Genomic DNA, 46,447 nt, shown 5'->3' on the forward strand with positions numbered 1-46,447 from the left:
ACCAACTCCGCGACACCCTCCACCACACCCTCCCCCGCCACCTCGTACCCCACGCCATCATCGCCCTGCCCCACTTCCCCCTCACCCGCAACGGCAAGATCGACCGCAACGCACTCCCCGCACCGGATCCCACGACCGTCCGCTCCGCGCCGCCCGGCGACGCCGTGCAGCGGCAGCTCGCCGGGATCTGGGCGACGGTGCTGGGCACCCCCGTGGCGGGCATCGGAGTCCGCGACGACTTCTTCGCCGTCGGCGGGCACTCCCTGCTGGCCACCCAGGTCACCGCGCAGGCCGGCGCCGCGTTCGAGGTCGACCTACCGGTCGCGGCACTGTTCCGGGACCCGACGATCGCGGGGCTGGCCGACGAGCTGCGCCGCGTCGAGCGCCGGCCCGGCTGGGTGGACACCGTGGCCGGCCTGCGCGAGGCCGTCGCCGCGCTCACCGAGGACCAGGCCCGACGAGCGCTGGCTGCCGCCACCCGGCCCGGCCCGCCGTACGACGAGACAGGAGCACCCCGATGAGCGGCCCGTCGCCCGACCCGGTCGCCGCGCTGCTGCGACCGCCGCCCGGCTGGCCGGCGGAGGAGCACCGGCACCTACTGGTACGGCTGCTGCGCGAGCGGCTGGACACCACGCCGGCCGGTCCCGCCACCGTGGCCCAGCGGCAGCTCTGGTTCCTGCAACAGCTGGAACCGACCAGCACCGCGTACCACATCCTGACCGTGGTGCGGATGACCGGCGAGCTGGACCTGCCGGCCCTGCGCGGCGCGCTCGCCGCCGTCACGGACCGGCACGACCTGCTCCGGGCCACCTTCGCGATGGTCGACGACGAGGTGCTCGTGCGGATCGGTCCCTGCGCGCCGGTGCCGGTGCCGGTCGTCGACCTCGGCACGACGGACGCCGCGACCCGAGAGCAGCGGGTCCGGCAGGAGCTGGAGAAGGCCCACGACGAGCTGTTCGACCTGGCCGAAGGCCCGCTGCTGCGAGCGGTGCTGATCCGTTGCGGGGCCGACGAGCACCTGCTCGCGGTCACCGTGCACCACATCGTCTTCGACGGCGGGTCCCGCCCGGTCTTCTGGAACCACCTCGCCACGGCGTACGACGCGCTGCGGGCGGGGACGACGCCGGACCTCGATCCGCCGGTGTCCGACGACGAGGACGACGAGGACGACTTCGCCGACGACCCGGAGGACCCGGACGCGGCACTGGCCTACTGGCGCGAGCGGCTGGCCGGCCTGCCCGACCTGGACCTGCCCGGCGTCCGCGACCGGGTGCCCGGGGCGTTGGCCGCCGGGCGGCGGCTGGACGTGCCGCTGGACCGCGGCGTGACGACCACCCTCACCCGGCTGGGCCGGTCCCGGCGGGCCACCTCGTTCATGACGCTGCTGGCGGCGTACCTGGTGCTGCTGTCCGTGCGCACCGGCAGCAGCGACGTCGCCGTGCTGTCGCCGACGACGGGCAGGACGAGCGAGGCGGACGAGAGCCGGATCGGGTACTTCGTCAACACCGTGGTGCTGCGCGGCGACCTGGCGGGGAACCCGACCTTCGCCGAGGTGGTCGACCGGGTCCGGGAGCTGACCCTCGGGGCGTACGCCCACATGGCGGTGCCGTTCGAACGGATCGTGGACGAGGTGCGCCCGGCGCGGGTGCCGGGCCGGATGCCGTTCTCGCAGTTCGCGTTCAGCGTGGAGGGCCGGCCCGCGCCCCCGCCCCGGCTCGCCGGCCTGAGCACCGCCTGGGTCGACGTCGACACCGGCACGGCGAAGTTCGACGTGCAGTTGGACGTCCTGACCGACGCCTCGGGCGGGCTCGTGGCGGCCTGGACCTGGCGCGACGGGCTGTTCGACCCGGCGGACATGGCCGCCGTCGCCGACGACTTCGTGGCGCTGCTGGACGCGGTCGTCGCCGACCCGCACGCCACCGTCGACGCGCTGCCGGTGCGCCGGCCCGTGCCGGGCGTCCGGGCGGCGACCCCGCCGCCCGCGGCGCGTGCCCGGCCGGGCGGGACGGGGTCCGGCACGCTGGTGCACCTCGGCGGGCCGACCGACCGACCGCCGCTGATCCTGCCGCACCCCGTCAGCGGCACGGTCGGCGCGTACGCCGAACTCGCCCGGCTGCTGCCCGCGTACCACCTGGTCGGCATCGAGTCGGCCGCCGACGCCACCGGCGACTCCATCGACGCGCTCGCCGGGGCGTACCTGGACGACGTCGTCGCCCGCTGGCCGGCCGGCCCGTACCGGCTGTGCGGCTGGTCGATGGGCGGCCTGCTCGCGTACGAGATGTCCCGCCGGCTGGTGCGGACCGGACGCACCGTCGATCTGCTGGTGGTGCTCGACACCGCGCCCGGGCAGGCGCGCCCGGCCGGCGAGGGGACCGACGACGCCGCGACGGCGGCCCGGTTCGCCGCGGACCTCGCCGCGTCCCTCGGCCGGGACCACCCGGCGCCGACGGCGGCGACGCTCGCCGCGCTGCCGGTCGAGGAACAGACGATGCTGCTGCGCCGCTGGCTGGTGGACGCCGGGGTGACCCCGGTGGCGCTGCCGGTGCGCGAGGTGCGCCGCCGGGTGGAGACCTTCGCCCGGCACGTCACCGCCGTGGCCGGGTACCGGCCGGAGGGCGCGGAGCTGCCGCTGACCGTCGTGCAGGCCTCCGCGTCGCCGCGCTGGCAGCCGCGCTGGGAGCGCTACGTCGGCGCCCGGACCACCGTCCACGAGTACGAGGGCGACCACTACTCGCTGCTGCGCCGGCCCACGGTGCAACGGATCGCCGGTTGGCTGGCCCGGGCGCTGGACGACCGGTGAGCGACGGCGCCCGGCCCTCGGCGGCAGTGCCGGGCGGCGCCGAGGCGGGCGGGTGTTGTCAGGCGGTGGGGGCGCCGGCCGCGAGGGGCTGATCCGGCGACGCCAGCCCGACCTCCAGGCAGCGGCGGGTCTCCGCGAGCAGTTCGTCGGTGCGTCCGGCGCTGTAGGAGGAGGCAGCGGCGTACAGCTTGATGCGTAGCTGCTCCTGGCCGTCGAGCTGGTCGAAGTAGCCGCCCAGACCGGCGGTGTCGTCCAGCGCCGAGGTGCTGTCCAGCTCGATCGCCTCGGCGGTGGCGCCGGGCCAGTCGATCGCCCGCAGCAGGGAGTAGTTGACCGAGACCGGGGCCAGCAGGTGCACCGGCACCCCGCGCCGCTTCAGCTCCACGACGACCCGCTCGAAGGGGACGGCCTGGTGGCCGAGCGACTCGGCGGCCTGGTGGGCGACCCGGCGGCTGAGGTCGGCGAAGCCGATCCCCGGCGGCACGTCGACCCGCAGGACCGCGGCCTGGCTCAGCTGGCCGACAACGCGTTCGCAGTCGAGGAACGACCGCATGTCCACGACGAACGCCACCCGGAACGACCGGGTGGCGGCGGGCCCGCCCAGCGCGCCCAGCAGGGCCGCGGTGTACGCGGCGAACGGGGAGACCCGCAGGCGGCGCACGGCCGGCACGATCCCGCCGGAGGGGACGTGCGCCTGCGCGAGGTGACCACCGGGGGCCGGGGGTGGCCCGTCCGGTGCCGCGTCGAACGGGTCGGTCAGGTCGGCCCCGGTCTCCACCGGGCCGAGCCGGCCGAACGTGTCGAGCCACCAGTCGAGGTCCTCCTCCGCCTGCTCCTCGCCCAACTCGAAGAGCCGGTCGAGGACGTCGTCGATCGGCTCGGCGGCGGGTGGCTGGCCCGCGCTGGCGCCCAGCTCCGCCCCGTAGAGGACGGCCAGGTCGTCGACCAGCAGGTCGAGGGAGTGGTGGTCGAGAAGCGCCATGTGCGCGCGCAGCAGCAGGTAGGAGCTGTCCGTGGCGGTCCGGGCCAGCGAGACCGCCCAGCACGGCCCGGCCCACAGGTCCACCGGCCGCCGCAGGGCGGCCTGGCACCAGCCGACGGCGGCCCGGTCGTCGGGCACCTCGACGACCTCCAGGTCGGCCCGGTCGCGGCCGTCGCGCAGGACCACGTAGCCGTCGCGCTCGGCGAACGCCCGGCGCAGCAACGGATGCGCCTCGCCCAGCCGGCCGACGGCGCGCCGCAACGCCTCGACGTCGACGTCGCCGTCCAGGCGGTGGCACACCTGGGTCATCAGGGTCGCGGGACCGACCCGGCCGTCGAGACGGCACAGGTATTCCTGGTGTTCGCTCGTCTCGAAATGGTCCCGCACCTGAATCCCCCGGAAGAATAGATGGCCCCGGCGGACCAAATATCAACTGATCTGCGAACTGACGAGATCGCCTACCGACGTTCCGGAAGACGCATTTCAGAGGGTCGTACCAGAATTGCCTCGGAGACCTTGGTCTCCTGTTTTCCAGCTGTCAGGCGAGCCGGCTCTTGCGGGGCCGAACCACGAGGTCGATGTCCACCAGAGTCGTTGCCGTGTAGCAGTGAGCACGCATCTTGACTCCCATCCGGAACCGCCGGGGTCCACTGTGGATAGACGTTAATATCTCGGTCCCGGCTCCGCAACCCGAAGTTTTTCCTGCGATAGGCGACACCCGCGCACACAATTACCGCCCGCCGCTATCCGCTCGCGGGAAGTAATCGTGGCACGGGCGGGAGGCGGGCCCGACCGGACGACGCGCGCCGCGCGGCCGGGCCCCTGACGTCGCCTACCGGGCCTCGCCCGCCATCGCCCGGCGCAGGCTCAGCGGGCGCATGTCCGTCCACACCGAGTCGATGTGCTCCAGGCACCGGGCGCGCGGCCCGACGAAGCCCTCCTCCCGCCAGCCGGCCGGGATCTCCCGCCCGTCCGGCCAGATCGAGTACTGCTCCTCGTCGTTGACCACGACCCGGCAGATGTCGGCCGTCTCCGTCTGCTCCACCGTCATCTTCTTCTCCTCACAGCTCGGACACCTCGGTCAGGGCCCGGTCGATCCCGGCGATCCCGGCGGTCAACTCCTCCGCCGTGATGGTCAACGGAGGGAACAGGTGCAGCCGGTTGCCCGCCGCCAGCGGCCAGACGCCCTGCCGCTTGCACGCCGCCAGGACGGCGGCCATCTCGGGCGCCAGCGTCCCCGGGGCCGCGTACGGCGCCAGCGGCTCGCGGGTCGCGCGGTCCCGGACCAGCTCGACGGCCCAGGCCAGGCCGACGCCGCGGACGTCGCCGACGACCGGGTGGCGCTCGGCCAGCTCGGCCAGCGCCGGGCCCACCACGTCGCGGCCGAGTGCGGCCGCCCGGTCGACCAGGTTCTCCTCCCGCAGCACCCGCAGCGCCGCCACGATGGAGGCGCAGGCCAGCGGGTGCCCGGAGTAGGTGAGCCCGCCGGGGTAGCGGCGGTGCGCGAAGTGGGCCGCCACCGCGCGGGACAGCAGCACCCCGCCCACCGGCACGTAGCCGGAGTTGACCCCCTTGGCGAAGGTCATCAGGTCGGGCACCACGTCCCAGAGGTCGCCGGCGAACCACCGGCCGCAACGGCCGAAGCCGGTCATCACCTCGTCGGCGATCAGCAGGATGCCGTGCTCGTCGCAGAGCCGGCGGACGCCGGCCAGGTAGCCGTCCGGCGGCACCAGCACGCCGTTGCTGCCGACCACCGGCTCGACGAGGATCGCGGCGATCGTGTCCGGGCCCTCGTACCCGACGAGCCGGCGCAGGTGCTCCAGCGCCCGTTCGCCCTCCTGCGCGGCGTTCTCGGCGTGGAACTCGCTGCGGTACGGGTACGGGCCCGTGAAGTGCACGGCGCCGCCGCTGGCCGTGTCCACCGGCCAGCGGCGGGGGTCGCCGGTCAACGCCAGCGCCCCCGCCGTGGCCCCGTGGTAGGACCGGTAGGCGGCGAGCACCTTCGGCCGCCCCGTCACCACCCGCGCCATCCGCACCGCGTGTTCCACGGCCTCCGCGCCGCCGGTGGTGAACAGGACCGTCTCCAGGTCCCCCGGTGCCACCTCGACGATCGCCCGGGCCGCCTCGTCACGGACGTCGACGGCGAACGACGGCGCGATCGTGCACATCCGTCCGGCCTGCTCGCGCAGCGCCGCCACCAGGGCCGGGTGCTGGTGGCCCAGGTGCAGGTTGCCCATCTGGGCGTGCAGGTCGAGCCACCGGTTGCCCTGCTCGTCCCAGAACCAGCTGCCCGCGCCGCCGGCCACGCGCACCGGATCGATCTCCTCCTGCGCGGACCAGGGGTAGAAGACCGGCCCGGTCACGACGCCTGCCGTTCGCGGACCAGGTCGACCTGCTCGGCCAGCGTCGGCGCCGCGAACACGTCCTGCAGAGAGAGCCGGACCTGGTACGCCTTGCGGATCCGACTGATCAGGCGGATCGCGAAGAGCGAGTCGCCGCCCAGGTCGAAGAAGTCGTCCCCGGGCTCGACGCCGTCGACCTTGAGCAGGGCGGCCCAGATCTGCCCGAGCTGGTCCAGCACCTCGGAGCGGCCGTCGTCGGTCGCCGGGCCGGACGGCGCGGCGGTCGGCTGCGCCGGGTCCGCGGCGGCCTCCGGCGGGGCGGTCGGCCGCCCGGGGGCGGTGGCGGCGGGCACCAGTTCCAGCCGTCCCGCCGTGCTCCACCGCACGGTGGCCCCGGTGTCCCGCATCCGTGCCCCCGGCGTCCCGGCGTACGGGTCGTCGACCTCGCCGACGCCGCTGACCCACAGCCGCCCCGGGGTGTTCACCGGCACGGGCCGCGCGCGGTCGTCGAGGACGTAGCAGCGGGCTGAGGCCGGCAGGTCGTCCCGGCCGACCAGCGCGTCCGGCAGCCGCGCCGGGTTCCAGCCGTCGAGCACGGCCCGCAGCTCCCGGCGGGGCATGGCGGAGAGCTCCCCCACCGGCCGCTCCTGGTCGGCGACGAGCTGGTCGAGCACGGTCAGCATCGAGTCGAGGATCCGCTGGACGGTGGCCCGGTCGAACAGGGCGAGGCGGAAGTCGAGGCTGCCCACCATCCGGTCCTCGCCGACCTGGTTCACGGCCAGCGCCAGGTCGTACTTCGCCGAGGTCCACTCCGGCGGTTCCAACCGCAGCGCCTCGACCGCGCCCAGCCGGAACCGGTCCGGCACCGCCCGGCCGTACCGGACGCAGACCTGCACCAGCGCGGAGACCGCCGGGTCTCGGCGTGGGCGCAGCTCGCCGACCAGCGTGTCGAAGGGCACCCGGCGCAGCTCCAGCGCGGTCAGCACACTGCCGCGTACGTCGTGCAGGAACTGGGCCACGGTGGCGTCCCGGTCGACCCGGATCCGCAGCGGCAGCAGGTTGACCAGGCAGCCGATCAGGTCGCGGGTCGACTCGTCGTCGCGTTGCAGGCTCGGCGTGCCGATCAGCAGGTCGTCGCCCGCGCCGTACGCGTTCAGGGTGCGGGCGAACGCGGCGGTCAGCAGGGTGAACGGGCTGGTCCGCGCGGCGGCTGCCGCCGCCACCAGCCGGGCGGCGAGCCCGTCGTCGACGGTGAAGCGCACCGACCCGCCCCGGTGGTCCAGGACCGGCGGCCGGGGCCGGTCCGTCGGCAGGGTGATCACCTGTGGGGCGCCGTCCAGGTAGCGCCGCCACCGGGCGAGCTGGTCGGCTGCGCCCGGCCCGGCGAGTTCGGCCTGCTGACGGCGGGCCACGTCCGCGTACCGGCACGGCACGTCCGGCAGCCGGAGCGGCTCCCCCCGCGCGTACGAGGGGTAGAGCCGGGCCAGCTCCGCGAAGAAGATCTCCGCCGCCGTCGGGTCGGCGGCGACGTGGTGCACCACCAGCAGCAACGCCGTCCGGCCGGCGGGCAGCACCACGGTCGCGACCCGGATCGGCCACTCCCGGGCGAGGTCCCACCGGCGGTCGCGGAATCCGGTCACCCGCTCGTCGCCCGCCCAGCCGTCGGCGGGCGCGTCGCTGAGGTCCAGGCGCGCGATGGTGAGCGGCGCCGCCGGGTGGATGCGCTGGACCGGTTCCTCGTCGACCTCGACGATGGTGGTCCGCAGCGCCTCGTGCCGGCGGACGATCTCGTCGACCGCCGCGTGCAGCGCGCCGGCGTCCACCGGCCCGGTCAGCTCGACCGCCGCGTCGAGGTGGTACGCCGCTCCGCTCGTGCCGGCCTGCTCGGCCAGCCAGATCGCCCGCTGCGCCACGGAGAGCGGGGCCGTCACGTCGTCGGCGTCGCGCCGTCCGAGGGTTGCCGCGCGGGGCAGCTCCAGCGTCGGGGCGGCGTCGGCGTCGTGGCGCACCGTCAGCACCGGCGCGACGTCCCGGGGCACGGTCAGCGCGTTGTCGGCGTCCGCACCGGTGAGCGCCAGCCGGATCCGGTCGCCCGCCGCGAACCGGTACGCGATCGGGTGCAGCTCGATCTCCAGGCGGGAGTCGCCGGGGGCGCCGTCGACCTGGCCGCAGCCCTCGGTGACGTACAGCGAGGTGCCGTCGGGGGCGACCGACTCCAGGTAGGCGAAGACGTCCGCCGGGCCGTCGGTGACCCGGGCGGCCAGGCGCAGCACCGGGGCGCCGACCAGGTCGACCGCCTCGGTCAGCGGGTCGGAGGTCCAGCACAGCGCCCGGGTGTCGTTGTCGGTCAGGTCCGGCCGCTGGAAGGGCGAGCCGTAGCCGCTGGCCCACCGGCTGGTCTTGCCGGACGTGGTGGCGTAGTCCACCTCGTACCGCCGGGCCTCGCCGGCCCGGGGTTCCGGTCCCAGCTCGCCGGCCGGGCCGAGATGCCAGGTGCCGGTCGTCGCCGGCTCCGGCGGCCAGGACCGGGCGGTACGCCACGCGTCGGCACCCAGCACGTGGTACCGGACGGCTGGGCCGTCCATGATCCCGGTGTCCCGGCCCCGCAGCCAGTGGTCGAACCAGCGCACGTGCTCGTCGGCCAGGTTGTAGCCGGCGCCGCCCAGCACCCCGCCGGTGTGCGGCCAGGGGCCGATGACGACCCGGTGCGGCACGGTCAGCCGGCGGGCCCACTCGGTCGCGTCGCGCGCCCACACGTCGTGCCAGCCGCCCAGGTGGTAGACGGCGACCCCGGAGGCGTTGATCGCCTCCAGGAGCGCCGACGGGCTGCGGGTCAGGTACGCCGCCTCGCCGGTGTCGGCCAGCCGCGACTCGCGCCCGGGCAGGCCGGCGAACATCGTCCGGACGTCCCGGTTCGCCACGTGCTGCGCGCGGGCGGCGGCCAGCAGGAGGCCGTCGGGGTCGTCGTCGAGGGGCGCGACGGGGCCGCGCAGGTCGAGTTCGCGCACGTCCTCGCCCCAGGCGCGGGCGAAGTCGTCCCGGAACACCCCGCCGTCCCAGGCGAAGCGGTGCAGGTCGAACAGCGCCATCTGCGGGAAGATCGCCGCCAGGTGCGGTGGGGCGGTGCTCGCCGCCAGGTACTGCGAGACCCCGAGGTAGGAGCGGCCGAACATGCCCACCCGGCCGTCGCACCAGGGCTGGGCGGCGATCCACTCGGTGACGTCGTACGTGTCGGTCGCCTCGACCGTCGAGAAGGGGCCGTCGCTGGTGCCGAACGACGCGCCGCTGCCCCGGCTGTCCACCACCACCACGACGTAGCCGCGGGCCAGCAGGCGCTGCGCGACCGGAAAGGCCCGCAGCGTCACCTCCCCGGGGGCCACCTCGGCCACGCCGAGGTCGTCGATGTCGGTGAGGTCGACGTCCGCCAGTTCGGCGCGTACCACCGCCAGGAAGTCGTCGCGCCCGGGGCGCGGCGACACCTGGTGGTAGCGGTCGTGGGCCCAGACGGCGGGCGCGGGGTCACGCTGGCCGACCGGCCGGAAGACGTACGCCGCCAGCCGGGTCCCGTCGCGGGTGGCCACGTACTGCGAACGGCAGGTCCAGGTGCGGCTCATGCCAGGTCGGCCCGTCCGTAGAGCTCCCGCGCCGGCACCCCGACGTCGGCGCAGCGCTGGAAGAACTCCGCCATCTGCTTGAGCTGGTACGACTCGTCGGTGTAGTTCGTCGCCATGACGAACACCAGCCACGGCTCACGGCCCATCGCGTACACGTACGCCTGCCGGGCCCGCAGCCGCCGCACGATGCCCATCGCCTCGACGGCGTCGGAGCCGTTGAGCTTGCGGCTGCGGCTCATCTTCTGGTCGATGCGGCGGGAGAAGAGCGGACCGTACATCCAGGACAGCGGGGCGCCGTCGCACTCCATGCCGAGGAACGCCATGTCGACGTCGCCGATCATGTCGTGGATGTGGCCGAACAGGGCCGGGTCGACGCAGCGGTTGTCCGCGCCGAAGTAGAGGTTCTTCCCGCCGGTACGCACCGAGTAGGTGACCTTCGCGGCGATGTCGAGGTCGCAGTGCTCGCCGACGAACGGGCACACCACGATCTGCCCGTCGGGCAGCTCGATGGTCTCGCCCGGCTCCACGTCGACCACGTTGGGGAAGCCGAGCGCCTCCAGGCACAGCCGCAGCGACGGGTCCTGCAACGCCCCGGCGGCGGTCTTCGGCACCACCACCGTGCCGATGCGGTGCCGCAGCTTCAGCAGGGAGGCCAGTTCGAGGTGGTCCTGGTGCCCGTGCGTGATCAGCACGTAGTCGATGACGTCGGGCAGGTCGGCGTAGGCGTACCGGTCGCCGTCGCCGAGGGCGTCGGACAGGAACGGGTCGGTCATCACGGTGACCGGGCCGGACTGCACGACCACGCAGGCGTGCCCGAAGTAGCGCACCCGCAGCCCCGGGCCGTCCAGGTTGCGGTCCGGGCTGCCGCCCGGCTCGGCGGAGAACAACCCGCTGAAGGTCGCCAGGTCGGCGTCGGAGACGTCGAACGCCTCCCGCAGCTCGCCGAAGGGCCGGGCCGTGGTCATCGTGGAGAAGAGCAGGTCGATGCGGGGGTCCCGCAGCGGCATGGTGGCCTGCACGTGCCCGTTGCCGGGGAACCGCGGGGTGGTCATCGCGAAGGGCCGCTCGTCGCCGGTGGCCAGCGACAGGTCCACCGAGTGGGCGGTCTCGTCGAAGTGCCGCGACCGGTAGAGCATCCGCTCGGCGAGCCGGATCCGGGCGTGGTCGTTGAGGTCGTAGACCAGCTCGACGTAGCCGCGCAGGGCCGGCGGGATCTCGCCGTAGCGGGGCGTCAGGTCGAAGCCGTCGGCGAGCTTCTCCAGGTTGACCGTCAGCTCGTCCATGGCCGCCGACAGCTCCGGCATCGGCCCGTCGGCGAGCCGGGTCGCCAGGTCGGACACCCCGTCGAGCTGGTCGTCCTCGAGGTCGACGAACATGCCGCCGCGCAGCTTCGGGTCGCGGGCCGAGCGGCGGTGCAGGGCCGGCGCGTCGAGGAACGAGCGCAGCAGCGGCACGTGCAGCTTGGCGAAGTTCATCGCCGCCGGCACCGGCGACACCAGGTTCAGCCAGGCGTAGTACCGGTGGATGAGCGGTTCCAGCGCCAGGTTGGGGCGGGCGTGCACCAGGTCGTGGCTGGCGAAGGGCTGGTTCATCGCGCTCCCTCGGTCGAGTCCGTACGCAGTCGGTCCCGGACGGTCCGGACGACCTGTGCGAGGTGGTGGAAGTCTTCGTCGTCGGTGGGGGTGTCCAGCACGAAGGTGTGCACCCCGGCCCGGACCATGGCCAGCAGCCGCTCGACGGCGCCGGCGTGGTCGGCCACCAGGTAGGGCCCGTCCGCCTGGCCGGAGCGGAACGGCGCGAGCCGGTACGCCGGGTCGACGGTGACGGCGCCGTGGCCGGCCTCCGCCTCGGCGAAGAGCCGCTGCTTCCAGACGGAGTCGGTGTTGGCCATGGTGACCGCGGTGATCTTCGCGCCGTCCGGGTCCTCCGGGAAACGGGCCTCGGCGACCCGCTCGGTCTCCTCCGCCGTCGCCCGGGTCAGCAGCCCGAAGTTCAGCGCGCCCGGTGCCCCGTCGGCGTCGGGCCGGGCCGCCGTGAGCATCTGGATGCTGGTGGCGCCCACCCGCTCGGCCACCTGCCGGGCGGCCGGGGACTGCCCCGCGACGAACAGCCGGGGCAGCAGGTGCGCGGGAAGGCCGGGGGTGAGCTGCAACCGGGACACCTGGTAGAACCGCCCGTCGAAGCTGAACGGGCGGCGGCTGCCCAGCACCCCCATCATGATCTCGACGTACTCGGCGAGGCGCGCGTACCGGTCGTCGTGGTCCAGCCGGTCGCCGAGCGCGTCCAGGTCGCTCACGGCGGTGCCGGTGATCAGGTTGAGATCGATCCGCCGCTGGTAGAGCAGGCCGAGCGAGGCGACCATCCGGGCCGCGGTGAACGGGTGCTGGTAGACGGGGTTCACCGCGACCAGCGGGCTGAGCCGGGTGGTGCCGGCCGCTGCGGCGGTCGCCAGGACCCAGGGGTCGAGCACCGCGCCGCTGCCGGTGAAGATGAGCACCCCGTCGAGGTCCGCCGCGTCGGTGCGGCGGATGACGGACATCGCCGTGTCCGCGTACGCGGTCAGGTCCCGGACCCGGGGCACCACGGTGATGAAGCTGACGTCGGGCACGGCCTCACGCTCCCTCTTCGGTGACCGCGGCGAGCGCGGCCCGGATCTCCTGCGCCTCGCGCAGCTTGCCGTCGATCACCTCGGCGAGCGCGGCGACGGTGGGGGTCTGCAGGAACACGCCGAGTTGCAGGTCGACGTGGAAGGCCTGGGCGAGGTCCCGCAGCGTCCGGGCGGCGCTGAGCGAGTCCGCGCCGAGCATCAGCAGCGAGTCGTGCAACCCGATCCGGTCCACCCCGAGCCGGCGGCGCCACACGGCGGCCACCGCCTCCTCCAGGACCGAGCCGGCGGCCGGCTGGGCGTCGGCGGCGGGCTGGGCGTCGGCGGCCGGGGCCGTCGGCGTCGGGCCGGTCACGGGCGCCACGGCCACCGGGTCGACCCAGTGCCGCGTCCGCTGGAACGGGTACGTCGGCAGGCCGACGCGACGCCGCGACGCGCCCTCGTGCAGGGCGGCCCAGTCCACGTCGACGCCCCGGCGCCACAGCTCGCCGAGCGCGCCGAGCAGCCCACGGAGGCTTCCGGCGGCGTCGGTCAGGGCCAGCGTCGACGCCTCGGCCGGGCCGACGGCCAGCGTCAGGTCGGCCTCGGCCGGCGCCCCGGCCGGCGCGGGCGGGTGGCTGCCGGCGCGCAGGGCGCGCCCGGCCTCCGCCACCGTCCAGCGGCCGTCGACGACGGCGGCCGTCACGGCGCCCGGACCCTCGCCGTGGGCGGCGACCGGGGACACGCCGCAGGCGCCCAGCAGCCGGGCGAGCGCGAGCTGCCCGGTGACGGTGGCCGCGTCGGAGCCCGCCCCGCCGGCAGCTGGGTCGACGCCCAGCTCACCGGCCACCCGGTCGACCTCCGCCCGCAGCCGGGGCAGGGCGTCGCACAGCGCGGCCAGGTCGGGGCAGGTGGCGGGGAACGCGTACGCCACCGTGGCGCTCTCCGGCGACGCCTCGCCCGCGCCGACGGCGGACAGCGCGCGGGCCGCCTCCCCGGCGTCGGTCGCCACCACGACGGCCCGGTGGCGCAACGCGCGACGGCCGACCTGGCTGGTGTAGGCGACGTCGGCGAGGGCCTGCTCCGGGTGACGCCCGAGGTGCTCGGCGAGCCGGTTGGCGGCGGCGGCCAGCGCCTCGCCGCCGGCCGCGGAGACGGCGAGCAGCACGGCCGGCGGGTTCGGCCCCGGCGGCGCGGGCGGCGGCGCCTGTTCGAGGATGACGTGCGCGTTGGTGCCACCGACGCCGAACGAGCTGACCGCCGCGCGGCGCGGCCCGGTGACCTCGGGCCAGTCCCGCAGCATGTCGTTGACGCGGAACGGCCCCCGGTCGAGGGAGGTCTGCGGGTTGGGCTTGCGGAAGTGGATCGACGGCGGCAGTTCGCCGTGGTGGATGGCGAGGACCGCCTTGATCAGCGAGGTCACGCCGGAGGCGGTGTCGAGGTTGCCGACGTTCGGCTTGACCGAGCCGATCGCCCATCCGGCGCCCGAGGCGCCGGCGGCGCCGTACGCCTCCTCCAGGGCGGACACCTCGATCGAGTCGCCCATCAGGGTGCCGCTGCCGTTGGCCTCGACGTACTGGATGGAGCCCGCCTCGACGTCGGCGACCCGCAGCGCCCGGCGGATCACCCGCACCTGGCCCGACCGGCCGGGCGCCACGAAGCTGACCTTGCCGGCGCCGTCGTTGTTCACCGCCGAGCCCTTGACCAACGCGTAGATCCGGTCGCCGGCGTCCTCGGCGTCCTCCCGGCGGCGCAGCACCACCACGCCGGCGCCGTCGCCCAGGTGGTAGCCGGCGGCCTCGGCGTCGAAGGCCCGGCAGCGGCCGTCGGGCGAGTTGATGCCGTCGGCCTCGTGCCGGTAGCCGCGGGGCACCGGGTTCTTGACGCTGACCGCGCCCACGATCGCCATGTCGCACTGGTAGTCGAGCAGGCTGCTGATGGCGTGGTGCAGCCCGACCAGGGCCGAGGAGCAGTTGGTCTGCACCGTCATGCTGGGCCCGGTCAGGTCGAGCTTGTACGAGATGCGGGTGGCCAGGTTGTCCTTGTCGCTGGCGACGGCCATGCCCAGCCGGCCGGCGGAGTCGACCAGCTCCTGCTGGGGCAGCAGGTGGTAGAGCAGGTACTGGTTCAGGCCGCAGCCGGCGTACACGGCGATGTCGCCGGGGAAGCGGCGGCTGTCGTAGCCGGCGTCCTCCAGCGCCTCCCAGGCGCACTCCAGCAGGATCCGGTGCTGCGGGTCGATCAGCGTCGCGTCCGTCGGCGAGTAGCCGAAGAACTGGGCGTCGAACCGGTCGGCGCCCTCGATGCCCGACCACACCGGCACGTACGCCGGGTCGGCGCGTTCCTCGGCCGGGACGGCGTCCAGCTCGGCGGCGGTCAGCTCGCGGCCGGCGTCGACGCCGTTGCGGAGCAGCTCCCAGAACTCGGCGACGTTCGCCGCGCCCGGAAACCGTCCGCTCATCCCCACGACGGCGATGTCCATCTCGCTGCTCATCGACTTCCCACTTCCTGAATACGCTGGCGCATCAACCGGCGGCGGTTCGCCACCTGCTCGTTGCGGTCGGGCCCCGGGTCGACGGGCGGGTCCGTCGCCGGGCGCGCGGGCTCGCCGAGGTGCTCGGCGAGCTTGCGCACGGTGGTGTGCTCGTACAGGTCGACCAGCGGGAACTGCCGGCCGAGGAGTTCCTGGAGGCGGATGTGCACCTGGACCAGGCTCAGCGAGTTGCCGCCGACGTCGAAGAAGTTGTCGTCGAGTCCGACGGCGCCGACGCCGAGGACGTCCAGCCAGATCTCCGTGACCTGGGCCTGGAGCCCGCCGGCCGCCGGGGCGAGCGGCCGGGCCGTGGCGCCCGCGCCCAGCCGGGCCAGCGCCTCGGTGGCCTCGGCCGCGACGGCGCGCCGGCTCACCTTGCCGGTCGCCGTGGTGGGCAGCTCGTCGACCAGGTGCAGCAGCGGCACCATGAACTCCGGCAGCCGCTGCCGCAGGTGGGTGCGCAGGTCGTGCAGCAGGTCCCGCCGCGCGGTGGCGCCCAGCGGGTCGTTGGCCAGCTCCGGCCAGTCGGCGCGCCGGGCCCGCGGCGGGGTCCAGCCGACCGTGTCGTCCGGGCGGGACGCGGGCCAGAACCGCAGGTCCATCGTGTACGGGTCGCGCGCGGTCGACGGCACCACGGCGGTCCGTCGGCCCAGCGCCTCGCCGATGCTCCAGCAGTCCTCCGGGTCGACCCCGGGCGGCAGCTCGCCGGTCGGGCGGGTCACCGGGTCGGCGTCGGCGAGACCGGCCAGCCGGCGTACGGGGCCGGCGACCGTGACCAGCCGCGCGTTCGGCACGTCGCGTACCTCCACCGGGCGGTTGCGGTTGCCGCGCAGCAGGCTCCGCAGCCGGGCGACGTCCAGCCCGTCGCGCGTCCAGTCCAGCCGCACCGGCTCGACCGGCTCGGCGGCGGCGCCGTCGGGGGCGGTGCCCACGTGCAGGACGACGTCGTAGCGGAACGCGCTCAGCTCGTTGGCCTGCCGGCCGCGCTTGAGGTGCAGCTCCACCCCGGTCACCCCCGGCAGCCAGTCCGGCGCGGTGAGGAACAGGTCGGGGGCCAGCACCAGCTCGTCGTCGGCGAGCACCCGGGCGGCGACGCGGCGGCGCAGCTCGGCGACGGTCAGGCCGGGCTCCGGCTCGGCGCCCAGCTCCACCGAGGCGTGGAACACCTCCAGCAGGTCGAGGTCGCGTACGTCGCCCAGGTAGATCCGCCCGCCGGGCGAGGCCGCGGTGACCGCCGCGCGCAGCACCCCGCGCAGGTAGTCGTGGTGCGGGAAGTACTGGGTCACCGAGTGCAGCACCACGGTGTCGAAGCTGCCGGCCTCGATGCCGGTGATGTCGTCGGCCTCCCGCAGCAGCAGCGTGACCGAGTCCCGGTCCACCCCCTCGGCGTCGAGCCGCTGTTCGAGCACCTTCAGGCCGGCGGCGGAGAAGTCGGTGCCGACGTACGCCTCGCAGTCCGGCGCCAGCGCCAGGGTCAGGTTGCCCGTGCCGCAGCCGAGCTCCAGCAGCCGGCGGGGGCGCAGCTCCCGGATCCGCCGGACCGCCTGGTCGATCCACTCGCCCATCTCGACGTCGGTGAACGGCGCGCCCGTGTAGCTGCTGGTCCAGATCGCCTGCTGGGCCTCCTCGGCGGGACCGGCCTCGGTGTACATCCGGTCGTAGAGCAGCCGCCAGTCCGACACCCGGGTGGTGGCCGGCGCCCCGCCCGGATCGGCTCCGGCCGGCGCGGACGACCCGCTGCGCGGCCGGGGCACGACCGCCGCGACGATCCGCTGCTCCCCGCCGCCCGGCGCCTGGGCGAGCGCGGCCACGGCGGCGGCGACCCCGGGGTGGGCCCGCAGCGTCGCCTCGATCTCGCCCAGCTCGATGCGGAACCCGCGCACCTTCACCTGGTGGTCGGCCCGGCCCAGGAACTCCAGCCGCCCGTCGTGGCTGAACCGGCCCCGGTCGCCGGTGCGGAACAGCCGCCCGCCGTCGCCGTACGGGTCGGGGACGAACCGCGCCGCCGTCAACGCCGGCTGGTCCAGGTAGCCACGGGCCAGGCCGGCCCCGCCGACGTACACCTCGCCGGCGAAGCGGGGCGGCACCGGCCGCATGGCCTCGTCCAGGACGTAGATCCGGGTGTTGCCGACGGGTCGCCCGACGCTGCCGACCCGCTCCGGTCCGGTGACCACGTCCAGGGTCACGTCGGCGGAGATCTCCGACGAGCCGTAGAGGTCGACCAGGACGCAGCCGGGCAGGGCCGCCAGCCACCGCGCGGCCAGGTCGGCGGTGAGCGCCTCCCCGCTGGAGTGGCAGTAGCGCAGCGCCGACAGGCGTCCGCCGACGTCGGCGACGCCGTCGAGGATGGCCCGCAGCAACGACGGTACGGCCACCAGGCGGGTGACCCGGTGCCGGGCGAGCAGGTCGACCAGGCGTACCGGGTCGCGTCCGACGTCCTCGGGCACCACGACGACCGGGGCGCCGGCGAAGAGCGGCAGGAACATCTCGCCGCCGGAGTCGAAGAAGCTCAGCGAGGTCTTGTGGCTGCCCACCTCGTCCGGCCCCACCGGGAAGCGGTCCATGATCCACCGTTGCCGGTTGACGATGCCCCGGTGCAGGCCGAGTACGCCCTGCGGGGTGCCGGTGGAGCCGGAGGTGTAGACGACGTAGGCCACGTCGTCGGGGTGGGCCGTCGGCAGCGGATCGCGGTCGTCCTCGGTCGCGAGGGACTCCTCGGCCGGGTCGACGACCTCGACGTCCGGGAGGCCGACGGCCGCGCCGGGGGCGGCGACGAGCAGCCGGGCCCCGGAGTCGGCGAGCATGAACCGCAGCCGCTCCACCGGGTACGACGGGTCGAGCGGCACGTAGGCGGCGCCGGTCTTGAGGATCGCCAGCACGGCGGTGAGGCTGACCGTGGAGCGGGGCACCAGCAGGCCGACCCGGGTGCCCCGGCCGGCGCCCAGCCCGATCAGCCGGTGGGCCAGCCGGTTCGCCGCCGCGTTGAGCTCGGCGTAGGTGAGCCGGGTGGTGTCGTCGATGGCGGCCGGCGCGTCCGGGGTCCGGCGAGCCTGGTCGGCCACGATCTCCGGCGCGCACCGGTCGGTGTCGTAGTCGGCTGCGGTGTCGTTCCACTCCACCAGCACCTGCCGGTGCCGCTCGGCGCCGAGCAGGGGCAGGGCGCCGACGGGGGTCGCCGGCGCCGCGACGGCCGCGGACAGCAGCGCGGTCAGCGCCTCGGCCAGCACGCCCATGGTGTCGGCGTCGAACAGGTCGGTGCTGTAGTCGAAGGTGCCCAGCAGTTCGCCGTCGTGCTCGCCCAGGTAGAGGGAGAGGTCGTAGTAGGTGGCCCGCTGCCGCACCGGCCGGCTGCGCACCCGCAGCCCGGCCCAGTCCCCCAGCGCCCCCTCGTGGTTGAGCACCATCGGCGTGAGGCCGAGCCGGTCGGTGCCGCGCCCGTGCTGGTAGGCGAAGGCCGCGCTGAGCAGCGCGCCGCGGCTGGCGTCGGCGGCCTGCCCGAGCCCCTCGACGATCCGCCCGAACGGCACCTCGGCGCGGTCGGAGGCGGCCAGCACCGCGTCGTGGGCCGCCCGGGCCAGGGCGCCGAACTCCGGGTCGGCGGACAGGTCCACCGGCACCGGCAGCGGGTTGACCAGGTAGGCGACCAGGTCGGCGAAGCGGCCGCGGACCCGGCCGGCGTGCACGAAGCCGAGCGGGAACGTCGCCTGGCCGGCGTAGCGCGACAGCACCGCCGCGTAGCCGGCGAACAGCACGGCGGTGCGGCTGATCCCCTGCGCGGCGGCGAGCGCGTCGATCCCGGCGCACAGGTCGGCGTCGAGCCGGAACGCGTGGGCGGCGCCCCGGAAGGTGCGCACCGACGGGCGGGGCCGGTCGGTCGGCAGGTCCAACGGCACGAGGTCGGCGACCTGGGCCTGGCACGTCGCGGTCAGCTCCCGGCCGACCGGGCCGTCCAGGAAGGACCGCTGCCAGGCCACGAACTCGGCCGGGTGGGCGGCGGGGGCGGGCGGCGCCGCGTCGTCCCCGGCGGCGTGCCGGCCGTAGCCGGTCGCCAGGTCCTCGACCAGCACCGCCAACGACCACACGTCCATGACGCTGTGGTGGGTGCAGAGCAGCAGCGTGTGGCGGTCCGCCGCGTGCCGAAACAGCACGGCGCGCAGCAGGGGCGGGCCGGCGAAGCCGACCCCGAGTTCCGCCTCGATCTCCTCGTCGAGCCGGCCCGCCGGCCAGCCCGCCGCGTCGCGCACCTCCAGCGTGACCTCGGCGTCGTCGGCCACCCGCTGGGTCACCTCGGCGCCGGCGTCGTCGTAGCGGGTGAGCAGGGCCGGGTGCCGCACGCCGAGGTCGCGCACGGCGCGGGCCAGCGCCGCCGCGTCCAGCTCGCCGTCGACGGTGACCGCGCGGCACAGGTTGAGGTTGGCCGGGTCCTCGGCGAGGGCGCCCTGGAACCAGATCGCCCGCTGGCCGTACGACAGCGGATAGGGCCCCTCAACGGCGGCCGGGGTGGCCGGCGGCTCGGCCGGCACGGACGCGGACGGCAGCGCGGCGGCCAGTTCGGCCACCGTGCTGTCGCCCAGCAGGTCGGTCAGGGCCGGGCGGACGCCCCACTCCCCCTCGATCAGGTGTTGCAGCTCCACGGCCCGCAGCGAGTCGAACCCGAGCTCCGGCAGGGAGCGGTCCGGGTCGATCCGCTCCGGGTCGACGTCGAGCAGCCCGCCGGCCAGGGCGCGCAGTCGCTGCGCCTGCGCCGGCGCGGCGGCCGGGGCGGGGCGCGCGGCCGGGCGCAGGGGGTCGTCCGCGACGATCGTGGCGCTGCCCGCCGCGTACGCCCGCGCGCAGTCGCCGCGACGGGTCTTGCCGCTGGTGGTGACGGGGATGGTGCCGGGCGGTACGGCCAGCACCCGGTGCAGGTCCAGGCCGTGGCCGGTCACCACGGCCCGGCGGGCTGCCTCGGCGATGGCCGGCGCCTCGTCCGCCGCCCGGTCGGAGCGGGTCTCGTACCACAGGACCACGGCCTCGCCGACGCCGTGGCCGTCGTCGGCGACGTCCACGCCGAACGCCGCGATCCGCCCGCCGAGGCGGGGGCAGGCGGCGCGGACGGTCTGCTCGATGTCGTCCGGGTAGTGGTTCTGGCCGCGGATGACCACCGTCTCCTTGATCCGGCCGCGGACGTACAGGTGACCGTCCTGGCGGAAGCCGAGGTCGCCGGTGCGCAGGTAGGGGCCGTCGTCGGGGTCGCCGCCGAGGGTGGCGTGCAGGGTCCGCGCGGACTCCTCCGGCCGGTTCCAGTACCCGTCGACGACGCTGCCGCCCCGGACCCAGATCTCGCCGGCCGTGCCGTCGGGCACGGGGTGGCCGGTCGGGTCGACGATCCGGACCTCTGCCTCGGGCAGGATCTCGCAGCCGACCACCTCCGTGCCGGGGCGGTGGGCGGCGGGTCCGGCGGGGTCCGGGTCGGCCACCGTGGTCACGACGGGCCGCTGCGCCCGCGCCCGCCCGGCGACCAGCAGCGTCGCCTCGGCCAGTCCGTAGCAGGGCAGGAAGGCCCGCTCGTCGAAACCGTGCGGGGCGAACGCCGCAGCGAACGCGCGTAGGGTCGCCGCGCGTACGGGCTCGGCGCCGTTGAACGCCACCCGCCAGGAGCTGAGGTCCAGGGCGGCACGGTCGGCCTCGGCGACCTTGCGCACGCACAGGTCGTAGGCGAAGTTGGGCCCGCCGCTGATGGTGGCCCGGTACCGGCTGATCGCCTGGAGCCACCGCACCGGGGTGCGGATGAACGTCGCCGGGTCCATCAGCACCGTCGGCACGCCGAGGTAGACGGGGGTGAGCAGGGTGCCGATCAGCCCCATGTCGTGGTGCGGGGGCAGCCAGGAGGCCATCACCGTCGCGTCGTCGAAGGCGAAGGAGCGGCGGATGGCCCGCAGGTTCTCCAGCAGGTTCGCGTGGCTGACCATCACGCCCTTGGGGGTGCTGGTGGTGCCCGAGGTGTACTGGAGGAACGCCAGTCCGCCCTCGGCCACCGCCGGCTGCCACCCGGCGGGCGCGGCGTCGAGGGACTCCAGCTCCAGGACCGGCAGCCGGCGACCGGGCATGAGCGTGGTCAGGTCCACGGCGCTCGTGACCGCGCGGGCGGCCAGCACCGCGGTGGCCTGCGCGTCGTCGAGGATCCGCCCGACGACCGGGGCGCTGGCCCGGTTGAGCCGGGCGGCCAGCGGCACCGGCACGGTGCCGGCGTAGAGGCAGCCGAAGAAGCCGGCGAGGAAGTCGACACCCGCCCCGACGAGCATCAGCACCCGGTCACCGGGACGGCAGTGCCCGGCCAGGGCCGCGCCGACCCGGCGGGCCCGGGCGTCGAGCGTCGCGTAGTCCACCGTGTCGGCGGAGCCGTCCTCGGCCACCAGGTGCAGGGCGGGGCTGTCGGGCTGGACCCGCGCCTGGTGCGACAGTGCGGCGCCCAGGTTGACGACGTCGGTCGCCTCGTGGATCAGGGCGCCGGTGTGCTCGGTCATCTGGCTCTCCACTCGATGCACAGGGGTCGGACCGGGGGTCACGGCTGCCCGGGGGCGAGCCGGGCGGCCAGCTCCGCGACCGTCGGCGCGTCGAAGATGACCGCCACCTCGACGTCCGCCCCCAGCTTCGCGCCGGCCAGGGCCACGATCCGGGTGGCCGTGAGGGAGTCGCCGCCGAGGTCGAAGAAGTCGTCGTGGATGCCGATGCCCTCGCGTCCGAGCACGTCGCACCAGATGTCCAGGAGCACCCGCTCGCGCTCGTCACGCGGCCCGTCGGCCCCGGCGGCGCCGGGCTCGTCCTGGCCCGGCGGTGGCAGCGCCGCGACGTCGAGCTTCCCGTGGTTGGTCAGCGGCAGCCGGGGCAGGCTGACGAAGGCGGCGGGCACCAGGTAGTCCGGCAGCCGCCGGCGCAGGTGGGCGCGCAGGTCCGCGGTGCCCGGCAGGTCGTCGCCGACGACGTAGCCGACCAGCCGGGCGTCCCTGCCGGGCGGGTCCCGGCGTACGACGACGGCGGCCTCGCGGACCGCCGGGTGGCGGCGCAGCGCGGACTCCACCTCGCCCGGCTCGATGCGGTAGCCGCGCAGGTTCAGCTGCCCGTCGCCCCGGCCGAGGAACTCCAGGACGCCGTCCGGCCCGAACCGGGCCAGGTCGCCGGTGCGGTAGACGCGGGCGCCGGGCGTGTCGGCGAACGGGTCGGGCAGGAACCGCTGCGCGGTCAGGGCGGAGTTGTCGAGGTAGCCCCGGGCCAGCCCGGCGCCGCCGACGTACACCTCCCCCGCCACGCCCGGCGGTACGGGCTGCATCGCGTCGTCCAGCACGTACACCCGGACGTTGGCCATCGGCCGGCCGATCGGGACGAAGGGCCGCTCGTCGTCGGGGTCGCACGGCCAGGCGGTGCAGGAGACCGACACCTCGGTCGGGCCGTACAGGTTGAACATGGTGACGTCGAGCCGGTCGAAGACCAGCCGTTGCGTCTCGGGGGTGAGTTCCTCCACGCCCGAGACGATCCGCCGCAGCGACTTCAGGTCCGCGGCGTCGGCGGTGAGCAGCACCTCGCGCAGGGCGGTCGGCGCGAAGTCGGCGTCGGTCACCCCGTGCTGGGCGATCACCGCCGCCAGCCGGCGCGGGTCGAAGGTCGCCGTCTCGGGCATCAGCACGCTGGCCGCGCCGTTGAACAGGGCCCGGAACAGCTCGTCCAGGGAGACGTCGAAGGTGCAGGCCGCCTTGCGCAGCACCCGGTCGTGCGGGCCGAGCGGGAAGTTGCGCTGTGCCCACAGCATCCGGTTGGTGAACCCACGGTGGGTGACCTGCACGCCCTTGGGCTGCCCGGTGGAGCCGGAGGTGAACAGGGTGTAGGCCAGGTTGTCCGGGTGCAGCGGCACGGCGGGGTCGGTGGCGGGACACGTGGCGGTGAGCGACGACTCCCCGTCCAGGTCGATGATCCGCCGGCCGGGGCTCCACACCTCGTCGCACAGGTCCCCGGCGGAGATCGCGACCGCCGGGCGGACCTGCCCCAGCAGCGCGTCCCGGCGGGCCTGCGGGTCGCGCGGGTTGACCGGCAGGTGGTAGCCGCCGGCCTTCAGCACCGCCAGGATCGCCACCACCTCGGCGGCGCAGCGGGGCAGGCACACCGCCACCGGGTCCTCCACGCCGACGCCGAGGTCGCGCAGGTGGTGCGCCAGGCGGTTGGCCCGTTCGTCGAGTTCGCGGTACGTCGTGCGGACGTTGCCCTCGACGACCGCCACCGCGTCCGGCGTACGCCGCGCCTGCGCCTCGACGAGGCGGTGGACGAGCGCCTCGGGGCCGAGGTCGGCGGCGGTGTCGTTCCACTCGTGCAGGATCCGGTGCCGCTGCGCGTCGTCGAGCATCGGCAGCCGCCACACGCACGTGTCGGGCTCCCGCGCCGCCTCGACGAGCAGCAGCTCGAACTGCCGGGCCATGTCGCGTACGGACTCGCCGGTGAATAGGCTGGTGTCGTACTCGAACTCACCGATGAGCCCGTCGGCCGTCTCGGTGATCTTCACCGTCAGGTCCATCCGGGACCGGCCGGTCTCCATCTGGTGCACGTCGACCCGCAGCTCCGGCAGGTCCAGCCGACTGGTGGGCACGTTCTGGAGCACGAAGGCGACCTGCGCGAGCGGCTGGTGGCTGCGGCTGCGCTCCGGCTGCAACGCGGCGACGAGCCGCTCGAACGGCACGTCGCGGTGCCGGAACGCGTCCAGCGAGGCCGCCTTGACCCGGCCCACCAGCTCGGCGAAGGTCGGTTCGCCGGACAGGTCGGCGCGTACCACGATCATGTTCAGGAAGCAGCCGATGAGGTGCTCCAGCTCGTGCTGTTCCCGCGTCGCGATGGGGCTGGCGACGACCATGTCCCGCTGCCCGCTGTGCCGGGCGAGCAGCACGGTGAAGGCGGCGAGCAGGGTCATGTAGGTGGTGGCCCCCTGACGCTGTCCGAGGGCGCGGATCCGGTCCGCGTCGGCGGCGCCGAGCCGGAACCACTCGGAGGCGCCGACGAACTGCTGCACCGCCGGGCGTGGGCCCTTGGTGGGCAGGGCGAGCAGGGGCGGCACGCCGGCCAGCTCAGTGACGCGCTCGCGCAGGTGGGCCGCCATCCGTTCCTCGCCGACCGCGGTGCGCTGCCAGGCGGCATAGTCGGCGTACTGGATCGGCAGCTCGGGCAGGTCCGGCGCCGCGCCGGCGGCGAAGGCGGCGTACGCGGCGGCCAGCTCGCGGCAGAAGATGGTGAACGACCACAGGTCGCAGACGAGGTGGTGCACGGTGACCCCGAGCACGTGCACGTCGGGGGCGATCCGGTAGAGCACCGCCCGCATGCTCTGGCCGGCGGCCAGGTCGAGCGGGACCCGCATCTCCCGCTCGACGGCGGCCCGCAGGACCGGGTCGTCGGGGCGCGCGGTGGCGCCGGGCAGGTCGACCACGTCGATGCTCAGCGGGGCGGGCGGCGTGACGGCCTGCACGACCCGCTCGCCGAGCTGGCGGAAGGCGGTACGCAGGATCTCGTGCCGGCGGACGACCTCCTCGATGCTCCGGCGCAGCGCGTCCCGGTCCAGCGAGCCGGTCAGGATCAGCAGCGTGGCGTCGTTGTGGTGGACGGCGTCGTCCTCCAGCCGTTCGATGAACCAGAGCCGCTCCTGCGCGAAGGACAGGGGTGCCTCGGCGGCGTCCAGGCGGGGGATGGCGGCGCTGGCGGGTGCCGGATCGGAGCGGCTGGCGCGCAGCCGCTCGTCGAGCAGCGCCCGCGCCGAACTGGACAGCCGCGCCACGCGTTGCGTGACGTCACTCGCGACCGGATGCTCCTGCCGTCCCACTGGTCCTCCGTTGTCCGTCGGTGATCCGGCCGCGGTCCGGGGCCTCCACCGGACGCGAGCGTCGCACCGATGCGGGTGCCGATCCTCGATCTCTACCAGGCTGGTTGAGCGCTTAGTCAGCATGATGAGCGGTAATAGGGGTTTGACCTCACAATTCACGACATCTGTTCCGAGTCCTAGGGGTTGGGCAACCCGTTTCCCTGCCACATGATGGGCACGCTTGTGACGCCGCCGGCGCGCCAGCACGCAGCCCGTCCGACCGGCCGACCGGAGGTGATGCCAGGTGCGCGACGACCTCCGGATCCTGGCCGACCGGTCGTACCGGATGCTGTTCCTGGCCCGCACGCTGTCGCTGCTGGGCAGCGCCGTGATCCCGGTGGCGCTCGCCTTCGCCATCCTCGACGCGCCCGGCGGCTCCGCCACCGACCTCGGCCTCGTGCTCGCCGCCCGGTCGCTGGCGCAGGTCGCGCTGCTGCTGTTCGGCGGTGTCCTCGCCGACCGGATGAACCGCTTCCGCCTGATGGTGGGCTCCGACCTGCTGGCCTTCGCCGCGCAGGCGGCCCTGACCGTGGTGTTCGTCAGCGGCCGGCCCTCGCTGCCGGTCGTGATCGCCCTGTCCGCCGTCAACGGCGCCGCCGCCGCGCTCTTCCTGCCGGCCTCCCGCGGCGTCGTGCCGCAGGTGGTGGCCCAGGAGCAGCTCCAGTCGGCCAACGCGCTGCTGCGGCTGTCGCGCAACAGCACCACCATCGGCGGCGCGGCCCTGGCCGGGGTGCTCGTGGCCGCCCTCGGCGCCGGCTGGGCGCTGGCGGTCCCCGCCGCCACCTTCCTCGGCTCCGCGCTGCTGCTGGCCGGTGTCCGAGTGTCGCACCCCGCCCGGGCCGCCGCCAGCACCATCCTCGCCGACCTGCGGGAGGGCTGGCGGGAGTTCAGCTCCCGGTCCTGGGTCTGGCTGGTGGTCGTGCAGTTCGCGTTCGTCAACGGCTGCTTCTCGGCGATCTACGTGCTCGGCCCGCTGACCGCCAAGGAGCAGTTGGGCGGCGTCACCGCCTGGTCGGTGATCGTCACCGCGCAGGCCGTGGGCCTGGTCGGCGGCAGCCTCGTGGCGATGCGGATCCGACCCCGCCGGCCGATGCGGGTGGCGGTGCTGGCGACCTTCGGTTTCCTTCCGCCGTTCGCGCTGATCGCGGCCGGGGCGCCGGTCTGGCTGATCGCGGCCTCGATGCTCGTCAACGGCGTCTGCGTCGACATCTTCGAGGTCCTGTGGGACACCGCCCTGCAGAACCACGTGCCCAACGAGGCGCTGTCGCGGATCAGCTCGTACGACGCCATGGGCTCGTTCGTGCTCGGCCCGCTCTGCCTGGCCGTCGTCGGCCCGGTCGCCGAGCGGATCGGCGTCGCCCAGACGCTGCTCATCGCGGGCGGGGTGCTCGGTCTGGTGACCGTCGCGACCTTCTCCGCGCGGTCGGTGCGTCAGCTGCCCGCAAGAGTCCCCGCCGCACAACCCGCCACGGTGTGAATCCGGCGACCTCGCCGGCCACGGATCAGGGTGGAGATCGGAGCAGGATGGAGCACCGGATAAGTCGGCAGATGACCGACGCGACCGACGCGTACGGGCGGCGCTTGGGGGCCTACCTCGAGCAGTCCTCCTACTCGCGGCTGCGCGGCGGCCCGGGCGTGATCGACCTCGCCTTCGGCGATCCGCACGAGTTTCCCGCGCCGGCCCTGGTAGAGGTCCTGCAACGGCACCTGAGCCCGCAGCACACCGACTGGTTCGCCTACACCCGGGACCACCCGCCGGCCCAGGAGTCGGTGGCGGCCACCCTCAGCCGGGAACTCGCCCTGCCCTTCACCGCCGACGACGTCGCCCTGACCAACGGGGCGTTCGCGGGGCTGACCATCTGCCTGCGCAGCGTCTGCGACCCGGGCGACGAGGTGGTCTACCTCGACCCCGCCTGGTTCTACTACGAGCCGATCATCGCCTCGGTCGGCGCGGTCCCCCGGCCGGTGGCGTTGACCCCCGGTTCCTGGCGACTCGACGCGGAACTCGTCGCGGCGGCGATCACGCCCCGGACCAGCGCCGTCATCGTCAACAGCCCGAACAACCCGACCGGCGCCGTCTACACCGACGAGGAGTACGCCGCGCTCGCCGAGGTGCTGCGGGAAGCGTCGACCCGCAACGGCCGGCCGATCTACCTGCTGTCCGACGAGGCGTACCGGCGCATCGTGTTCGACGGCCGGACGTGTCCCAGCCCGGCGACGCACTACCCGTTCACGTTCCTGGTGCACACCTACACCAAGACGCTGCTGCTGCCCGGGGAGCGCGTCGGCTACGTGGCGATCCCGCCGACCATGCCCGACCCGGCGGTGCTCCGCCGGGCCCTGACCGTGGCCCGCCTCACCACCGGCTGGGCGTTCCCCAACAACTCGCTGCTGTTCGCCCTGCCCGAGCTGGAACAGCACGCGCTGCAGGTCAAGCCGATCGAGCAGCGCCGCGACCTGCTGGTCGACGCCCTGCGCGAGGCCGGGTACGAGGTCCAACCGAGCGAGGGAACGTTCTACCTGCTGGCCCAGGTGCCGGACGCGGACGACTGGGCACACGCGGCCCTGCTCGAGGAGCGCGGCCTGCTGGTGCTGCCGGCCTCGGTGATGGGCGCGCCGGGCTACCTGCGGCTCTCCCTCACCGTCACCGACGACATGCTGGAGGAGACCATCGGCCGGCTGCGATCGGCGCGGCCCTCGACCCGGGAGCACGCCAGTGTCCAGCGGTGACCTCCGCGAGGCCCACGCGGCCGTGACGCTCACCGCGGCGCCGGACGCCCCGGCCCCGGGCCGCCGGGACGCGACGGTGTCCACCGAGGAGGCCCGGCCCGACGTCGAGGCCACCATGGCCCGCGCCCGCCGGGCCCAGGCGGAGGTCGAGTTCTGGCCGCAGGACCGCGTCGACGACCTGGTCGCGGCCCTCGGCTGGGCGGCCTACCAGGAGGACACCGCCCGGTCGCTGGCCGACCTCGCCTACCGGGAGACCGGCCTCGGCGACCCGGAGCACCTGTTCACGCTATACCGGCGCCGGGTCCTCGGCACGCTGCGTGACCTGCACGGCGTCGTCACCAGCGGGATCATCGAGGAGCTGCCGGAGCGTGGCCTGCGCAAGCTGGCCAAGCCCGTCGGGGTGATCGCGGTGGCCAGCCCCGCCACCGCGCCCTGCTCCGGGGTGGTCGGCAACGCCCTGCCGATGCTGAAGACCCGCAACGCGGTGGTCATCACCCCCAACCCCCGGGCCCGGCACTCCGCGGCCCGCACCGTCGAGCTGCTGCGTCGGGCCCTGGAGACGGTCGGCGCCCCGCCGGACCTCATCCAGTGCCTGCCGGTCACCGACCGGCAGACCACCGAGGCCCTGATGGCCGCCGCCGACCTGGTGATCGCCGCCGGCGGGCCCGGCACGGTACGCCGGGCGTACCGCAGCGGCACCCCGGCGATCAGCGCGGGCGTCGGCAACCCGGCGGTGATCGTGGACGACTCGGCCGACGTGGCCGCCGCGGCGGAGCTGATCGTGCTGGGCGGCAGCTTCAACAACGGCACCTCCTGCTCGTCGGAGAGCAACGTGCTGGTGGACGCCGGGATCGCGGCCGCCTTCCTCGACCAGCTGGCCCGGCAGGGCGCCCACCTGTGCGACCCGGCCGAGACGGCACGGCTGCGTACGCTGCTCTGGCCGGACGGGCGGGGGCTCAACCGCGACGCGGTCGGTCGACCCGCCGCGGCGCTCGCCGCCGCCGCCGGGATCGACCTGGCCGAGCCGACCAAGACCACCGCCCTGGTGGCCCAGCTGCCGCCCCTGGCGCCCGGCGGTGTCCCGGCGCTCGACGACCCGATGCTCGGCGAGAAGCTGGCGCCGGTCTTCACCGTGTCGACGTTCAGCGCCTTCGACGACGCGCTGGCCGCGGTGGAGACGCTGCTGGGCCGGATCGGGCAGGGCCACAGCTGCGGCATCCACACCGACCGGCCCGACCGGGTGGTCAGGCTGGCCGAGCGGGCCCGCGCCGGACGGGTGATGGTCAACCAGTCGACCGCCGTGGGCAACAGCGGCAGCTTCGACAACGGGATGCCGTTCACCCAGGTCATCGCCAGCGGCAGCTGGGGCGGTTGCTCCCGGTCGGAGAACGTGACCTGGCGCGACTTCCTCAACTACACCTACGTCTCACATCCCCTGCCGGTCAGCCTGCCGGACGAGGAGACCCTCTTCGGCGCCCACTGGCGACGCCTTCCCTGACGGAGACCCCGCACATGGACATCAGCCCTCCCGAGGCGCCACCGCGCGACCTGACCCGGGCCGAGATCGACGCGTTCCACACCGACGGCGTGGTCCGGCTCTCCGGCATGATCGACGACAGGTGGCTCGGCCGGATCGCCGAAGGCGTCGAGTACCTGCTCGCCAACCCGACCGTGCTGGCGCAGGCGACCGCGTTGCTGGGTGGCGGCGGGTTCGCCGGGGACGCCTTCATGTGGAAGACCCACGACGGCTTCCGCGACTTCATGTTCTTCTCCCCCGCGGCGCGCATCGCCCAGCAGCTGTTCGGCTCCACCGCGATCACCGCCTTCTACGACCAGATCTTCGCCAAGCCGGCAGGATCGGGTGCCCCGACGCCGTTCCACGAGGACGTCAGCTCCTGGCCGATCGCGGGCGAGCAGGTGTGCGCGATGTGGATCCCCCTCGACCCGTGCACCCCCGACACGGCCGCGCTGCAGGTGGTGCGCGGTTCGCACCGCTGGGGCCGGCGCTACGTGCCGATCACCCCGGGGGCCACCCACCTCGGCCGGCGCGAGGAACTCGAGGCGGTGCCGGACGTGTCCGACCACGAGATCCTGAGTTGGGACCTCACGCCCGGCGACATCGTGCTGTTCCACCCGGCCGCGTTGCACGGCGCCACCGGCACCGGCCCCGAGCGGCAGCGTCGGGCGTTCGTCTCCCGGTGGGTGGGCGACGGCGTCACCTTCCAGCCGCAGCACGCCGTCCTGCCGCTGCTGTGGGAACACGGCCTGCGGCCCGGTGATCCCATCGGGGGCCCGCTGTTCCCGAGGGTGCTGCCGACGCCGGTGCCGACGGAGACCGGCGCCCGCTTCGACGGCCCGCAGCAACCCCACGCCGAACGGGCGGAGGAGTTCCTCACCATCCTGAGGATGCTGTAGGTGTTCGGAGAACTCACCGCCACGACCGCCGCCGGCCGGGAGCTGGTCTCCCTCGCCGAGGGCCACGTCGGCACCCTCGTCGAACGGGCCGGCCGGCACGACCGGGACAACACGTTCGTCGCCGACAACTTCGCCGACCTGCGCGACAGCGGGGTGCTCGCCGCGTGCGCCCCGACCCGGCACGGCGGGCTGGGGGTCCGCTCCCTGCACGACGTGCTGGTGGCCGTCTCCCGGCTGGCCCGGGGCTGCGGGTCGACGGCCATCTGCGCGAACATGCACATGGCCTCGGTCTGGGGGCAGGTCCGCCGGTGGGAGCGGGCCGAGGCGGACGGCGACCAGGCCCGGGCGGCGCAGCTCGACGCGATCCTGGAGGCGTTGGGCGGCTCCGACCTGATCATGGCCGGGGCCTCCACCGAACCGGGCGCGACGTGGAACGGCGCGCTCACCGAGGCCGTCCGCAAGGGCGACGAGTACGTCGTCACCGGGCGCAAGACCTTTGTCACCAACTCGGCGGTCGCGGACTCGTTCAACGTCGCCGTTCGGGTCGCCGATCCCGACGGCGGGTGGCGGCACGCCGAGGCCGTCGTCCTGGCCGGCACGCCCGGGCTGACCGTGCTCGGCGACTGGGACGCGTTGGGCATGCGGGGCTCCGGCAGCCACGGGCTCCTGCTGGAGGACTGCGTCGTGCCCGCCGACCGGGTCACGGTCGGGGAGCCGTTCGGCCCGCCGACGCCGGAGGACCTGGCGCGCTCCTGCGCGATCAACTTCCCCCTGCTGGGGGCCTCACTGGGGATCGCCGAGGCGGCCTTCCAGATCGCCGTGGAACACGCCACCCGGGTGCCCCGCCAGCCCGGCCGGGCGGCGCCGGCACACCACCCGTCCGTGCAGCGGGAGATCGCCACCATGGAACTCGACCTGGCGGCCACCCGGGGGGTGCTGGAGCGCTCCGGACGCCTGGTGGACGCCCTGTTCGCCGCCGACGACCCGGCGCAGCGGTCCGAGGCCGCCGTCCGCGACGTCGTACGGGGGTGGCAGACCGCGAAGCTGCTGGCGAACCGTACGGCGGTGAGCACGGTCGACCGGGCCATGACGATCTGCGGCGGGGCGTCCTTCAGCAGCCGGCACCCCCTGTCCCGGCTGTACCGCGACGCCCGCGCGGGCGGCTTCATGCAGCCGTTCGGATCGCTGGACGGCTACCCGTACATCGGGCGGGTCGCGCTCGGACTCGACCCGCACGCCGACTGAGGCCGGCGGACACCCGGTCGCCGCCACGCGCGGTGGCGTGCCCCACGGACCCGTCCTGCCGACCCGGGGCGGCCGGGTCGGGAGCTACCGTCGCGCGGCGGGCCGGCCGGGTGCCGGCAACGCGCGCACGTCCAGCTTCCCGCTCGGCGTCCGGGGCAGCTCGTCGAGGCACACCACGGCGCCGGGCAGCAGGTAGTCGGGCAGCGTCTCGCGGAGCTGGTCGCGCAGCTCGCGGGCGGTCGGTCCGGGCGGCTCGCTCGGCACGACGTACGCGACGAGGCGCGGGACGGAGCCGGTCCCGGCGACCGGCACCACCGCCGCCCGGCGCACCCCGGCGCACCGGCGCACCGCCTGCTCCACCTCGCCCAGCTCGACGCGGTGGCCCCGGATCTTGACCTGGCCGTCGCGGCGGCCGTGGAACTCGACCAGTCCGTCGGGGTGGCGGGTCACCAGGTCGCCCGTGCGGTAGCACCGGCCTTCGGGATGGTCGGTCGGGAACACCTCGCCGGTCGTTGCGGGGTCGTCGCGGTAGCCGCGGGCGAGCCCCGCGCCGAAGATCAGCAGCTCCCCCTCGACGCCCGCCGCGACCGGGCGCAGGTCGGCGTCGACGACGGCGACCCGCGCGTTGTCGATCGGGCGGCCGATCGGCACGGTGGCGGTGCCCGGGCGCGCCGCCGGGTCGGTCGGCACCTCGAAGGTGAGCGCGCCGACGGTGGTCTCGGTCGGGCCGTAGTGGTTGACCATCCGCACGTCCGACAGCTCGCGGACCTGGTCCACCAGCTCCCACCGGCACACCTCGCCACCGACGATGAGCAGGCGGCGGGGCAGGGCCCGCTCCGCCGCCTCGTCGAGCAGCGCCGCCAGGTGCGAGGGGGTGATCTTCAGGACGTCGACGCGGTGCTCGTCCTGGTAGTCGGCGAAGTCGTCGGGGTCCGTCGCGGTCTCGGTGGGCACCAGGTGGAGCGTGTCTCCCCCGGTGAGCGCCGGGAAGACCGCGGTGTGCCCGAGGTCCGTCGCGAGGCTGGTCACCGACGCGAAACGCAGCCGTTCGCCGTCGGCCCGTTCCGGGTCGACCAGCCGGGCGACGAAGGCCGCGTAGTTGGCCAGGGCCGCGTGGGGGATCTCGACGACCTTGGGTACGCCGGTGGAGCCGGACGTGAACACGGTGTAGGCGAGCTGGTCCCCCGCGACCGGCGCCGGACCGCCCAGCGCCCCGGCGCGCTCCGCCGCCGCCCCTGCGCCGATCCAGCCGGCCAGGTCGACGGCGAGCACCACCTGCCCGGACACCGGCGGGTCGTCGCGATCCGTCACCACGACGGCGGCCCCGCAGCCGCGCAGCTGGCTCTCGACGCGGGCCCGGGGCTGGTTGGCGTCCACGCAGGCGTAGCCGGCCCCGGCATGCAGCGCGGCCAGGCACGCCACCAGCTGGGCGGCGCCCCGGTCGGCCAGGACGGCCACCGGGGCGGCTGTCGCACCGTGGCGCCGCAACACGTCGGCGAGACCCGCGACGGCGTGGCGCAGCTCGGCGTAGCTCAGTGCCGCGTCCGCGCCGACGACGGCCGTGCGGTGGCCGTGTCGTTGCGCGGCCGCCCAGATCAGCGCGGGCACCGCCCGGTCGGGTTGCCACCCGGTCGGCGGTCCGGGCACCTCGGGATCGGCAGGCATGGCAGGTCCCTTCGGTTCGACGGCGGCGGGCCGACAGGTCGCCGGTCGACCGTGGGGTCGCGCGGCACGGGCTTGCGGTGGCAGCGATCGTGACACGGGGGCCGCACCGCGACAACACCTCATTCGTGCCGCGAACCCCTATCGTCGGGGCCGCACGGCGGACGACGACGCGTCCGGTGTGGTCAGACGGCCACCATGCAGTTGTCGGAGCCGCTGTCGCGCCCCCGGGCGCTGACGATCCCGGCGGAGCCGTCGCCGTAGTAGCGGCAGAACAGGCCCGCCGCGCGGCCGCCGAACAGCAGCGGCCCGATCACCGGGGCGACCTCGACGTCGTGGGGTTCGTCGGCGCCGTCGGCGACGAGCGAGACCCGGCACGTGCGTGGCGCCACGAAGTCCTGCACCACGCTGGTGCCGTCGGCGGCGGCCTCGGCGACGGCGGACTCCCACGTCGCCTGGTCGACCTCGCCGCCGATGACCACCTGCTTGCCGCTCTCCCCCAGGCCCGCCTTGAGCACCAGCAGGTCCCGGTTCGCCACGACGAACGGGAGCAGCTCGACCTCGCGACCCGCCCGGCTGGTGCGGCGGTCCGCGAGGATCCGCGTCCACGGCACGTACCTGTCGACGAGGCTCCGGTCGGCCGCGCTCATCCACGGCCGGCCCTCCGAGAGCAGGCCCATGGTCAGCTTGCTGTGCATGAAGGTCGACGTCTGGGTGCCCACGAGCAGGCAGCCGTTGTCGAGCGCGTCCTGCACGTAGCTGGTGTCGAGACCGGCGTCGAGCCAGTCCGGGATGGTGAAGTTGCGCAGCCCGATCGGGTAGCGCAGGTGGGGCGGGCAGTCCCACGCCTCCGGCAGCTCCTCGGGCTCGAAGAAGCGGGCGGTGAGGCCGTGGTTGTTGAGGTAGTCGGCCTCCAACTGGAAGTAGCGGCTCTGCACGCCGTAGACCCGGGCGCTGCCGACGATGGCCACCCTGGGCGCCAGCCCCAGCTCGGCGCAGAGCGCGCGGTACATCTCGGCGCGCACGGCGAACGGGTCCGGGGAGCTGAACGGGGTCCTGCCCGCCGCGTCGGCGTGCAGCCTGCGCCACACCTCGAGGCGGCAGCGCGTCTCCACCACGCCGCCGAGCGCGCCGCTGACGTTGAACTCCAGGAACTGGGGCCCGTCCGGCCCGATGACGACGTCCGGCCGCACGACGCAGTCCGGATAGCGCTCCTCGACGAACGGGTCCCGCACGAACAGCTGGTCCTCGCTCTGCGGCATGCGGTAGGCCGCCAGCCGGCCCTGCGTGGTGGGGGCCGTCTCGAGGGCGGTGCGGCGGAGCAGGTCGACCAGCGCGGCGGCCGCCCGGAAGATCTCGGCGTAGGACGCGCGCGGGATGGCGATCGGTGCCGCCGGCAGCAGCCGCTGGTAGGGCCAGCCCGTGTCCCGCAGCTCGTGGCGGAGCATCCCGCGGATCGTCTCCGCCGGCGCGGCCGGCGCCACGCGGTGGGTGCCGAACCACGGATGCCCGGCCGGCCCCGCACTGCCGACATGCTCGCGCACGGTCACCTGACCTCCCCGGAATCGCACGTCGGGCCGGCGCCGGTGCGTGCTCGCCGCGGGGCCGGTATCTCCGAAACGATGATCGACATAGACTAACATTCACGTCCGACGGGGACCGCGTCGGTTCGTCCACCTCCGACACGGGAGAACCGCCGATGACCTTGCGTCATGTTCAGGGCAACGAGTACCGCGAAGAGCACGGCGGGGACTACGAGGACTTCGAGCCCGGCATGGTGATCCGGCACTGGCCGGGCCGCACCATCTCCGAGACCGACAACACCTGGCTGACCCTGCTCACCATGAACCAGCACCCGCTGCACTTCGACGAGCACTACGGCGCGGGCAGCGAGTACGGGCGGGTGCTCGTCAACAGCGGGATCACCCTGTGCCTGATCGGCGGCATGACCGTGCAGGCCCTGTCGGCGCGGGCGGTGGCCAACCTCGGCTGGGACAAGGTCCGCCTGCGGGAGCCGGTGTTCGTCGGCGACACGTTGTACGCCACCAGCCGCATCCTCGACAAGCGCCTGAGCCGGTCCCGGCCCGGCCAGGGCATCGTCACGGTGGAGACGACGGGCACGAAGTCCACCGGCGAGACGGTCATCGTCTTCGAGCGTTCCTTCATGGTCCGCTGCCGGGACAGCTCCGCCTGACCTACGCCACGGGCGCCGCCCCCTCGTGCAGCGCCACCGCGGCGGCGGTGTCCTCGATGGCCATCCCGACCGTACGCAGGACGGACGTCCGCCCGCCGACGCGCACCCCGCCGGTGACCAGCCTGCCCAGCTCGTGCAGGTCGTCCACGCCGATCAGGCCGGCGGCCAGGGCGGCGCGCACCTCACCGGCGCCGTCCAACGCGGCGGTGCGGTCCTCGACGACCGCCACGGCGTCGGCCAGCAGGGCGGGGTCGAGTTCGATCGCGTCCGGGTGGGTGCCGCCGATGACGTTGACGTGCGCCCCGGGCGCCACCCAGTCCGCCTCCACCAGCGGCGTGTTGTCGCTGGTGGAGGTCGCCGTGCAGATGATCGCCGCGTCGGCGACGGCGGCCTTGGCGCTGTCGCAGACGCTCGCGTGCACGGGGTGGGGCACGGCGTCGCGCACCCAGTCGGCGAACTGCTCCGCCCGGTCCCGGGTCCGCGAGAACACCCGTACGCTGCGGATCCGGCGCACCGCCGCCACCGCGCGCACCAGCGACCGCGCCTGCACCCCCGCCCCGATGACCGCGAGGTCCTCGGCGTCCTCGGCGGCGCACCAGCGGGTCGCCAGGGCGGCGACCGCACCGGTGCGCACGGCGGTCAGCTCCGCGCCGTCGAGCAGGGCCGTGATCTGCCCGGTGGTCAGGTCCGTCAACGCGACGACCCCGTGGATCAGCGGCAGGCCCCGGCCGGGGTTGTCGGGGGTGAGCGTGGTGATCTTGACGCTGCCCACCCCGCGCCGCTCCCAGACGGCGGGGCTGACCAGCAGGACCCGCTGGGGGCCGTGCTCGATGACGGTGCGCGCCGGGGAGTCGGTCCGGCCGGCGACCAGGTCCGCGAACATCTCGCCCAGCGCGTCGATCACCCGCACCATCTGGGGCGTGCCCGCCATCTGTGCGGCGTCGACCGTCACCGGCCCGGTCATCCGGCAGCTCCGTCGGTGCCGAAGCGGGCAGCCCAGGCGTCCTCGCGCGAGACGGTGGCGCGGGCCATCCGGGCGAACGGCGGGCCGACCATGTTGCCGTCCAGCACGGCGATCCCGCCGTTGGCCGCCCGTACGGCGTCGGCCACCCTGCGCGCCAGGCGCAGGTCGTCGGCCTGGGGGCGCAGCACCCGGTTGATCTCGTCGAGCTCGCCCGGGTGCACCGTCGCCTTGCCGTGGAAGCCGAGCGCCCGCACCCGGGCGGTCTCCTGCGCCAGGACGGCCGGCTCGGCGAGCCGGAAGTTGGCGGTGTCGATGCAGGCGGTGCCGTGCCGGGCGCAGGCCAGTGCCATCGCCTGCCGGGCGGCGAGCATGGCCTCCCAGGTGATCTCGACCCCGAGCGTGGCGGCCAGATCGGCCGAGCCGAGGACCAGCCCGTCGCTCGCCCCGGCGATCGCGTCGATCTCCGTGACCGCCTCCACCGTCTCCACCGTCACGTAGATCTCCGGGTGCGCGTCCGCGCTGGCCAGGATCTGCCGCAGCAGGGCCACCTCGGCCGCCGACGTCACCATCGTCATCATGACGATGCCGGGCCGCACCGAACACTCCGTGAGGGCCACCAGGTCCTGCACCGCCGCGACGCTGCCCAGCTGGTTGATGCGCACCGCGACGTTCTCCGGCCGGGGCGCCTTCTCCAGCGCGGCCCGGCACACCGTGCGCGCGGCCGGCTTCTCGGCCGCCGGTACGGAGTCCTCCAGGTCGATCAGGTGCACGTCCGCGTCGTAGGACCACGCCTTGACGACCCGGTCCAGCGACAGCGCCGGGGTGTAGAGGATGCTGCGCGGGATCGCCCGCGCGGCGCCGGTCACCGGGTCACCGGCTCGGGTCGCGCGTCGGCCGGGCGGGCGCCCGCCTCGACGAGCACGGAGCACAGCCTGGTGATCTGCTCCTCGGTCTGGCCCGCGCGCAGCATGACCCGCAGGCCGGCGGTGCCGCGGGCGACGATCGGGAAGAACACCGGCGAGGTGTAGAACCCGGCCGCGAAGACCCGCTGGGCCGCCTCGACGACGGTCTCGTCGCTCATCGGCACCACCCGGATCGGGTACGTGCTGCCGGACTGTTCGGTGGCCAGCAGCGAGTCGAACAGCGCGATGTTGGCCCGCAGCCGCCCCTGCAACCGGGTGAGCTCCTCGGTGCGGTGGATCTCCGCCGAGGCGAGCGCGGCGCCCACGGCGGCGGCGTTCATCTTCTGCGAGTAGCCCAGGGGCCCCGCGAAGCGTTCGACGATCCGCCGCGTCTCCTTGGGGAAGCCGTCGAGCAGGATCGCCGTGCCGCCCGCCCCGAAGCCCTTGCTCAGGGTCGCGACGGTGATGGTGCGGTCGTCGCGCACCGGGCAGTGCGAGCGGACGTAGCCGATGCCGCGCTCGCCGTACGCCGACAGCGAGTGCGAGTCGTCGTAGAAGACCATCATGTTGTACTTGTCCTGGAGCACGGCCAGTTCCTCGACGGGCGCGTAGCCGCCGAGGCTGTCCGAGCCGTCCACGACGTAGCAGACGCGTTCGTAGGTGCGGCACATGTCCTCGAGGTAGTCGAGGTCGTGGTGGCGGCAGGTGACGACCTCGGTCTCGTCGGCGCAGTTCGGCTTGGCGTTGGCCATCGACACGTGGGCGTTCTTGTCGAAGACCATCAGCGGGCGGGTGCCGTTGCCGAGGTGCCCCGACGCGATCAGCGGCAGCAGGCCGGTGCTGGCCGCCGCCGTGGAGATCGCGCTGATCACCATGGCGTCGAACAGCTCGCCCAGCGACTCCTCCAGCTCCAGCAGCACCGACGTCTGGACGCGGGTGCGCGGGATGCAGTGGTCCAGCACGCCGAAGCGGCGCAGCGCGGCGACGGCCCCGTCGATCACCTTGGGGTGGGTGTCCAGGTCCAGGTAGGAGCAGACGGTGAAGTTGACGAACTCGTGGCCGTCGGCCATCCGGAACACGCCGTCGGAGAGGTCGCCGACGATGCCGGCGACCCCGTGCTCCTCGGACATGTTCCAGAAGGTGTTCCCCACACCGATGAGCTTGTCGTTGTTGCGGTAGCGGTGGGTGGGGGTGATGGACTTGCGCTCGCTCATCAGGAGTTCACCTCGGTGGGCTTGTAGCTGTAGACACCCTTGACCCTCCGGTAGGCGTACGTGTACAGCGCGACGCCGAGCGCGTGCGGCCTGCGGAGGATCTTCTTCGACTTCAGCCAGAAATTGACGTTGATGTTCATCTCGTCCAGCGACTCGGCCTGGTGCCACCAGCCGAGCGGCAGGTAGAGCATGTGGCCCGGTTCGAGGACGAAGTCACGGCGCTGGGCCAGCTTGGGCGCCACCCTCGGGAAGCGCACCAGGTCGACGTTGTCCAGGTCGAAGACCTGGGACTTGTCCCCGAACCCGCGCAGCACCGAGCGCGGATAGTACTCGCGGGAACCGGGCGGGGCGATGATGAACCGCTTGCGGCCCTCCAGCGCGATGTTGAAGTTCTCGAACTCGTCGAAGTGGTTCTTGGTGAACACACCGCGGTGGCTGATCCACAGGTTCGCCGCGTACAGCGAGTCGCCGTAGCCGAAGAACTTGTCCGCGTCGAAGCCGATGACGGCGTTGACGTCGGCCGGGCTGTTGCGGATGTTCGACACCACCCGGTGCCACGTGCCCGGGGTCGTCAGGTGGCGCTCGTCGGCGAAGAAGTCGCGCAGCTTGATGTCGCGGGTCTCCCAGCGCCCCGGGTGGTTCTTGTCGCCCGGCTCGGTGAACAGGGTGACGGTCATGTCGGCCAGCCGGCTCGCCACGCCGTCGCGGCCGAGCCCCTGCACGTCGGGCGGCAGCGCGATCACCACGGGCACGTCGGCCTTGAACAGGCCGCCGGGGCCGGCGGCCATGAACTCGTCGAAGGTCATGCGGGCCACGGGGACGCCCGCCGACCCGTTCGCGTTGGACACTGCGTCCGGAACTCCCATGTCGCCTTTCCTCACTGCTGAGGGCCGCGGTGCGCGGCCGGTCACGCGTTGGCCCTGCGGGCGCTCAACTCCGCCACCACGTCCACGATCAGGTCCTCCTGGCCGGCGATGGCCTGTCGCCTGCCGAGTTCGAAGAACACGTCGCGCGCGTCGACGCCGGCGCGGCCGGACAGCTCGACCACCCGGTGCTTGAACCCGGAGAACACCCCGGCCAGGCCGCTCACGATGGACATCGAGGCGGTGATGGGAGGTGCGGGCATCAGCTCGCGTTCCGCGAGGTCGGCGGCGTCGAGGAGCGCGTACAGGTCGATGCCGGTCGCGAAGCCGCTGCGCTCCAGCACAGGGACGAGCACCTCGAGCTGGGTGTTGCCCGCCCCGGCGCCGAAGCCCCGCGCGCAACCGTCGATGATCAGGGCGCCGGCCTGCGCCGCGGCCACCGAGTTGGCGACGGCCATGCCGAGGTTGTCGTGGCCGTGGAAGATCACCGGCGTGTCGACCGCCGCGACGATCGCACCGATCCGCGCGGTGACGTCGGCGGGCAGGAAGTGGCCCGCCGAGTCCATGATCCCGACCGCCTGCGCGCCGTACGCGACGGCCTGCGCGGCGTGCTCGGCCAGTTCGGCGGGGGACGCCATGTGGCTCATCATCAGCACGCAGTGCGCCTCGGCGCCGGCCTCGCGCAGGACGTCGAGGTGCCGCTCGGCCAGCGACGTCTCGGTGGCGTGCACACCGATGCGGACGACGTCGGCGCCGTGGCCGATCGCGCGCCGCAGGTCGTCGGAGGTGCCCCAGCCCGGCAGCATGAACACGCCCATCCGGCTGTGCCGCAGCGCCTCCCGGACCGTCGACAGCATCTCGTCGTCGCTGACCGCGGCCTGACCGACCTGTAGGGACGACGCGCCGAGGCCGTTGCCGTGGCCGACCTCGACCACCGGGATCCGCGCCGCGTCCGCGGCCTCCGCGTAACGGCGCAGGGCGACGGCCCCGAGCTGGTGGCGGACCGCGTGCTGGCCGTCGCGCAGCGTCGGGTCGTGGATCACGACGTTCCTCATCGGGCCGCCTCCGTCCGGGCGGTCCGGCCCAGCCGGGCCGCGTGCTGCTCGGCGACCAGGATGGCGGCCGAGTTGATGATGTCGAGGTTGCCGGCGTACCGGGGCAGCACGTCGCTGTGGGCGGTGACCTGGAGGGCGACCGTCACCCGGTCGTCGACCACGGTGCAGGCGGTCACCGCGTAGCCGGGGGCGAACGACCGCACCTGCTCGGCCACCGGGTCGACTGCCGCGCGCACCGCGGCGACGTCGGCGCCGGGGATCCGCGCGTGCACGGCCGTCCGGAACGTCGCCGGCGGCACCGCGGGGCTGATGTTGAGGATGGCCTTGACGTCGCGCACGCCGGAGAACGTCGTGACGGCGTGCCGGGTGGTCGCCACGTACTCGTCGAGGTTCAGCCGGGTGCCGCGGCCCGCGACGTCGCTGGCCACCGTCGAGACGACCTCGATGTAGCTCACCGGGAAGCGGGCGGCGAGCGCGTGCGCGACCGGGATGGACGCCTGGCCGCCGCAGCTGATCAGGTTGATGTTGCGCCCGGTCGTCGCCTCCACCCCGGTCACGGTCGGCACCACCATCCGGCCCACCCGGCTGGGCGTCATGTCGACCACCAGCGTGCCGAGCGGCTCCAGCAGCGACCAGTGGCGCAGGTGCGACGCCGCGTTGGTGGCGTCGAACACGACGTCGAACGCGTCCCCCGCCGCCAGCACGGCGTCGATCCCGGCGGCGCTGACGGGGTAGCCGAACCGCTCGGCGTGCCGCAGGCCCGCCGAGTCCGGATTGCGCCCGGCCACCAGGCGGCAGTCCAGCAGGGCGGATCGGTGGATCTTGCTGATCAGGTCCTGGCCGATCGCCCCGGTGCCGATGACGGCGACGGTGGCGGTGGCGGGTTCGACGACGCGGACCTCGGCGTCGGTCACGTCCGCGGTGAGACTCAAGGCGTGCCTCCAGGGCGCCGGAGCCGGCCGGTCCACGACCGCCGGGCGAGGGATCGGCGGGTACGGGTCGCGCGGCTCACGGATACCGGGTCGTAGGTTCTCAAGTACGTCGTCCTCACCATTCGAAGTGCGCGGCGCCCCGGGCGGAACCTCGTGCGGCACGACAGGGGTCGGTCGCGCGGGGTCGGCGTGCCGGACGTCGCCGCCCCGCCGTGCCGCTCCGGGGTGCGGGTGCCCGGACGACCCGCGCGACGCCCACGGCGGCGCGGCCGCCCTCGGGGCGTCGCGGTCGGTGGACAGTCGGGAGACGGGTGCGCCGGGCGGATGTCGGGACACGTCGTGACCGGGAGTCGTTCGGCGAATCCATTCGGCCGGAATTGCCGAGTCGAACAACAATCGGACATATACCTTGATCTCAGAAGTCTCGACGTATTAACCGAAGAAGCCCCCGTTTACCTGCGCGACAATCAATGCGGCCGTTGCGCTCCGTCAGCCGCAGCGTTCCGTCGGCATCGAAGCTATCAGATGGCCACGCCGAGTGGACCCGGCTGTTACGTCACTCTCGCGACAGTCCAGGCTGGAGTGTGAACCGTCACAGAGCCCGCGAACGGGCGATGCGCGGCGGCAGTCACCGACTCGCTCGCGGCGCTCCGGAGGGCCTCCGGGCAGGTCGTACGCCCGAGCTGCCCGCGCGGTCCTCCGGCGGGTCACCGATCCGTCGCCCGCCGTCGACGGCACTGCGCCGTCGACGCCGCCACGACCATTTGCGACTATCCTCGTCAGCTCCACCGTGCCGGCATTTTCGGACGGTCCGGCCGAATTGTCGACGGCGGTGTATCGGCAGATCGAAAGAGGAAGGGAATGGCACGTCCGCCCACCCGCCGACGCAGCTCGACCGGCGCCGGACGACCATCGCCGCCGCATCCCCTGCCGGCCCCGCCCGCCCTGAACCGGACGCGCCACCCGCCCCGAGAGGACACACCATGACGACCACCCGGCCGCCCGCAGTGAGCAGGTCGCCACTCGGCCGCGCGTACGCCGAGCACCTCGCCCGGAGCGCGTCGACGGACGACCCGACGGCCGCCGCCCTGGACTCGGCCATCCTCGAGCCGTACCGGGACCGGTTCATGAGCGCCCCCGCCTTCCTGGCGGAGAGCGAGTGCCGGGCCGTCGCCCGGGACCTGCGCACCGTCTACGACCTGCTGCGCGCCCTGCCGGAGCGGGTGTTCGACGGGGACCTCACCGCCCTGGCCGAGGCCGTCGGCATGGATCCCCGGCAGACGGCGCTGATCACGCGCGGCGCCCGCGCCGGGTCGCTCGTCCCGCTGGGCCGCGCCGACCTCTACCACGACGGCGCGGGGTTCCGGCTGCTCGAGTTCAACCTCACCAGCGCCCTCGGCGGCTTCGAGTCCGCCGACATCAACCGGGCGATGCTCGCGTACCCGCCGCTGCGGGAGTTCGTGGACCGGCACGGGCTCCGGTACCCGGACACGCTGGGCTGCATCGTGCGGATGATGTACGCCGAGTGCGCCGCGATGATCCCCACGGACCGGCCGCCCGTCGTCGCCGTGGTGGACACGACGGAGAACTACCCCATCGTGGGCGGCCGGCTCGAGGTGTTCGCCGAGCTGCTCGCCGGGTACGGGATCGAGGGCATCGGCTGCCACCTCGGCCAGTTCACGTACCCGCAGGGCCGGCCGACCGTGGCGGGCCGCGCCGTCGACGTCGTCGTGCGCTACTTCCTGCCCGAGGACCTGGCCGACCCGGTGGCGGCGGCCCAGGTGGAGCCGCTGCTGGTCGCCGCGGAGCAGGAGAAGGTCGGCCTGTTCAGCCGCCTGGACGCCGAGCTCTACGGCAACAAGGGCACCCTGGCCATGCTCTCCGACGACCGGCACCGGGGCCTGTTCGACGCCGACGAGCTGGCCTGCGTCGACCGGCTCCTGCCGTGGACCCGGCACGTACGCCCGCGCGGCACCGATCCCGAGGGGGCCGAGGTCGACCTGCTCGCCTACGCCCGCGCCCGGCAGGACGAGCTGGTCCTGAAGCCGACGCTGCTGCACGGGGGCAACGGCGTACTCGCCGGGTGGACGGTGGGCGGCGACGAGTGGCAGGCCCGGCTCGACGCCGCGCTGGACGGCCCGTACGTGCTGCAACGCCGGGTCCGGCCCGCCGCCGAGCCGTTCGCCGACGGCGCGGGCGGCGTGCGGGACCTCTACCTCAACTGGGGGGTCTACCTGGCCGACCGCGACGTCGTCGACGAGGACGGCTACGCCGGCTGCCTCGTCCGTGGCAGCACCGACCCGGGGGTCGGGGTGGTCAGCATGGCCGGCGGCGCGAAGATCGGCTGCACCTTCCACGGCGGCTGAGCGCCCGTCGCCGGCCGGGTGGGGCCGTCGCGGCCGTACCGCCGCCCGCCGGGCACCGGATCACGGTGCCCGGCGGGCTCAGCGGTGTGTGACGGCCGGTGGGGCCGGCACGGCCGGGCGCTGCGCGCCCGCACGTGCCGGCCGGTCGCGGGGTGCTCAGGCACCCGCGCCGGAGCGCACCCGGTCGATCCAGGCCTCGACGTCGTCGGCGGTACGCGGCATGGCCGACGACAGGTTCTCGTGGCCGTCCTCGGTGACCAGCACGTTGTCCTCGATCCGGACGCCGATGCCGCGGAACTCCGCCGGCGCCAGCAGGTCGTCGGCCTTGAAGTACAGGCCGGGCTCGACGGTCAGGATCATCCCGGGCTTCAGCTCGCCGTCCATGTACTCCTGACGCAGCAGCATCTGGCAGTCGTGCACGTCCATGCCGAGGTGGTGGGAGGTGCCGTGGACCATCCACCGCCGGTGCCAGCCGCCGCTCTCCCGGTCCAGCGTCTGCTCGAGGGTCACCCCCTCGGGCAGCAGCCCCCACTCGTGCAGCCGCCGGGCGATGACCACGTTCGCGGCGGCGTGGATGTCGCTGAACTTGTTGCCCGGCTTGACCGCCGCCAGGCCGGCCTCCTGCGCCTCCAGGACCGCCTCGTAGATCTTGCGCTGCACGTCGGTGAAGCGACCGGTCACCGGGAGGGTGCGCGTGATGTCGGCGGTGTAGAGGGAGTCGACCTCGACGCCGGCGTCCACCAGGATGAGGTCGCCCTCGCGGACCGGACCGGTGTTCTTCGTCCAGTGGATGGTGTTGGCGTGGTCGCCGGAGGCGCAGATGGTCTCGTAGCCGATGCCGTTGCCGTCGTGGCGTGCGTACAGGCCGAAGAGACCCTCGACCCACCGCTCGCCGCGCTCCTTGCCGACGGCCTCGGGCAGCCCGGCGATGATGGCATCGAAGCCCCGGTGGGTGGCGGCGATCGCCTTGCGCATCTCGCCCACCTCCCACTCGTCCTTGCACAGTCGCATCCCCGACAGGTGGCGGGCCAGCTCCTCGTCCGCCTCGTGCTGCTGCGTGACCGACGCGGGCGTCTCCGCCTGGGCCCGGGTCTCGTCGACGAGCCGGGCGAGCTCGCCGTCGGCCCCCCGCACCACGCGCACCACGGTCGCGCCGGCGTCCTTGGCCAGGACGTCCGGGAGCGAGTCGATGTGCCGGGTGCCGATGCCCAGCCGCTGCTCGATCTCGCGCATCGTCGGGCGGGGTCCGACCCAGAACTCGCCGAACCGGGAGTCCGCGAAGAACTCCTCGCTGTCGCGCGGCGCGAGCGGCCGGAAGAACAGGATCGCCTCGTGGCCGTCGGGCCTGGGGTCCAGCACCAGGACGCTGTCGGGCTCGGTGTCGAACCCGAGACCGGTCAGCCAGGCGAAGGCCGTGTGCGGGCGGAAGGTGTAGTCGGTGTCGTTGCTGCGCACCTTGAGGCCGCCGGCGGGGATGATGAGGCGCTCGCCCGGGAACCGGCGTGACAAGGCCGCCCGGCGGCGGGCCGCGTGCTCGGCGACCTCCGCGCGCGGGACAGGTGCCGCATCCGTAGTGGCCCAGCCGGAGGCGATGAAAGCGCGGAACGCGTCGCTCGTCGGGGTGTTACGGTGGCTGGCTTTCACCTGCTCGTCGCTTGTCATGGCCGATATCCTGCCACGCGCCGTGGAGCCACGGCAAAGCTGTCGCGACCCTCGACTGTGGCCCTGGAGCGCCCCGGCGGCAGGCGTGGTTCGCGGTCGTCACCGCCGGGCGTCCGGCGCGTAAGCGGGTATCGACGTTTGTGTCCACGGCACGGGCCGCAGAGTTTTGCCGAAACGCCACAATCGATCGACGTCTTGACATCCGTTGTAACATTTCCGAAGCCGCTCGATCGGCATCCGTGGCGCGCTTGCGAACGCCGCCGTTTCCGCTTTGTTTGATCCGACCGTCCGATGCGGTCGCCAACTCACGGAAAGCGAAGTGTCCATGCAATTTTCTGCGTTGAGTTCTGCGGTGAAGACAGCTTTCGGCAGTGATTCGCGTCGTCGGGGCAGGCGGATCGCCGTCGCGGCCGCGCTCGGGCTGGCGCTCGTGGGCGGGGCGGGCGCGGGTGCCGCGGCCGTGGCCCCCGCGCCGCCGCCGGAGCCGGCCGCGGCGCCCGTCGGCGGCCACGCCGTACGCCAGGGCAACGTCACGGTCGACGGCGCGAGCCTGCGTTACACCACCAGCGGGAGCGGCTCGCCGCTGGTGCTGCTGCACGGCTGGCCGCAGACGTCGTGGGTGTGGCACAAGGTGCTGCCCAGCCTCGCCCGGCAGCACACCGTGATCACGTTCGACCTGCCCGGCCTGGGCGCCTCCACCGCCCCCGCCGGCGGCTACGACAAGGCCACCACGGCGCGCCGGATCCGGCAGGCGGTCAACCAGCTCGGCTTCACCCAGGTGGCCCTGATCGGTCACGACCTCGGCGCCATGGTCGCCTACAACTACGCCCGCGACTTCCCCACCGAGGTCACCCGGATCGGCGTCGTCGAAAGCCCGCTGTCGGGATTCGGACTGGAGAACTTCTACGGCATCAGCTGGCACTTCCTCTTCAACGCCTCACCCGCGCCCATCCCGGAACGCATCATGGACAACGAGGACGTCCCGACCTATCTGGGAATGCTCTTCGACCGCGCGCAACATCCGGAGGCGATCGACCGCAACGTCTACTACCGCGCGTATTCCGACCCCGCGAAGCGGACGGCGGGATACGAGTACTACCGGGCGTTCAAGGCCGACGCCGCCGACAACCAGGCCCACGCCCAGTCGAAGCGCCTGACCATTCCCGTGATGGCCATGGGCGCCCAGTCCGTGTTCGGACCCGCCGTCGCCGCCTCCTACCAGCAGGTGGCCGACGACGTCCGCACCGTCGTGGCCCCCGACACCGGCCACTGGATCGCCGAGGAGAACCCGACCTTCTTCAGCGCCTGCGCGTTGCTCTTCTTCGGGCCCTCCACCGGCACCCCGTCCAGCCCCGAACTCACCGCCTGCACCCCCTGACCGGAGCCCCTTTCGTACGCACCGCGCCACGGCGAGGACGACCTGCGTCGACCCGGGCCGGCGGGGGCGGGGCCACCCCCCGGCCCGTCCACCCCGCAGCCCACGCCGTGGCGTCGGCGTACGTCGCCGGCCCCGACCG

28 protein-coding genes are annotated in these 46,447 nt (G+C 74.1%); 10 read left to right on the plus strand and 18 right to left on the minus strand.

Features of this window, described 5'->3' with window-relative positions:
• A partial coding sequence (locus RM555_RS27850) for a phosphopantetheine-binding protein (RefSeq protein WP_311414501.1) occupies positions 1 to 521 on the plus strand: 521 nt, incomplete at its 5' end.
• Positions 518 to 2,800, plus strand: coding sequence for a condensation domain-containing protein (locus RM555_RS27855; protein ID WP_311414502.1), 2,283 nt, complete (start codon positions 518 to 520; stop codon positions 2,798 to 2,800). The genes RM555_RS27850 and RM555_RS27855, both read left to right, overlap by 4 nt.
• A 58-nt stretch (positions 2,801 to 2,858) precedes the next feature.
• On the opposite strand, the gene RM555_RS27860 is transcribed toward RM555_RS27855, so the two are convergent.
• The 9 genes from RM555_RS27860 to RM555_RS27900 form a co-directional block, all read right to left on the minus strand.
• A complete protein-coding gene (locus tag RM555_RS27860) occupies positions 2,859 to 4,169 on the minus strand; it encodes a condensation domain-containing protein (protein WP_311414503.1) in 1,311 nt (436 codons plus the stop codon).
• A gap of 445 nt (positions 4,170 to 4,614) precedes the next feature.
• The gene (locus tag RM555_RS27865; RefSeq protein WP_393145799.1) at positions 4,615 to 4,827 is read right to left on the minus strand and encodes an MbtH family protein; all 213 of its coding nucleotides are present in this window, start codon (positions 4,825 to 4,827) and stop codon (positions 4,615 to 4,617) included.
• A gap of 16 nt (positions 4,828 to 4,843) precedes the next feature.
• Positions 4,844 to 6,145 carry an aspartate aminotransferase family protein gene (locus RM555_RS27870; protein WP_311414504.1) on the minus strand — a complete coding sequence of 434 codons (1,302 nt, stop codon included), beginning with the start codon at positions 6,143 to 6,145 and terminating at the stop codon, positions 4,844 to 4,846.
• Complete coding sequence (locus RM555_RS27875; protein ID WP_311414505.1) at positions 6,142 to 9,738, minus strand: CocE/NonD family hydrolase; 3,597 nt, start codon at positions 9,736 to 9,738, stop codon at positions 6,142 to 6,144. The genes RM555_RS27870 and RM555_RS27875 overlap by 4 nt, the downstream gene beginning before the upstream one ends.
• Positions 9,735 to 11,330 carry an MBL fold metallo-hydrolase gene (locus RM555_RS27880; protein WP_311414506.1) on the minus strand — a complete coding sequence of 532 codons (1,596 nt, stop codon included), beginning with the start codon at positions 11,328 to 11,330 and terminating at the stop codon, positions 9,735 to 9,737. The genes RM555_RS27875 and RM555_RS27880 overlap by 4 nt, the downstream gene beginning before the upstream one ends.
• Entirely contained in the window at positions 11,327 to 12,346 is a 1,020-nt protein-coding gene (locus RM555_RS27885) for an LLM class flavin-dependent oxidoreductase (protein ID WP_311414507.1), read from the minus strand. Before RM555_RS27885 ends, RM555_RS27880 begins: the two co-directional genes overlap by 4 nt.
• Positions 12,347 to 12,350: 4 nt before the next feature.
• Positions 12,351 to 14,816 carry a beta-ketoacyl synthase N-terminal-like domain-containing protein gene (locus tag RM555_RS27890; RefSeq protein ID WP_311414508.1) on the minus strand — a complete coding sequence of 822 codons (2,466 nt, stop codon included), beginning with the start codon at positions 14,814 to 14,816 and terminating at the stop codon, positions 12,351 to 12,353.
• Positions 14,813 to 21,361 carry a non-ribosomal peptide synthetase gene (locus tag RM555_RS27895; RefSeq protein ID WP_311414509.1) on the minus strand — a complete coding sequence of 2,183 codons (6,549 nt, stop codon included), beginning with the start codon at positions 21,359 to 21,361 and terminating at the stop codon, positions 14,813 to 14,815. The genes RM555_RS27890 and RM555_RS27895 overlap by 4 nt, the downstream gene beginning before the upstream one ends.
• A 38-nt stretch (positions 21,362 to 21,399) precedes the next feature.
• The gene (locus tag RM555_RS27900) at positions 21,400 to 24,687 is read right to left on the minus strand and encodes a non-ribosomal peptide synthetase (RefSeq protein WP_311414510.1); all 3,288 of its coding nucleotides are present in this window, start codon (positions 24,685 to 24,687) and stop codon (positions 21,400 to 21,402) included.
• Positions 24,688 to 24,970: 283 nt separating this feature from the next.
• Here RM555_RS27900 and RM555_RS27905 point away from each other — a divergent pair, with 283 nt between their 5' ends.
• The 5 genes from RM555_RS27905 to RM555_RS27925 all read left to right on the plus strand — a co-directional run bounded on the left by RM555_RS27905 (position 24,971) and on the right by RM555_RS27925 (position 31,116).
• Complete coding sequence (locus RM555_RS27905; RefSeq protein WP_311414511.1) at positions 24,971 to 26,203, plus strand: MFS transporter; 1,233 nt, start codon at positions 24,971 to 24,973, stop codon at positions 26,201 to 26,203.
• A 71-nt stretch (positions 26,204 to 26,274) separates the two neighbouring features.
• Positions 26,275 to 27,456, plus strand: a complete 1,182-nt coding sequence (locus RM555_RS27910; protein WP_311414512.1) for an aminotransferase class I/II-fold pyridoxal phosphate-dependent enzyme — start codon at positions 26,275 to 26,277, stop codon at positions 27,454 to 27,456.
• Positions 27,443 to 28,954, plus strand: a complete 1,512-nt coding sequence (locus RM555_RS27915; RefSeq protein ID WP_311414513.1) for an aldehyde dehydrogenase family protein — start codon at positions 27,443 to 27,445, stop codon at positions 28,952 to 28,954. The genes RM555_RS27910 and RM555_RS27915 overlap by 14 nt, the downstream gene beginning before the upstream one ends.
• A gap of 14 nt (positions 28,955 to 28,968) precedes the next feature.
• Positions 28,969 to 29,871 carry a phytanoyl-CoA dioxygenase family protein gene (locus tag RM555_RS27920; RefSeq protein WP_311414514.1) on the plus strand — a complete coding sequence of 301 codons (903 nt, stop codon included), beginning with the start codon at positions 28,969 to 28,971 and terminating at the stop codon, positions 29,869 to 29,871.
• On the plus strand, positions 29,872 to 31,116 hold the full coding sequence (locus RM555_RS27925; protein WP_311414515.1) for an acyl-CoA dehydrogenase family protein: 1,245 nt from the start codon (positions 29,872 to 29,874) through the stop codon (positions 31,114 to 31,116).
• Between the two features lie 84 nt (positions 31,117 to 31,200).
• Here the strand turns inward: RM555_RS27925 and RM555_RS27930 are convergent, their stop codons facing one another.
• On the minus strand, positions 31,201 to 32,781 hold the full coding sequence (locus RM555_RS27930; protein ID WP_311414516.1) for an amino acid adenylation domain-containing protein: 1,581 nt from the start codon (positions 32,779 to 32,781) through the stop codon (positions 31,201 to 31,203).
• A 182-nt stretch (positions 32,782 to 32,963) separates the two neighbouring features.
• Positions 32,964 to 34,322, minus strand: a complete 1,359-nt coding sequence (locus RM555_RS27935) for a hypothetical protein (protein WP_311414523.1) — start codon at positions 34,320 to 34,322, stop codon at positions 32,964 to 32,966.
• Positions 34,323 to 34,477: 155 nt separating this feature from the next.
• Here RM555_RS27935 and RM555_RS27940 point away from each other — a divergent pair, with 155 nt between their 5' ends.
• Entirely contained in the window at positions 34,478 to 34,972 is a 495-nt protein-coding gene (locus RM555_RS27940; RefSeq protein WP_132239857.1) for a MaoC family dehydratase, read from the plus strand.
• A 1-nt stretch (position 34,973) separates the two neighbouring features.
• On the opposite strand, the gene RM555_RS27945 is transcribed toward RM555_RS27940, so the two are convergent.
• From RM555_RS27945 to RM555_RS27970, 6 genes are all read right to left on the minus strand, one after another.
• Positions 34,974 to 35,936 (minus strand): ornithine cyclodeaminase family protein, encoded by a 963-nt coding sequence (locus RM555_RS27945; protein ID WP_311414517.1) that lies wholly within the window; start codon positions 35,934 to 35,936, stop codon positions 34,974 to 34,976.
• Positions 35,933 to 36,802, minus strand: coding sequence for an HpcH/HpaI aldolase/citrate lyase family protein (locus RM555_RS27950; protein WP_151454060.1), 870 nt, complete (start codon positions 36,800 to 36,802; stop codon positions 35,933 to 35,935). The genes RM555_RS27945 and RM555_RS27950 overlap by 4 nt, the downstream gene beginning before the upstream one ends.
• Positions 36,799 to 38,052 carry an 8-amino-7-oxononanoate synthase family protein gene (locus tag RM555_RS27955; RefSeq protein ID WP_132239854.1) on the minus strand — a complete coding sequence of 418 codons (1,254 nt, stop codon included), beginning with the start codon at positions 38,050 to 38,052 and terminating at the stop codon, positions 36,799 to 36,801. Before RM555_RS27955 ends, RM555_RS27950 begins: the two co-directional genes overlap by 4 nt.
• Entirely contained in the window at positions 38,052 to 38,858 is an 807-nt protein-coding gene (locus tag RM555_RS27960) for a cupin-like domain-containing protein (protein WP_311414524.1), read from the minus strand. The genes RM555_RS27955 and RM555_RS27960 overlap by 1 nt, the downstream gene beginning before the upstream one ends.
• A gap of 101 nt (positions 38,859 to 38,959) precedes the next feature.
• Positions 38,960 to 39,970, minus strand: a complete 1,011-nt coding sequence (dmpG, locus tag RM555_RS27965; RefSeq protein WP_311414518.1) for a 4-hydroxy-2-oxovalerate aldolase — start codon at positions 39,968 to 39,970, stop codon at positions 38,960 to 38,962.
• Positions 39,967 to 40,902: an acetaldehyde dehydrogenase (acetylating) gene (locus RM555_RS27970; RefSeq protein ID WP_311414519.1), complete on the minus strand. Its 936-nt coding sequence runs from the start codon at positions 40,900 to 40,902 to the stop codon at positions 39,967 to 39,969. The genes dmpG and RM555_RS27970 overlap by 4 nt, the downstream gene beginning before the upstream one ends.
• Positions 40,903 to 41,885: 983 nt before the next feature.
• Here RM555_RS27970 and RM555_RS27975 point away from each other — a divergent pair.
• A complete protein-coding gene (locus RM555_RS27975) occupies positions 41,886 to 43,268 on the plus strand; it encodes a hypothetical protein (RefSeq protein ID WP_311414520.1) in 1,383 nt (460 codons plus the stop codon).
• A 156-nt stretch (positions 43,269 to 43,424) separates the two neighbouring features.
• Here RM555_RS27975 and RM555_RS27980 read toward each other — a convergent pair whose 3' ends face one another.
• Complete coding sequence (locus RM555_RS27980) at positions 43,425 to 44,930, minus strand: aminopeptidase P family protein (protein ID WP_311414521.1); 1,506 nt, start codon at positions 44,928 to 44,930, stop codon at positions 43,425 to 43,427.
• A 352-nt stretch (positions 44,931 to 45,282) separates the two neighbouring features.
• Here RM555_RS27980 and RM555_RS27985 point away from each other — a divergent pair, with 352 nt between their 5' ends.
• Positions 45,283 to 46,308: an alpha/beta fold hydrolase gene (locus RM555_RS27985; protein WP_311414522.1), complete on the plus strand. Its 1,026-nt coding sequence runs from the start codon at positions 45,283 to 45,285 to the stop codon at positions 46,306 to 46,308.
• Positions 46,309 to 46,447: the final 139 nt, after the last annotated feature.

The organism is Micromonospora reichwaldensis (genome assembly GCF_031845925.1).
Lineage (GTDB): Bacteria > Actinomycetota > Actinomycetes > Mycobacteriales > Micromonosporaceae > Micromonospora > Micromonospora reichwaldensis.

What these genes read in the sequence shown, in the direction of transcription:
- RM555_RS27855 (WP_311414502.1), top strand. Translation starts at nt 518, where the DNA reads ATGAGCGGCCCGTCGCCCGACCCGGTCGCCGCGCTGCTGCGACCGCCG.
- RM555_RS27875 (WP_311414505.1), bottom strand. Translation starts at nt 9,738, where the DNA reads ATGAGCCGCACCTGGACCTGCCGTTCGCAGTACGTGGCCACCCGCGAC.
- RM555_RS27880 (WP_311414506.1), bottom strand. Translation starts at nt 11,330, where the DNA reads ATGAACCAGCCCTTCGCCAGCCACGACCTGGTGCACGCCCGCCCCAAC.
- RM555_RS27890 (WP_311414508.1), bottom strand. Translation starts at nt 14,816, where the DNA reads ATGAGCAGCGAGATGGACATCGCCGTCGTGGGGATGAGCGGACGGTTT.
- RM555_RS27895 (WP_311414509.1), bottom strand. Translation starts at nt 21,361, where the DNA reads ATGACCGAGCACACCGGCGCCCTGATCCACGAGGCGACCGACGTCGTC.
- RM555_RS27910 (WP_311414512.1), top strand. Translation starts at nt 26,275, where the DNA reads ATGACCGACGCGACCGACGCGTACGGGCGGCGCTTGGGGGCCTACCTC.
- RM555_RS27920 (WP_311414514.1), top strand. Translation starts at nt 28,969, where the DNA reads ATGGACATCAGCCCTCCCGAGGCGCCACCGCGCGACCTGACCCGGGCC.
- RM555_RS27930 (WP_311414516.1), bottom strand. Translation starts at nt 32,781, where the DNA reads ATGCCTGCCGATCCCGAGGTGCCCGGACCGCCGACCGGGTGGCAACCC.
- RM555_RS27940 (WP_132239857.1), top strand. Translation starts at nt 34,478, where the DNA reads ATGACCTTGCGTCATGTTCAGGGCAACGAGTACCGCGAAGAGCACGGC.
- RM555_RS27945 (WP_311414517.1), bottom strand. Translation starts at nt 35,936, where the DNA reads ATGACCGGGCCGGTGACGGTCGACGCCGCACAGATGGCGGGCACGCCC.
- RM555_RS27955 (WP_132239854.1), bottom strand. Translation starts at nt 38,052, where the DNA reads ATGAGCGAGCGCAAGTCCATCACCCCCACCCACCGCTACCGCAACAAC.
- RM555_RS27960 (WP_311414524.1), bottom strand. Translation starts at nt 38,858, where the DNA reads ATGACCTTCGACGAGTTCATGGCCGCCGGCCCCGGCGGCCTGTTCAAG.
- dmpG (WP_311414518.1), bottom strand. Translation starts at nt 39,970, where the DNA reads ATGAGGAACGTCGTGATCCACGACCCGACGCTGCGCGACGGCCAGCAC.
- RM555_RS27975 (WP_311414520.1), top strand. Translation starts at nt 41,886, where the DNA reads ATGACGACCACCCGGCCGCCCGCAGTGAGCAGGTCGCCACTCGGCCGC.
- RM555_RS27980 (WP_311414521.1), bottom strand. Translation starts at nt 44,930, where the DNA reads ATGACAAGCGACGAGCAGGTGAAAGCCAGCCACCGTAACACCCCGACG.